Consider the following 57,369-nt stretch of genomic DNA (forward strand, 5'->3'; position numbering starts at 1 on the left):
GCGGCCCGGTGCACGGCAAGACGGGCACCGCCGAATACGACGACACCCCGGCGCCGCGGGTGGCGGCGTCGCGGTCATCGACGTGAGCGAGGCGACATTCCAGTCCGAGGTTCTCGAACGCTCGCTCACCACACCGGTGATCGTGGACTTCTGGGCCGAGTGGTGCGAGCCGTGCAAGCAGCTGAGCCCCGTGCTGGAGCGGCTGGCCGCGGAGGGCGGCGGCGCCTGGGTGCTCGCCAAGGTCGATGTGGACGCCAACCCGCGGATCGCCCAGATGTTCCGGGTGCAGGGCATCCCGATGGTCTACGCGGTGGTCGGCGGCCAGCCGATCGACGCCTTCTCCGGCGTGGTGCCCGAGGCGCAGCTGCGGCAGTGGATCCAGGCGGTGCTCAAGGCCGGTGGCGTGAGCGTCGCCGAGCCGGAGGACCCGCGCCTCGACGAGGCCGACGACGCCCTGATGAGCGGCGACCTCGACGCGGCCGAGCGGGCGTACCGCAAGATCCTCGCCGAGTCGCCCGCGGACGCCGCGGCGGAGGCGGGCCTCGCCCAGGTCGGGCTCGCCCGCCGGGTGGCCGGGGCCGACCCGGGCGCGGCGATCGCCGCCGCCCAGGCGAACCCCGACGACGTCGAGGCCCAGCTCCTGGCCGCGGACATCGAGGTGCTCAGCGGTCAGGCCGAGGCGGCGTACGCCCGCCTGGTGGGCCTGGTCCGCCGCACCGCCGGTGAGGAGCGGGAGAAGGTACGCCAGCACCTGGTCAGCCTCTTCACGGTCGCCGGGCCGGAGGACCCCGCGGTCGCCTCGGCGCGCCGGGCCCTCGCCAGCGCCCTGTTCTGAGCACCACGCCCTGTTTGTGAGCACGTAGCACGCCAGCGCGGGCCGGCGTTCCGGCCGGCCCGCCCGACACCTCGAGGACGGGAGCCCATGATGCGCCGGATCGCCGTCCTCGACGCGCCCAGCAACCTCGGCCTGCGCCCACCCACGTCCACCTCGGTCCCGGGCTGCGGGAAGGCCCCCGGCGCGCTGCGCGACCAGGGCCTGCTCGCCCGGCTGCGGGCCCGGGACGCCGGCTGCCTCACCGCGCCCCGCTACGACCCCGGCGACTGGCGGCCGGGTGACGGGGTCTGCCACGCGCGGGAGATCGCCGACTACTCGGTGGCGCTCGCGGAGCGGATCGGCGCCATCATCGACCGGAGCGAGTTCCCGCTGGTGCTGGGCGGGGACTGCTCCATCCTGCTCGGCTCGGCGCTGGCCATGCACCGGCTCGGCGAGGCGGTCGGCGGGCGCATCGGGCTGGTCTTCGTCGACGGCCACTCCGACTTCCGGCACCCCGGCAACGCCTCCTACGTGGGTGCGGCGGCCGGTGAGGACCTCGCGCTGGTCACCGGGCGTGGGCAGGCCGACCTGGCCGCCATCGAGGGGCGCCGGCCGTACTTCCGGGACATCGACGTGGTGGTGCTCGGCATCCGGGCGCAGGACGAGTACCGCCTGGACCTCCAGGCCGCCGGGATCACCACCCGGCCGGTGCCGGCGCTGCGCGCCGAGGGCGCCGCGCGTACGGCGCAGTGGGCGCACGACCAGCTCGCCGACTGCGCCGGCTACTGGGTGCACATCGACGTGGACGTGCTGGACCCGGCCGTGATGCCGGCCGTCGACGCGCCCGACCCCGGCGGGATCGCCTTCGCCGAGCTGGAGATCCTGCTCGCCGGGCTGGTCGACACCCCGCACTGCCTCGGCGTCGAGCTGACCGTCTTCGACCCCGACTACGACCCGGACGGCGCGTACGCGGCCGAGATCGTCAACACCGTGGTGGCCGGGCTGCGCCCGGTCTCCGCGCCGACGGCGACGCCGCCCCGGCTGCTCCCGGGGCCGTCTGCGTCCGCCCGCTCGGTCGGCCCGTCGGCGTCCGCCCGCTCGGCGTCCGTCCGCTCGGCCGGTCCGTCGGCGTCCGTCGCGTCGGCCGTCCCCTCGGCGTGGCAGAGCAACGTCCGTCCCGAGGTTCCGTTCCTGCCCGCGTCGGCCTCCGCCCCCGCCCTCGTGCCCGCCCCCGTTCCACGGGGCGGCGACGACGACCGGCTCCCGGGCGGCGATGACCGGTTCCGGGGCGGCGGTGACCGGCATCCGGGCGGTGCCGAGGAGCGTGGCGAGGGCATTCCGCCACCTCCGCTGCGGCCACTCGGGCCGGCCACTCCGGTGGCCGCCGCCTCTGACGACCCGGCCGCGCCGGAGCCCGTCGGCCCTCCCGCCTCCGTCGGCCCGGGTTTGCTGCGCCGGGCGCCGCTCGCGGGCCTCGACCCGGACGATCAGCTGCCCGCTCCCGAGGACGGCACCTCGCCGTCCGCCGCCGGCATCGCCTGACCGCCGCCACCGGCCAGGACGGCGCCGCCGACGGGTCGGGCGAAGCCGGTGCCGGGTGTGGAGCAGGGCGGCCGGCCAGGGCTCCGTTGGTCTGGTCAGCGGGAGAGGGCGCGGAGGAAGCGTTCGGCGGCCGGGACGGCGGTGGCGGTGCTGGCTCCGCCCTTCTCGACGAAGACCGCGAACGCGACGTCGCCCTGCCAGCCGACGAACCAGGCGTGCGTGTGCGCCGGGTTGTCGTCGTATTCGGCGGTGCCCGTCTTGCCGTGCACCGGGCCGCCCGGCACGTCGCGCAGCGCGCTGCCGGTGCCGGCCGTGACCACCTCCCGCATCATCGCCCGTACCGCCTCCACCGACTCCGGCTTGAGCTCCGGGCCGGGCGCGGCGGGCTGGGCCGGGGCCGGGTCGAGCACCAGCTTCGGCTGCTCGAAGCGACCCCGCGCGACCGCCGCGGTGGCCGACGCCATGGCCAGCGGGCTGACCACCGTGGTGCCCTGGCCGATGGCGGCGGCGGCCTGCTCGGTCGCGCCGCCGTTCGCCGAGACCTTGCCCGTGAAGGCGTCGAGGCCGACGTCCCACTGCCCCTCCAGCCCGAGGGAGCGGCCGGTCGCGGCCAGCCCGTCGGGGCCGAGCTTCGGCGCCAGCGCGGCGAACGCGGTGTTGCAGGACTTGGCGAAGTCGGTGCGGAACGGCACCGGCCCCAGCACGAAGTTGTCGGAGTTCTTGAACGGCCGGCCGTCCACGACGAACGTCTTCGGGCAGGCCACCGTCACGTCCGGCGTGACCGCGCCCCGGTCGAGCAGGCCGAGCGCGCTGACCATCTTGAAGGTGGAGCCCGGCGGGACCTGGGCGGTGAAGGCCAGGTTCTCCCCGGCCGCGCCCGGACCGTTGGCCGCGGCGAGCACCGCGCCGTCGCTGATCCGTACGGCCACCAGCGCCGCCCGGCGCTTCTCGCCGCGCAGGGCGGAGTCGGCCGCGTTCTGGGTGGCCACGTCGAGCGTGGTCCTCAGCGGCTGCCCGGGCCGCGGCTCGCTGCGGAACACCTCGGTGCCGGTGGGCACCAGCGTGCCGTCCGGGCCGGGGCGCTCGGTGATCACGGTCAGCCCCGGCGCGCCGCGCAGCCGCTCGTCGTGGCGGCCCTGGAGGCCACCGTGGCCGACGAGGTCGCCCGCCTCGTAGCGGTCGGGGTGCCGGGCGAGGTCGTCGGCCTGGGCCGTGTCGACGGAGCCGAGTATCGCCCGGGCGAACTCGCGGGTGGGCGCCAGGTCGAGCTTGTCGCTGCGGAACTTCGTGCCCGGCAGGTCGTAGATGCGGGACTTGATCTGCCGGTACGCCTCCTCCCGCAGGGTCACCACCTCGACGAACGCCCCCGGATCCGCGTCGGCGAGCCGCTTGCGCAGGCCGGAGAGGTCCACCGGCGGGGTGATCGCCGGCCGGATCGCCCGGAAGGCCGCGTCCAGCTTCCGGGTCAGGGCCGGGAGGTCGGTGACCTCGCTCGGTTGGAGCCCGACCCGCACCACCGGCCGGGGCGCCACGATCGGCCGGCCGGCGCCGTCGAGCACCGCGGCCCGGGTGGCGGCGTCGCGGCGCAGCCCGAGCCGGTCGCCCCGGGTGAGTTGCTCCTGCACCAGCTGCGGCTCCCAGATCAACCGCCAGTCGTCGCCGCCGCGGCTGAGCCGCACCGGGCGCTCGTACGCCCAGCGGGTCTGGCCCGGCAGGGCCCAGTCGACCTTGACCACCGCGGTCGCGACGTCCTTGGTCACCTTCGCCTCGCCCCGGCGGGTGAGCGTGGGCGGCGTGGCCGCCAGTTCGCCGGAGAGTTCCTTGAGCTCGCGGGCGACGTCGGCCGCCGCCACCTTGGCGCCGGTCGGGTCGACGAAGCCGACGGCCTGGAGGTCGCCCGAGCGCCAACCGGCGAGGAACGCGTCGACGGTGCGCTCCGGTCCGTCACCGCCCGAACACGCGGTGAGGGTGGCGCCGGCCGCGAGGGCCGTCGCGGCGAGCAGTGCCAGCGGCGGGCGGAGCCGGTTGCGGCGGGGGCGACGGGGGTAGGACAGGCGCATGGGAGCAGGTCTCCGATCTCGGAACTGCCCTGCACGCTAGTACGACGACGCCGTCCGCACCGTCCCCCCGCACCGGGACGTGTGGAAAGAGAGCCCGGTGCCGGGTGATGAACGACTGGAGGCGGGGTACTCCCGAACCGGCCAACCTCGTATCCGCAACGGGTGAAAGGACGAAGTCCGGAACCGGACGTCCGCACTGTGGTCCGCCGCGCAAGGGGCGGAACGGCAGGGCCTAGGCTGGGCGGCAGAGTGACCCACAACGCGGTGGGTCGAGGGGAGTGGCACCGATGGACCGGCGTCCGGCGATCAAACCGGGACCCGACCTCCGGCAGGCTGACACCAGCCGGGACGACAGCTTCGATTCGGCGACCGACGGGGACGGCTTCGGCCGGCTCGACACAGGAGTGACCGGGATGACCGGTTCGAGCATCGACACCCTCTACGACCTGGGCCTGCCCGCCGACGCGCTGGCCGACGACGTGGAGGACAACGAACTCGACGAGCCGGTTCCCAACGTGGAGCGCCTGGTCGCCCAGGCGGTCGCGCTCGCCGGCGACGACCACGACGCGGCGACCCTGGTCAGCCGCTTCTGGCGGTTCGCGCCGGACGAGGAGCTGATCGGCTTCACCGCCGAGGAGATGCTGGAGGCGGCCCGCGCGCACCGCGACCTCGCCGAGCAGCGGGTACCGGGCGAGTTGAAGCTGCGCATCCACGAGCCCGACGCCGATCAGCACCACACCGTCATCGAGATCGTCACCGACGACATGCCGTTCCTGGTCGACTCGGTGACCGCCCTGCTCAACTCGCACCACCTGGACGTGCACCTGCTGGTCCACCCGCTCGTGGTGGTCCGCCGCGAGCCGCTGGGCCGGCTGGTGGAGGTCTCCGCCGACGTCGAGCCCGACGACGCCCTCGCCGGCGACCTGGTCGAGAGCTGGATGCACATCGAGATCGACCCGGTGCGCGACGCCGCCGAGCGGGACAGGCTGCGCCGGGAGCTGCAGCGGGTGCTCACCGACGTGCGGGAGGCGGTGGAGGACTGGCCGAAGATGCGCCAACGGGCCCTCGCCCTCGCCGACGAGCTGGCCTCCGCGCGGACGTCGGACAACCGGCCGCCGGTGCCGGAGAAGGACATCACGGACTCGGTGGAGCTGCTCCGCTGGCTCGCCCACGACCACTTCACGTTCCTGGGCTACCGGGAGTACCGGCTGGTCGACACCGACGAGGCGGCGGCCGACGGCGGGGAGCGTCGCAGCGGCCAGGCCCTGGAGGCGGTGCTCGGCACCGGGCTGGGCATCCTGCGCCAGGACTCCCCGGAGGCCCGGCCGCTGTCGTCGATGACGCCCGAGGCGCACGACAAGGTCACCGAGAAGCGCCTGCTGATCATCACCAAGGCGAACTCGCGGGCCACGGTGCACCGCTCCGCCTACCTCGACTACATCGGCTTCAAGATCTTCAACGAGGCCGGCGAGGTCATCGGCGAGCGGCGCTTCCTGGGCCTGTTCTCGACGGCCGCGTACCGGACCAGCGTGCAGGAGCTGCCGGTGGTCCGCCGCAAGGTGGCCGAGGTGCTGGACCGCTCCGGCCTGAGCCAGCGCAGCCACTCCGGCAAGGACCTGCTCCAGATCCTGGAGACGTACCCGCGCGACGAGCTGTTCCAGATCAAGACCGAGGACCTCTACCACGCGGTGATCGGCGTGCTGCGGATGGCCGGTCGCCGGCAGCTGCGGGTGTTCCTGCGCCGGGACGCGTACGGGCGGTTCATCTCCTGCCTGATCTACCTGCCCCGGGACCGGTTCACCACGCAGAACCGGCTGCGGATGCAGGACATCCTGCTGCGCGAGCTGAACGGCGTCGGGGTCGACTACACGACCCGGGTCACCGAGTCGATGCTCGCCCGCGTGCACTTCATCGTCCGGACGGATCCGACCAGGACCCCGGGCGACATCGACGCCGACCTGCTCGCCGAGGAGCTGGCCGACGCCACCCGGCTCTGGGACGACGACTACCGGCTGGTGCTGGAGCGCAAGCTCGGCGACGAGCAGGCCAAGCACCTGTTCACCCGCTACGCCGACGCCTTCCCGGAGGGCTACAAGGACGGCCACACGCCGTACGAGGCGATGAAGGACCTGGCGAAGCTGGAGCTGCTGGAGGAGCCCGGCCAGCTGGAGATGCACCTGTTCCGCAAGCAGCTCGCGCCGCGGGCCGGCGGGCGGGGGCCGGACGTCGACGAGGCGATGGACGTCCGCTTCAAGGTCTACCGCTACGGCGAGCCGATGATGCTCTCCGCCGTGCTGCCGGTGCTGCACTCGCTCGGCGTCAAGGTGGTCGACGAGCACCCGCACGAGGTGGACCGGATCGACGGTCGGGTCTACCTCTACGACTTCGGGCTGCGGCTGCCCGAGGGGCACCAGGAGCTGGCCGAGGTGCGCCCGCACGTCGAGAACGCCTTCGCGGCGGCGTGGCGGGGCGAGGCCGAGGTGGACGGCTTCAACGAGCTGGTGCTGCGCGCCGGTCTCACCTGGCGGCAGGTGGTGGTGCTGCGCGCCTACGCGAAGTACCTGCGCCAGGCCGGCACGGTCTTCTCCCAGGAGTACATGGAGCAGACCTTCATCGCGTACCCGAGGATCGCCGCCCTGCTGGTGGAGCTCTTCGAGGTGCGGTTCGCGCCCGGCGCGGACGGCCACGAGCAGCGGCAGCAGCGCAGCGCCGAGCTGGTGGGCGACATCCGGGCCGCGCTGGACGACGTCGCCAGCCTCGACCAGGACCGGATCCTGCGCGCCTACCTGACGATGATCCAGGCCACCCTGCGCACCAGCTTCTACCAGAAGCGCAGCGACGGGCGGCCGAAGGCGTACGTGGCGCTCAAGCTGGACCCGCAGGCGATCCCGGACCTGCCGGCGCCGCGGCCGAAGTTCGAGATCTTCGTGTACTCGCCGCGCTTCGAGGGCGTGCACCTGCGGTTCGGGCCGGTGGCCCGGGGCGGGCTGCGCTGGTCCGACCGCCGCGAGGACTTCCGCACCGAGGTGCTCGGCCTGGTCAAGGCGCAGATGGTGAAGAACGCCGTGATCGTGCCGGTCGGGGCCAAGGGCGGCTTCGTGCTCAAGCAGAAGCCGGGGGACCGCGACGAGGCGGTCGTCTGCTACAAGGAGTTCATCTCGGCGCTGCTGGACGTCACGGACAACATCGTCAGCGGCGAGATCGTGCCGCCGGAGGACGTGGTCCGGCACGACGGCGACGACCCGTACATGGTGGTCGCGGCGGACAAGGGCACGGCGACGTTCTCGGACATCGCCAACGAGATCTCCACGGCGCACAACTTCTGGCTCGGTGACGCGTTCGCCTCCGGCGGCTCCGCCGGCTACGACCACAAGAAGATGGGCATCACCGCCCGGGGCGCCTGGGAGTCGGTGAAGCGGCACTTCCGCGAGATGGGTCACGACACCCAGACCCAGGACTTCACCGTGGTCGGCGTCGGCGACATGTCCGGCGACGTGTTCGGCAACGGGATGCTGCTGTCGGAGCACATCCGGCTGGTGGCCGCGTTCGACCACCGGCACATCTTCCTCGACCCGGACCCGGACGCCGCCACCTCGTACGCCGAGCGGAAGCGGCTGTTCGAGCTGCCCCGCTCGTCCTGGCAGGACTACGACCCGACGCTGATCTCGGCCGGCGGCGGGGTGCACCCGCGTACCGCCAAGTCGGTGCCGATCTCGCCGCAGGTCCGGGAGCGGCTGGGCCTGGACGCCGACGTGACGCAGCTCTCCCCGCAGGAGCTGATGAAGGCGATCCTGACCGCGCCGGTCGACCTGTTCTGGAACGGCGGCATCGGCACGTACGTGAAGGCCTCCAGCCAGACCAACGCGGAGGTGGGCGACAAGTCCAACGACGCGATCCGGGTGGACGGCAAAAGCGTGCGCTGCCGGGTGGTCGGCGAGGGCGGCAACCTGGGCTGGACCCAGCTCGGCCGGATCGAGTACGCCCAGACCGGCGGGCGGATCTACACGGACTTCATCGACAACGCGGCCGGGGTGGACTGCTCCGACCACGAGGTGAACATCAAGATCCTGCTGAACACGGCGGTCGGCGACGGCGCGCTGTCCCTGCCCGAGCGCGACGAGCTGCTCGCGGCGATGACCGACGAGGTCGCCGAGCTGGTGCTGCGGGACAACTACGACCAGGCCCGGGCGATCAACAACGCGCAGGCGCAGGCCGCCTCGCTGCTGCCGGTGCACCGGCGGATGATCACCGACCTGGAGCGTTCCGGGGCGCTGGACCGGTCCCTGGAGGCGCTGCCGCCGGACGACGAGCTGGCGGTGCGGACCGAGTCCGGGCTGACCGCGCCGGAGTTCGCGGTGCTGCTCGCGTACGTCAAGATTGTCCTTGAGACGGAGATCCTGGCCGAAGGGCTCGCGGACGAGGAGTGGACGACCGACGTCCTGGTCAACTACTTCCCGACGCCGATGCGCGAGCGGTTCGCCGACCGGATGGGCCAGCACCGGCTGCGCCGGGACATCGTGACGACGGTGCTGGTCAACGAGGCGGTCAACCGGGGCGGCATCTCGTTCGTCTTCCGGGTGGTCGAGGAGACCGCCGCCTCGGCGGCGGACGTGATCCGGGCGTACGTGGTGGTCCGCGAGGTGTTCGGGCTGCGCGCGCTGTGGGACGCGGTGGAGGCACTGGACAACAAGGTCGACCCCGAGTTGCAGACCAGCGTCTACCTGGACACCCGGCGCCTGCTCGACCGGGCGGTGCGGTGGCTGGTGACCAACCGCCGCTCGCCGATCGACGTGCCGGCGGAGATCGCCCGGCTGCGCGACGGGGTGGCCCGGCTCCTGCCCGACCTGGAGGAGCGCTTCTACGGCAGCGAGCGGGAGTCCCTCGCGGCGCACATCGACTCGCTCACCGAGCGGGGGCTGCCGCGCGACCTGGCCGAGCAGGCGACCCGGCTGATGTACAGCTTCGGCCTGCTCGACGTGGTGGAGACCGCGGCGAGCAGCGGGCGGGACGTCGGGGAGGTGGCCTCGGTCTACTTCGTGCTCTCCGACCGGTTCCGGGTCGACTCCCTGCTGTCGAAGATCTCCCTGCTGCCGCGGGAGGACCGCTGGCAGACGCTGGCCCGGATGGCGCTGCGCTACGACCTGTACGCCGCGCTGGCCGCGCTGACCGCGGAGGTTCTCGACTCCACCCCCGGCACCCTGTCGCCCCAGGAGCGGGTGCTCGAGTGGGAACAGTCGAACGCCACCTCGATCCACCGCGCCGAGCGGGCGATGGGGGAGTTCGACGAGTCCCGGGCGGACCTCGCCGCCCTGTCGGTGCTGCTGCGCCAGATCCGCACCCTGGTGCGGACCTCCGCCGCCGCCTGACGCGTACGGCACGCGGTCCGGCCGGTCGGTGTCCCGACCGGCCGGACCGCGGCGTGTCGTCCGGTGGAGGCCTCCGCGCGGTGCCGCGCGGTTGCCGGCTCACGCGGGCATGGAGGCGAAGACGACCACGTTGTCCGGGTAGCTGCCGGCGGCCTCGTCGAAGGTCCCGCCGCAGGTGACCACGCGCAGGCCGGGTCGGTTGCTGGGACCGTAGACCTGCTCGGTCGGGAACTCCGTCTTCGGGTACGCCTTGACCGACTCGACGGTGAAGGTGGCCTGCTGCCCGTCCTGCCGGGTGACGGTGATGGTGTCGCCCGGTTGCAGGGCGCCGAGGGAGAAGAAGACCGCCGGCCCGATCGCCGCCGAGTCGACGTGCCCGACGATGACCGCGTTGCCGATCTCACCAGGGCTCGGCCCCGGCTCGTACCAGCCGGCCAGCTGTGCCCGCTCCAGCGGGGGCACCTGGACGGTGCCGTCGGGGTTGGTGCCGAGCGGCATGATCGCGGCGTCGACCCCGATCCGGGGAATGGCGATCGTGGTGGGGGCGGAGCGGGCGAGGCCCGTGCCGGCGGCGACGTCCGGGTCCGGCACGTCGGCGACCGCCGGCCCGGTGCTGGCGGACGCGGCCAGGGGCTGCGGGGGGCGGGGAGCGGGCGCGGACCTGAACGAGGCGCCGATCAGGCCGGCGCCGACCATGGCGAGCACGACGACGACGGCCGCGGCGGCGGCGCGCCACGGTTTCCCGTGACGGCCGCCGGCCGGTGTCGCCGTCATGTCAGACGAAGGACTCATCGGTCCGACGCCGGCGCATCAGCACGAGCCCGCCCAGGGCGGCTGCGCCGACCAGGCTCGCCCCACCGGCGGCCAGGCCCCGGTCGGTGCCGGCGCCGACGCCACCGTCACCACCGTCGACCCCACCGCGCGGCAGCACGACCAGCTCGCCCTCGCCGCACGAGCCCTTGAGCTCGTAACGGCCCGGCTGGGCGTCCTCGGACACCTGGGCCTCGCCGTAGTAGACGAAGTCCCGCTTGTGCTTCCAGTGGTCCTTGCCGTTGCGCTCGGACTCCTCGTCCGACCGGCCGTTGTCGTGGCCGTTCCGGCCGTTGTCGTGGCCCTTGCGGTCGTACTCGTCCGAGCCGTTGCTCTCCGAGCCGTACCCGGCGCGGTCCGCGCGGTCGTACTCGTCGGAGCCGTACCCGCCGTGGTCCTTGCGGTCGTACCCGTCCGAGCCGTTGCTGTCCCCGCGGCCTTCGCGGTCGCCCTTGTCGTGGCCCCTGTCGCCGCGGTCGCCCTCGGCGTCCTGGCCGTGCTCGTAGCCCTTCCAGTCGCGGTCGCCCTCGGCGTCGGCGGCGCCGCCACCCTGGCCGTTGGCGGGCGGCTGGCCACCGTTGGCCGGCGGCTGCGGCTGGCCGGTGCCGTTGGCCGGCGGCTGCGGGCTGGGGCTCTGGTCCCGGCCGTCGTTGTCCCTGCCGTTGTCGTCGTTGCCGTGGTCGCGGCCCTTGTCCTCGTGGTCCCGGCCCTTGTCGTGGTCGCGGGAGTCCTCCTCCCCGCCACGCCAGTGGCCCCGGCCCTCGGCCGGCTTGAGCTTGACCTTGCCGGTGACCTTCGACCACACGAAGGCGTGCTCCTGCCGGTCGGGGCAGACCTCGAGCAGCTTGACCGTGTCGCCCGCCTTGACGACGTGCGGCTTGGCGTAGACCTTGCCCTCGTGGCCCTGCTGGCCGTCCGCGAACGCGATCCCCGGCGTGAACACGAGCAGGGAGGCACCACCGAGGGCAGCGCCCGCAACGACCTTCCCGAGCATCTTCTTTGCCATGACCTGCGTCACTCCATCCCTGTTGTCCTGGGCTCGGCGACAACCGAGCTACGGACGACGTTAGACCGTTTCACGAGCTATGAAGGGAAAGATTCGCGTTTTGGTTCTTAGGAACGATAAGCGCGCTAGGGGTGCTACGTCGGTTAAGCGGCTTGCCGGCTCGGCCGGGCGGTTGCCGCCGCCCTGAGGCCCGCCGCCCCGGCTGGCGCGGCTCGCGTCCTGGCGGTCGGATCGTCCGGTCCCCGTCGGCCCGGCCGCACCGGTGGCCCCGCCGGTCCCGGCCGCCACATCGAGGCATTGCCATGGAAGCGCTCCCATGCAAGAATCGCTGCACGCGGTTCGAGGAGCCACACCGCGCAGGCAGGAGTCGAGGGCACCGGTCCGCCGGACGACGTCCCGCCTCCCGACCGGCCCATCGTCGCCGGTCGGACCACCACCAAACGCCCGACCGGGTCGGGCACCCCCCGAAGAACCCGTGGCACCGGCGGACGTCCGCGCAGGGCGCCCATCGGGCCGTATCGCCGGGCCGTTCGCGGATCCGGTCTCGCCCAAGGAGATCAGTGGCATGAATGTGTGGAGAAGGCTGTCCGGCCCCCGCCGGGCCCTCGCGCTCGGCGGCGCGGGCGCCCTGGTCGCGGGCGGACTGGTGACCCTGCCGGTCACCGTGGCGCACGCCGCCACCCAGTGCGACGTGTCGTACACGACCAGCGACTGGCAGGGCGGGTTCACCGCCACCGTCAACATCAAGAACACCGGCGACGCCCTCAACGGCTGGACGCTCGGGTTCACCTTCCCGGACGGCAACCAGCGGGTGCAGCAGGGCTGGTCGGCCCGCTGGACGCAGACCGGTCAGAACGTCACCGCGCAGAACGAGTCCTACAACGGCACGGTGGCCAGCGGCGCCACGGTGAGCATTGGCTTCAACGGCGCCTGGAGCGGCAGCAACCCGAAGCCCACCTCGTTCACGCTCAACGGCGTGACCTGCAACGGCGGCACCCCGCCCGGGCAGCGGGTGGACAACCCGTACCTGAACGCCAAGGGGTACGTGAACCCGGAGTGGAAGGCCAAGGCCGAGTCCGTGCCCGGCGGCAACCGGGTGTCGAACAACCCGACCGCCGTCTGGATCGACCGGATCGCCGCCATCAACGGCACCCCGGACAGCAGCTCCAACGGCGCGATGGGCGTGCGCGACCACCTGAACAAGGCGCTCGAGCAGGGGGCGAACTACATCCAGTTCGTCATCTACAACCTGCCCGGCCGGGACTGCGCCGCGCTGGCCTCGAACGGTGAGCTGCGCGCGGACGAGCTGCCCAGGTACAAGACCGAGTACATCGACCCGATCGCCGCGATCCAGGGCGACCCGAAGTACGCCAGCCTGCGGATCGTCAACATCATTGAGATCGACTCGCTGCCGAACCTGGTGACCAACACCTCCGGCAACCCCGGCGGCACCGCGATGTGCGACACGGTGAAGGCCAACGGCGCCTACGTCAACGGTGTCGGCTACGCCCTGTCGAAGCTGGGCGCGATCGGCAACGTCTACAACTACATCGACGCCGCCCACCACGGCTGGATCGGCTGGGACAGCAACTTCAGCCCGACCGCGCAGATCCTGAAGGAGGCCGCCGTCGCCTCCGGCAGCACGGTGAACAACGTCCACGGCTTCATCGTCAACACCGCCAACTACTCGGCGCTGCGCGAGCCCTACGTGAAGATCACCGACTCGGTGAACGGCACCAGCGTGCGGCAGTCCAAGTGGATCGACTGGAACTTCTACGTGGACGAGCTCTCGTTCGCCCAGGCGTTCCGCAACGAGCTGGTCGCCAAGGGCTTCGACTCGAAGATCGGCATGCTGATCGACACCTCCCGCAACGGCTGGGGCGGCTCGGCCCGGCCCACCGGCCCGGGCCCGCTGACCAGCGTGGACGCGTACGTCAACGGTGGTCGGGTGGACCGGCGGATCCACGCCGGCAACTGGTGCAACCAGGCCGGGGCCGGCCTCGGCGAGCGCCCGAAGGCCGCGCCGGAGCCGGGCATCGACGCCTACGTCTGGGTCAAGCCCCCGGGCGAGTCGGACGGGTCCAGCAAGGAGATCCCGAACAACGAGGGCAAGGGCTTCGACCGGATGTGCGACCCGACCTACACCGGCAACGCCCGCAACGGCAACAGCATGAGCGGCGCCCTGCCGGACGCCCCGATCTCGGGCGCCTGGTTCCCGGCGCAGTTCGCGCAGCTCATGCAGAACGCGTACCCGGCGCTCTGAGAGCGGTGCCCACCCGCCGCTGGCAGTAGGTGAGGCGCTCCAGCGGCAGGTTCCCCGGGCCCCCGGTCCGACCGTCCGACGGTCGGGCCGGGGGCCCCCTCGCGTACGCCGGTCAGGGCACCGTCTTCTCGATGGCCGCGTGGCCCAGCTCGGCCAGGTCCCGGCGGGCCCGCTCGACGTTCTCCGGCGTCAGGTCCTGCCCCCGGGCCGCCACCAGGTCCTCCGGCTCCCAGGGCTGCTCGGCCCCGGTGCGGATGTGGTCCGGGGCCGCGCCCGTGCCGGTGCCGGTCGCGCCGGTGCCGGCGGCGTACGGGTCGCCGATCAGCTCGTCGCCACCCGGCTCCTCCCCGGGCCCGGTGAACGACGGAGTGTCGCGGTCGGCGCCGCCGCCGGTCATCAGCTGCGGGATGCCGGTGTCGTCCTCGACCGCCGCGGCCACCTCCGGGCTCTCCTCCAGCGGTCGGTCACGGTCACGGTCCGTCATGTCGCTGCCCTCCTGTCGCCAGGTGGTCTCCTGATCCTGCTCGCGTACCCGGCCCGGCCGTGCCCATGCCGCGTGCCGGCGGGGCGGCTCAGCGCTCCTCGTCGGAGGTCTCCGGCGGTTGGACCGGATTGCGCCACTGCCAGAGCAGCATCAGCACGCCGAAGACGAGCATGCCGAGGCCCGCCCAGAGGTTGATCCGGACCCCCTGCGCCTTCCGGACGGCGGATTCGCCGTCGAAGACGCCGATCAGGGTGACGATCGCCCCGTACGCGGTGAAAAGCCCACCGATCACCCGGCGGATGTCGAACAGCCGGGCGGCGGCCGAGCGGCGGCGGGCCTCCTCGGTGGCCTCGACCGACCGGTCGTGCCCGTGCGGGTTGAGGTTGTCCATGCTCATGGCCGAGCGCCCCTTCCTAGAAGAACGGCACGTAGAGGAGGAGGGAGAGCACCACCGCGATCAGGCCGAGCAGCACGGGGGAGCGCCACCAGACGGCGTCCCCGGTCAGCAGGTCGCCCTTCACGTCGACGGCGCCCATGCCGTAGACCAGGCCGCGCAGGTCCTCGTCCCGCTTCTTCCTGGTGAACGGCGTGACGACGGCGGCGACGACGGCGGCCGTGACGAACGCGATGCCGGCGCCCCAGAAGCTCTCCTCCAGGTCGGAGTTGAAGTGCACGACCCCCGCCTTGTAGAGCAGGTAGGTGGCCAGCGCCGCCAGGGTGCCCATGAGCAGCGAGAGGAAGCCGGCCGCCGCGCTCATCCGCCGCCAGAACATGCCGATGATGAAGGTGGCGAACAGCGGCGCGTTGAACAGTGAGAACAGCGCCTGGATGTAGTTCATGATGTTGCTGAACCCGGCGGCGATGAACGCGGTGCCGATGCCGACGAGCACGCCGCCGACCGTCGCCCACCGGCCGATGCGGATGTAGTAGTCGTCGGGACGGTCCCGGCGCACGTACTGCTGCCAGATGTCGTAGGTGAACACGGTGTTGAAGCCGCTCACGTTCGCCGCCATGCCGGCCATGAACGACGCGACCAGGCCGGTCACCGCGATGCCGAGCACGCCGTTGGGGAGCAGGTCGCGCATCAGCAGCGGGATCGCGTTGTTGTAGACCAGGTCGCCGCTCTCCGCGCCGAGCCCCTGCACCGTCACGAGGGCGACCAGGCCGGGGATCACCGTGACCACGGGGATGAGCAGCTTCGGGTACGCGGCGATGATCGGCGTCCGGCGGGCGGCGCTCATGTTCTTGGCCGACAGCGCGCGCTGCACCTCGGCGAAGTTGGTCGTCCAGTAGCCGAAGGAGAGCACGAAGCCGAGGCCGAAGACGATGCCGATCCAGTGCGCGCCGAGCGGGTTGGCGGTGCTGCCGGTGTCCTGCCAGGTGTGCAACCCCGCCTCGCCCAGCTTGGACTCGCGCACCGCGTCCATCAGGCCCGCGACGCCGCCCACCTTCACCAGGCCGAGGATCGTGATCGGCAGCAGGCCCGCGATGATCACGAAGAACTGGAGCACCTCGTTGTAGATCGCCCCGGAGAGCCCGCCCACGGTGATGTACGCCAGCACGATCAGCGCGCCGATCACGATGGCCACCCAGAGCGGCCAGCCGAGCAGCGCCTGCATGATCAGCGCCAGGGCGTAGAGGTTCACGCCCGCGATGAGCACCTGGGCGACCGCGAAGCTGAGCGCGTTCAGCAGGTGGGTGGGGCGGTTGAAGCGCAGCCGCAGGTACTCGGGCACGCTGCGGACCTTGGAGCCGTAGTAGAACGGCATCATCACGATGCCGAGGAAGACCATCGCCGGCACGGCGCCGATCCAGTAGTAGTGCAGCGTCATCGCGCCGTACTGGGCGCCGTTGGCGGCCATGCCGATGATCTCCAGCGCCCCCAGGTTGGCCGAGACGAAGGCCAGACCGGTCACCCAGGCCGGCAGCGAGCGGCCGGAGAGGAAGAAGTCGACGCTGGTCTTGATGGCCCGTCGGGCGGCGAAGCCGACGCCGAGCACCGTGACGAAGTAGAGCGCCAGGATGCCGTAGTCCAGGACGTTCATGTTCAGCCGCAGGCCATCGCCGTCCATCCCGGTAACCCTTCGTCAACCGTCCGTGCCGGATGAGTGCGCGCGCGCCCAATTACCCCGATCGCGCGGTTTCACGCCTGCGGCGACGAAAGCGTCTGCCACTCCCGTTCGTCGGGTCTGCGGGGGCACGCCCGGCCTGCCGTGCCGGAGGCGCCCTCCGTTGCGGTGCGGGCCGGGGGAGCGGCGCGGACCTGCGCGGGCGCCCCGGCTGGTCGGGCGAGGACATGCGCGAGCGCCCCCGGCCGACCGGCCGGGGGCGCTCGCGAATCGGGTCAGCGTCCGAGCACCCGGTCCAGGAAGTCGCGGTAGTGGCGGACGGCCATCCGGAGCTGCTCGGTGTCGGCGGAACCGGCGTCCTGCCAGCCACCCAGCTTGTTCTTCTGCGCGGACAGCGCCGAGGAGAGCGCCTGGATGGCCTCGTCGACCAGCGACTGTGCCTCCCCGGCCGCCGCGCGGGGGTCGTCCACGAACCGCAGCTGGACGTCGCGCCAGCGGTCCCGGAAGCCCTGCGCCATGCCCGGCTCGAAGAGGCTGGCCGGCTCGGCGGCCACCGTCGCGCCCGCCGGCCGGTCGGTCCCGGCGGCCCCCAGCTCCCCGGTGCCCGCCCGTCCGACCGGCGCGTGCTCGGCGTCCGGATCGACCATGGCCGGCGCGGCGCTGCCGTACCCGGCCGCACCGGCCGCGCCGCCCTCCGGGTCGCCGGCCCACCCGGTCAGGTCGGCCCGGCGCTCGGGCCGGCCGTCGGCGGCGTCCGGGGGCAGCACCTCGGCGCCGTCCCGGCGGGCCTGCCGGTCGTCGGAACGGGCGTCGCCGAGCCCGACGGACCGGTGGAACTCGGCGGTCGGGTCCGCCCGGCGGCCCTCCCGGGGGCCGTCCACGGCGCCGTCGCCCGGCCGCGCGGTCGACTCCGTACGCGGGTCGGGCTCGTCCTCGGGCAGGGGGCTGGCCAGGGCGGACGCGGCGACCGCACCGCCGACGCTGGTGGCGCCGAAGGCGGTCGGCACCGGCCCCGGCTCGTGGAACTCGGCCCGGTCGCCGGCGGTGTCCCGGTCGCCCGGCCGGCCCCTGCCGGCGTCCCGGCCGCGCGCCCCCTCGTCGTCGTGCCGGCCGGCCCGGCCGCCGTCGGCGACCGCCGGATCGTCGAAGGTGCCCCGGTCGTCGAGGGCGTCCTCGGGCACGTCGGCGCGGCCGGCCCGGTCGCCCGGAGGCGGCACCGGGACCGGCTCGGAGCGGACGGCCTCGGGGTGTTCGTTGCCCACTCGCTGCTCTTCCTGGCGCATGGTCATCCTCCTAGCGGCTCGTGACGTCGTGCTGGCTGTCCGGGTGGTGCTGCTCGGACGGTCGGGCGCCGACCGGCTCCTCGCCGAGCAGGTCGGCGAAGAGGGCGCGGTAGTGGACGACGGCCTGGCGGAGTTCCTCGGTGCTCGCCTCGCCCCGGGAGTTGCGCAGGTGGATCTCGTGAGCGTCGCGGTAGTGGCCCAGCGTGCGGGCGTGCTCGACGGAGAGGTGGGCGATCTGGTCGGAGAACTCGCCGGTGGGGTAGCCCCGTTCCGCGATGAGCCGGGTGACCAGGTCGTCGGCGTCACCCACGGTCTCGGCGGGGGAGTCGACGAAGCGGACCTGGAGCTCCTCCCACGCGGCGGCGTACCGGGCCCGGGACTCGGCGGCGAGGGGCGTCAGCGTGAGCTCCGCGTGGCGACGTTCCCGCTCCCGCAGCTCCCGCTCGGCGGCGGTCCGGCTGTCCTGCTCGGCGATGGCGCGGTCGTACTCGGGACCGAAGCGCGACCGCAGCGCGCGGCGACGGGCGTACGACCGGGCGGCCACGGCCACGGCCGCGATCACCAGCACGACGAGAACTATGACGATTACCTGCGTGGGCGACATGGCTCCTCCTTCGTCAGGTGGTATTCCCTCCGCTCACTGATCGCCAATCCCGTTCCGGGGCACTTTCCTGACGAACCCGGCCCTCGCGGCCCGGCGGACCCGACCCGGGCCCATTCCCCGTCGCGGCATGACGAGTCACACAGGGTGACCGACCGTCAAAACTTGACTCGTTCCAGAAAAGGCGCTTGGGTGGGGTGATGCCGGTCGACTCCGACGCCGAACGCCTGCGGGCGGCCGGGCTGCGTGTCACGCGGCCCCGGCTCGCGGTGCTCGCCGCGGTGCGCGACCGGCCACACCTGGATGCCGACACGATCACCCGACTCGCCCGGACCCGCCTCGGGCGGATCTCGGGCCAGGCGGTCTACGACGTCCTGCGCGCGCTCACCGGCGCGGGTCTGCTGCGCCGGTTCGTCCCGGCCGGCGGGCCGGCCCGGTACGAGCTGGGCGGGGACGACCACGACCACCTGGTCTGCCGGGACTGCGGCGCGATCGTCGACACCCGGCGCAACCGGGCCCCCGGGCCCTGCCTCGACCCCGGGGCCTCCGCCTTCGCGGTGGAGTTCACCGAGGTCACCTACTGGGGCCGGTGCCCCGGCTGTCAGCCGCAGCACGACTGACGCAAGCGCCACACCGAGCAGGAGGAGAGCCATGAGCGACCCGCAGGCCAGCAAGCCGATCCTCACCACCCGTCAGGGTCACCCCGTGCACAACAACCAGCAGCAGCGGACGGTCGGCTCGCGCGGCCCGGCGACGCTGGAGAACTACCACTTCCTGGAGAAGATCAGCCACTTCGACCGGGAGCGGATCCCGGAGCGGGTGGTGCACGCCCGCGGCTTCGTCGCGCACGGCGAGTTCGAGGCGTACGGGACGATCGGATCCGGTGATCAGGCCGTGCCGGCGTCCACCTACACGAGGGCCAAGCTGTTCCAGACCAGGGGCAAGAAGACGCCGGTCACCATCCGCTTCTCCACCGTCATCGGCGGGCGGGACTCCTCCGAGGCGGCCCGCGACCCGCGCGGCTTCGCCGTGAAGTTCCGCACCGAGGACGGCAACTGGGACATGGTGGGGAACAACCTCCAGGTCTTCTTCATCCGCGACGCGATCAAGTTCCCCGACGTGATCCACTCGCTGAAGCCGGACCCGGTGACCTTCCGTCAGGAGCCGAACCGGATCTTCGACTTCATGTCGAACACGCCCGAGTCGATGCACATGCTGACCTGGCTCTTCTCCCCGTACGGCATCCCGAAGAACTACCGGACGATGCGCGGCTCCGGGGTGAACACCTACCGCCTCGTCAACGCCGAGGGCGAGGCCGTGCTGGTCAAGTTCCACTGGCTGTCCCAGCAGGGTGAGCACAACCTGACCCAGGCCGAGGCGGACGCCATCCAGGCCACCGAGCTGGGCCACGCCTCGAAGGACCTCTACGAGGCGATCGAGCGCGGCGACCACCCGAAGTGGGAGCTCAACGTCCAGGTGATGAGCGACGACGAGCACCCGGAGCTGGACTTCGACCCGCTCGACGACACCAAGATCTGGCCGGAGGAGGACTTCCCCTACCTGCCGGTCGGCATGATGACGCTCAACCGCAACATCACCGACCACCACAACGAGAACGAGCAGATCGCCTTCGGCACCGGCGTGCTGGTCGACGGCATCGACTTCTCCGACGACAAGATGCTGGTCGGCCGGACGTTCTCCTACTCGGACACCCAGCGCTACCGGGTCGGTCCGAACTACCTCCAGCTGCCGGTCAACCGCCCGCGCGAGGACGTGCGGGTCAGCACCAACCAGACCGGCGGCCAGATGTCGTACGGGGTGGACAACCGTGGTGCCAACCCGCACATCAACTTCGAGCCGTCCTCGGTGGCCGGCCTCGAGGAGGCCGACGAGTCCTACCGGGAGTACCGCCCGTTCGTCTCGGGCCAGATCATGAAGGCCCCGATCGAGCGGCAGGACAACTACTCCCAGGCCGGCCGGCGCTACCGCGAGATGGCCGACTGGGAGCGGGACGACCTGATCCTCAACCTCACCACCCTGCTGGCCCAGTGCGACAAGCACATCCAGGAGAAGATGGTCTGGCACTTCAGCCAGTGCGACTCCGACTACGGCCGCCGGGTCGCCGAGGGCCTCGGCATCTCCGTCGACGCCTGATCCGCACCAGCCACGAACGCCCCGCCGGCCTCCGGCGGGGCGTTCCTCGACTGTGGACGTCCGGCCGGTACGCCCGACGCGACGGACGGTAGTGCATCGGGCGAGGATTACGTATCCTGCCCAAGGCGTCCGCCGGACCTGCCCGGCACCGCGGCCCGGGACCGTCCGACCGCGACGCTGCCCGGCCGGCGCCGGCGCCCCCCGCAGCCACACCTTCCGGGCGAGGTCTGATTGAACACCCGCGACTGGCCGATCCGCTCGAAGCTGACCGCATTGGTCGTCGTGCCGGTGACCGCGCTGCTGGCGCTCTGGATCTTCGCCACCACGCTCACCTTCGGACCCGCCCTCGACCTGCTCGCCGCCCGGACGCTCCTCTACGACCTCGGCCGTCCCGGCGAGACCGTGGTCGCCGAGCTGCAACGGGAGCGGCGGCTCTCGGTGGTCCAGCTGGCCGGCGACGGCGCCGCTCCCGAGCTCGCCGAGCAGCGGCAGCGCACCGACCGGGCGATCGCGGAACTGCGCCGCCGGATCGACGGGGAGGACCTGCGCGACGCCGCCGACGACTTCCTCGACGCCCGGCTCGACCAGCTGGTCACCGCGCTGGAGTCGCTGCCCGCCGGGCGGGGGTTCATCGACCGGCGGGCGGTGGACCGGGCCGGCGCGGTCGGACTCTACAGCGGGATGATCAACTCGGCCTTCCAGGCGTTCTCCGCGATGGCCAACCTGCCCGACCGGGACCTCAACCGGCAGGCGCTCGCCGTCACCGGGCTCGGCCAGTCCCGGGAGCTGCTCGGGCAGACCGACGCCCTGCTCGCCGGGGCGTTCACCAGCGGCCGGTTCGCCGACGGCGAGCACCGCCAGCTGGTGCAGACCATCGGCAACCAGCGGTTCCTCGCCGACAGCTCGGTCGCCGACCTGCCCGACGCCGAGCGCGCCGCGTTCCAGCGGATGACCGAGGGGGAGGCCTTCGGCCGGTTGCGGACGATGCAGGACAGGCTGGTGGGCCCCGGGTCCGCCACCCGGCCGGCGGTGGACCCGGCGGCCTGGCAGGAGAGCTACCAGGCGGTGCAGCAGGCGCTGCGGGAGTTCGAGCTGGCGCAGGCCGACGGGCTCGCCGACCGGTCGATCCCGTCGGCCGTGCGCATCCTGGTCCGGCTCGCCGCCGCCGGACTGCTGGGACTGGCCACCGTCGTGGTCTCGGTCGTCGTGTCGGTGCGGGTCGGTCGCAACCTGGCGCACCGGCTCACCGGCGTACGCACGGCCGCCCTGGAGACGGCCGAGCGTCGGCTGCCGGACGTGGTGGCCCGGCTGCGCCGGGGCGAGCAGGTCGACGTCGCCCGGGAGGCGCCCCCGCTGGAGTACGGCGACGACGAGATCGGTCAGGTGGCGCGGGCGTTCACCGAGGTGCAGCGCACCGCGGTCCAGTCGGCCGTCGACGAGGTCACCCTGCGCCGGGGGCTCAACGAGGTGTTCCTCAACATCGCCCGGCGCAGCCAGGGGTTGGTGCACCGGCAGCTCGCGCTGCTCGACCGGATGGAGCGGCACACCGAGGACCCGGACGAGCTGGCGGAGCTGTTCCGCGTCGACCACCTCGCCACCCGGCTGCGGCGGCACGCCGAGGACCTGGTCATCCTGGCCGGCGCGGCGCCCGGGCGGGGCTGGCGCAACCCGGTCGCGATGGTCGACCTGGTCCGGGGCGCGATCTCCGAGGTCGAGTCGTACGACCGGGTCGACATCACCGCCGTGGCACCCGCGGGCGTGCTGGGGCGGGCGGTCGGCGACGTGATCCACCTGCTCGCCGAGCTGATCGAGAACGCCACCGCGTTCTCGCCGCCGCAGACCCGGGTGGAGGTCTCCGGGCAGCACGTGGCGAACGGCTACGCCGTGGAGATCACCGACCGGGGCCTGGGCATGTCCGCCGCCGCGCTGGAGGACACGAACCGGCGGCTTGCCCGCTCGCCCGACTTCGAGCCGACCGAGACCGCCCGCCTCGGGCACTTCGTGGTGGCCCGCCTCGCCGCCCGGCACGGGGTCCGGGTACGCCTGCGCCCGTCCGACGGCGGCGGGCTGACCGCCGTGGTGCTCGTCCCCGCCGACCTGGTCACCGACGAGCCCTCCCTGCCCCCGACCGGTGGCCCGCCGGTGGCGCCCCGATCGGCGCCGACGCCGGAGGAGCGGCGGCTCGCCCGGGCGGGCCGGCTGAGTACGCTGCCCCGCCCGATGCGCTCCGCCGAGCCCGCCACGGCCCCCGCCACCGGTGCGCCGGCCGCCCGCCGCGCCACCCTCGCCGGCCACGCCCGGCCGGCCCCGGCCGGCGCACCCGCCGCGGGCCAGGTCCCGCCCGGCGCGGCTGCCGGCGGCCAGGTCCCGCGCGAGGCGGCCTCCAGCGGCCAGGTCCCGCGCGAGGCGGCCTCCGGCGGCCTTACCCCGCCCAGCGCGGCTTCCGGCGGTCCCGCCCCCGTCGAGGTGGCCGGGGAGATCGACGGGCTGCCCCGTCGGGTGCGCCGGCGGCCTCCGGCGGTGCCGCCCCGGCAGCCGGCCCCGAACGGGGGCCAGCCGTCCGCCGGGGACGCCCCGGGGCGGTCGTCAGCGCTGGACGGCCCGACGCTGCGGCAGCCGGTGATCGAGAGTCCCGCCCCGCGCAGCCCGGAGGAGGCGCGGCGGATCATGTCCGCCCTGCAGTCCGGCACCGCCCGCGGCCGCGCGGCGGCCACCGCGACGGCCCCGGAGCGGGCCGCCCCCGCCGGCCGGCCGGACCCGCCGCACGAGGACCCGAGCCCGACGCCGGCCGCACGGCCGGTGGACACCGAACCCATGACCGCGACTGAGAGGGACGCCTGATGCATCCGACGAGGCAGAGTGCCGATCTCGACTGGTTGCTCGACGAGCTGGTGGAACGGGTGCCGGCCGCCCGACAGGCGGTGGTGCTCTCGGCGGACGGGCTGCTGATCGGCTCCTCCGCCGGCATGGACCGGGCCGACGCCGAGCACCTGTCCGCGCTGGCGTCCGGCTTCTCCAGCCTGGCCCGAGGCACCAGCCGGCAGGTGGCCGGCGGGGCGGTCCGGCAGACCGTGGTGGAGATGGAGTCCGCCTACCTCTTCGTCACGGCCGCCGGGCAGGGCGCCTGCCTGGCCGTGGTCAGCGACGCGGACGCGGACATCGGCCTGGTGGCGTACGAGATGGCGATGCTCGTCACCCGGGTCGGGGAGTACCTGAGCGCCCCGGCCCGGTCGACGGCGGGGGCCGCCGATGCGGGCTGAGTCGCCCGGGCCGCAGCACGAGTGGCTGGACGACGACGCCGGCCCGGTCGTGCGGCCCTACACCCTGACCGGCGGCCGGGTCCGGTCGGGCGCCGACGGCTTCGACCTGGTCGCGTACGTGCTGGCCGAGGCGGCCGCCGACCCGACCGTCCACCCGGACCTGCACCCCGAGCACCGGCGCCTGGTGGAGCTGGCCGCCCGGCCGGTCCCCGTCGCGGAGCTCGCGGCCGACCTCGACCTCGCGGTGGGCGTGGTCCGCGTGCTCCTCGGCGACCTGCGGGCGCGGGGGCTGATCGCGGTCCACCAGCCGACGGCCGCCGCGTACCTGCCCGACGACGACATCCTCAAGGCGGTGGTCAGTGGACTCCGTGCGCTGTGACCGAACCGGATCCGGTCCCCGGATCCCGCTCGCGCTGAAGATCCTGATCGCCGGGGGGTTCGGCGCCGGCAAGACGACGCTGGTGAGCGCGCTCAGCGAGGTCCGGCCGTTGCAGACCGAAGAGGTGTTGACGGGCGCCAGCATCGGCACCGACGACCTCTCCGGCGTCGAGGCGAAGTCGACCACGACGGTGGCGATGGACTTCGGCCGGATCACGATCAACGACGACCTCCAGGTCTACCTCTTCGGCACCCCGGGCCAGGACCGGTTCTGGTTCCTCTGGGACGAGCTGGCGTTCGGGGCGCTCGGCGCGGTGGTGCTCGCCGACACCCGCCGGCTGGCCGACTGCTTCCCCTCGATCGACTACTTCGAGCAGCGGGGCGTGCCGTTCGTGGTGGGCGTGAACTGCTTCGACGGGGCCCGCCGGTTCAGCCTGGAGTCCGTACGCCAGGCGTTGGACCTCGACCCCGACGTGCCGCTGGTGCTCTGCGACGCGCGGGAGCGGCAGTCCGGCAAGGAGGTGCTGATCGCGCTGGTCGAGCACGTGGCCCGGCAGCGCGGCGAGCCCGTGCCGGCGGCCTGAGCCGGCGCGACGGCGGTCCGGCGGGCGTCTTCCGGCGGGCCGCCGCGATTCGGCGGTGTTTTCGGGGCTAAGCGGGCGGCCCAGTGGGAAGGCTGGTGGGATCGGCGGAGGAATCGGCGGAGGGCGGATCCGGTGACAGGTCAGGGCGAGATCGTCCACATCGGCGGCTACACGGCGCACAGCGGGGGTCGGGGCACCGGCATCGTCGCGGCGCGGCGGGACCCCGCCTCCGGTGAGCTGACCCCGCTCGGCACCGTCGCGGTCACCCCCTCGCCCTCCTTCCTCGCCCGGCACCCGCGGCTGCCCGTGCTGTACGCGGTCAACGAGCTGCCGGACGGGCAGGTCAGCGCGTTCCGGGTCGGTGCCGACGGCGGCCTCACCGCGCTCGGCACCCGGTCCACCGGGGGCGCGGAACCCTGCCACCTGGCGGTCGTCCCGGACGGCGGCCACCTCGTCGTGGCCAACTACGGTGGCGGCAGCGTGACGGTGTTCCCGCTCGACCCCGACGGGGCGCCCGGCGAGCGCAGCGACCTGGTGGCGCACGAGGGGCACGGGCCGGACCAGGAGCGCCAGGAGCGCGCGCACGCCCACATGGTGAACCCCGATCCGGGCCGGGGCCCGCTGCTCGCGGTCGACCTGGGCACCGACTCGATCTACCGCTACGACCTGGACGCGGCCTCCGGCCGGCTGGTGCCGCGGGCGCCCCGGGTGCGCACGGCCGCCGGCGTCGGCCCCCGGCACCTGGCCCGGCATCCCGACGGGCGGCGCTGCTGGGTGGCGGGGGAGCTGGACGGCTCGGTCACCGCCTACGAGCTGACCGGCGACGGTGCGCTGCACCAGCGGGGCCGGGTCGAGGCCAGCGACCGGACCGGGCCCGTCCAGCCGTCGGAGATCGCGGTCGGCCCGGACGGGCGCTTCCTCTACGTCGCGAACCGGGGGGTGGGCACCGTCGCGGTCTTCGCCGTCGCCGGCGAGCTGCCGGAGCTGGTCGCCGAGGTGGACACGGGCGGGGAGTGGCCGCGGCACTTCGCCCTGGCCGGGGAGCACCTCTACGTCGCCGACGAACGGGCCGACATGATCCGCGTCTTCCGGGTCGACGCCGGCACCGGAGTGCCGGCTCCGCTCGGGGAGCCCGTGGCAGTGGCGAGCCCCACATGTGTGCTGCCCTGACCAGCCATAACTTCCGTCACGTCGACGACACGGGGTGGCTCGGTCGCGGAGTGTGACAATGTGACGATCAACTATGTCTCCTGCGTAACTTTCGTCCGAACGGCCCGTGGCAGTCGTCCTGGCGGGTCCGCAAGATGGTCACCGTGTCAGCAGGCCGCCATCGCATGCGTAGGAACGTCCACGCAGCCACCGCCGCCGCCGCCGTGGGCGTCCTCGCCGTCACGGCCGGCGGCTGGTTCGGCTACCAGCAGCTGGCGCAACCGGACTGCTCCGGGCGGATCGAGCTCTCCGTCGCCGTCGCCGCCGAACTCGCCCCGGCGGTCGACGCCGCCGCGGCGAAGTGGGTGAAGAGCGGCGCCGCGGTGGGCGGCACCTGCATCGCGGTGAACGTCTCGGCGTCCGATCCGGTCGACGTGGCCGCGACGGTCGCGGCGAAGCACGGCGTCACCCTGGCCGGCGTGGGGCAGGCCAGCGGCACGTCGGTCAGCCCCGACGTCTGGGTGCCCGACTCCTCCACGTGGCTGCTGCGGCTCAAGACCGGTGGTGCCACCGCCTTCGAGCCGGGCATCGGGGCGTCCATCGCGCGCAGCCCGGTGGTCGTGGCGATGCCGCAGCCGGTCGCCACGCGGCTGGGCTGGCCGCAGAAGAAGTTCAGCTGGACCCAGCTCCTGCGGCAGGTGCAGAGCGACAAGCCGTTGCGCACCGGGATCGTCGAGCCGACCCGTGACGCCGCCGGCCTGTCCGGTCTGCTCTCGCTGACGGCCGCCGCCAGCGCCTCCGGCGGCCCCGACGCCGAGAAGGAGAAGGTCGCCGCGCTGCGGGCGCTGGCCACCGACCGCTCGGCGCTGCGGCCGGACCTGCTCGCCCGGTTCCCCACCGCCTCGGATCCCACGACGATCGCGAGCAGCCTGGGCGCGGCGGCGCTCTCGGAAGAAGACGTGATCCAGTACAACAGCAGGAAGCCGCCGGTGCCGCTGGCCGCGCTCTACCTGGAGCCGGCGCCCGCGCCGCTGGACTACCCGTACGCGGTGCTGCCCGGCATCGAACCGGCCAAGGCGTCGGCGGCGCGGGTGCTCTACGAGGTGCTCGTCACCGACGACTTCCACGACCGGCTGGCGCGTCAGTCGCTGCGCGCGCCGGACGGCAACTGGGGCGCCGGCTTCGACGCGCCGCAGGGTGCGCCCAGCCCGGCCGGCGGCGCGCCGGCCCCACCGGCCAACGGCGGCGGATCGGCTCCGGGCGGGCTCGACCCGCAGGCCATGGAACGGGCGGTCTCCAGCTGGTCGATCGCCACCCAGTCCGGCCGGATGCTCGCCGTCATCGACGTGTCCGGGTCCATGAAGGAGAAGGTGGCCAACGCCGGCAACGCGACCCGGCAGCAGGTCACCGTCGAGGCGGCGCGGCGCGGGCTGAACCTCTTCGACGACTCCTGGTCGATCGGTCTCTGGACGTTCTCCACGGAGCTGGTGGGCTCCGTCGACCACCGGGAACTGGTCGCCATCGGGCCGCTGTCCCGCCAGCGCGGCAAGCTGGAGCAGTCCCTGGGCGCGATTCGCTCGTCGGCCGGCAGCACCGGCCTCTACGACACGGTGCTGGCGGCGTACCAGCAGGTGCAGGAGAACTGGGAGCCCGGCCGGGTCAACTCGGTCGTGCTCTTCACCGACGGCAAGAACGAGGACTCCGACGGCATCACGCAGCAGAAGCTGCTGGCCGAGCTGAACAAGATCAAGGACCCGGAGCGGCCGGTGCAGGTCGTGATCATCGGTATCGGCGGTGACGTGAGCCGGGCCGAGCTGAAGTCGATCACCGACGTCACCGGCGGCGGCGCCTTCGTCACCGAGGATCCGACCAAGATCGGCGACATCTTCCTCAAGGCGGTCGCGTTGCGTAAGGCCCCGGCCTGAGCCGTAACGCAGCGCGGGCGGACCCGCCGCACGGGACCGGGTGCCGTGGGCCCTTTCCCGACAAGGGGATCCTCGGGGAAAGTAGTGACGGTAATGCGTCCGAAGCAATCGGCGACCATGGCTGGCGGGGCAGGATGTCCTAGTGCCCCTGTGTCGGGCCCGCGCCCCGGGCCGGCCGTACGGGCCGTCGGCGACCGAAGTGGGGAGGGCCGGTGACCTCAGCGACGCTGTTGACCCCCGCCAGCACGTCGTCGAGACCGGACGAACCACGGCCGGGCCCGGCCCGCAGCCGCGAGCGCGCCTACGTCCGCTCCCTGGTGGTGCTGGACACCACCGTCCTGACCGTCGCCGTGCTCGTCGGGTACGTCGCCCGGTTCGGCGACGACGCCCCCGGCGGCTCGAAGATCCCGTACGTCCTGGTCGCCCCCGGGCTGGTCCTCGCCTGGCTGGTCTCGCTACGGGTGCTGCGCTGCTACGACGACCGCGTCCTCGGCTACGGCGCCGACGAGTACCGGCGGGTCGGCACCGCCAGCCTGCGCCTCGCCGGCGGCATCGCGATCGCCGGCTACATCGCCGACGTCGGCGTCTCCCGGGGCTTCCTCGGCATCTCGTTCGCCGTCGGCATGCTCGGCCTGGAGGTGGCCCGGTTCGCCGCCCGCAAGCGGCTGCACCGGGCGCGGTCCGCGGGCGCCGGCTGGTCGCGCAAGGTGCTGGTGGTCGGCGACACCGCGCACGTGCTGGAGCTGGTGCACACCCTGCGCCGCGAGCCGTACGCGGGCTACCAGGTGGTCGGCGCCTGCATCCCGGACGCGCTGCTCGCCCCGGTCGCGCAGCGGCTGGGCGACGTGCCGGTGGTCGGCTCGTTCCGGGGCATCCCCGAGGCGGCCACCGCCATCGGCGCGGACACCGTCGCGGTGACCGCCTCCGGCGAGCTGACCGCCACCCGGCTGCGCCGGCTGGGCTGGCAACTGGAGGGCACCGGCATCGACCTGGTGGTGGCCCCAGCGTTGACGGACGTCGCCGGCCCGCGCATCCACACCCGGCCGGTCGCCGGCCTGCCGCTGATCCACGTCGAGGCGCCGGAGTTCCGCGGGGCCCGCAAGCTGGTCAAGGGCTTCGTCGACCGGGCCGTCTCCTCGGTGGCCCTGACGCTGCTGCTGCCGCTGCTGGCCGTCGTGGCGCTGGCGATCAAGATCGACAGCCGGGGGCCGGTGCTGTTCCGGCAGACCCGGGTCGGGCAGGGCGGGCGGGAGTTCGGCGTCTACAAGTTCCGCACCATGGTGGTCAACGCCGACGCCCTGCTGGCCGCGCTGGCCGCCCGCAACGAGACCGACGGCCTGATGTTCAAGATGCGCGACGACCCGCGGGTGACCCGGATCGGGCGGCTGCTGCGCAAGTGGTCGCTGGACGAGCTGCCGCAGCTGGTCAACGTCCTGCTCGGGCACATGAGCCTGGTCGGCCCCCGCCCGCCGCTGCCCTCCGAGGTGGCCCGCTACGACGGCGACGTGGCCCGCCGGCTGCTGGTCAAGCCCGGCATGACCGGGCTCTGGCAGGTCAGCGGCCGGTCGGACCTGAGCTGGGAGGACGGCATCCGGCTCGACCTCTACTACGTGGAGAACTGGTCGCTCGCGGCCGACCTGACGATCCTCTGGAAGACCTTCGGCGCGGTGCTCAACAGCCGGGGGGCCTACTGACCGGCCCGCACGCTCAGTCCTGCGGGCCCGTCCAGTCCAGGCACACCACCACCGCGTCGTCGATCAGGTCGCCGGCGACGAACGCGCGCAGGTCGCCGATCAGCGAGCGGACGGCGTCCAGCGGCTCCATCGGCCCGGTCCGGCGCAGGAACCGGTCCAACGCGGTCTCGCCGTAGCGGACGTCCTGCCCGGTGGCGTCGATGACGCCGTCGCTGACCACGAAGAGCCGGTCGCCCCGGCACAGCTCGAAGCGCTGCTCCCGGTAGTCGGTGGCCTCGAACATGCCGAGCGGGAACTGCGCCTCCAACGGCAGCTCCCGCACCGTCCCGTCGCGCAGCAGCACGAGGCGGGGCGACCCGGCGTCGACCACGGTGAGCAGCCCCGAGCGCAGGTCCAGCTCCATCAGCAGCGCCGCGAGGTGCCGGTCGCCCCGGTGCAGGTCGTAGACGGCCTGGTCGGCGAGGGCCGCCTGGTCGGCGAGGCCGAGCCCGGAGCGGCGGGCGTTGCGCAGCGCGTGGGTGGCGAGCGAGGTGAGCATCGCGGCGGCCACCCCCTCACCCGTGCCGTTGATGGTCGACAACCAGACCTGGGTGCCGTCGTCGGACCAGTCGAAGCTGTCGCCGCGCACGGCGTACGCCGGTTCCAGCTGCCCGGCGAGGCTGAACGACGGGCGGGTCCGGCTGCGGCCCGGGAGCATCTCCCACTGCATCTCGGCGGCGAGGGTGAGTCGCCTGCTGCGGCGCGCGGACCGGTAGACGTCCGTGCCGTTGGTGACCGCCGCGATCTCGTGGGCGAGCGCGGTGGCGATCTCCGTCAGCTCGTCGAGCGCGGCCGGCCGGGTCGGCGCGGGGGCCACCACCAGCACGCCCCGGCGTTCCCCGCGCATCGACACCGGGAGGTAGCCGGTGTCGTCGGCGACGGTCGGGCTCTGGTGGTCGAAGCAACGCCAGGCGGGGTGCCCCGGGGTGGTGACGGGCTCGTCCCCGACCAGCGGGAGCAGCGCCGCCAACCGGTAGTCGACCTGGAGCAGGTCCACCCGGGTGATCCCGTAGCCCGTGGCGAGGACGTCGGCGATCCGGTCCAGCAGGAGGTCGGCGGGCGCCTCGTTTAGCACGCGCCGTGCCCGGTCGACCGGTTCGCTCATCATCGCTCCTTCATCACGAGCCCAGACAAGTGGATTCGGAGTAGTGTCGGGCCCACCATGGCGGAAGTGCACGGTCCCTACGGACCCGAGACGAGTATGGCCGTCGAGCTCGACACGGTGGCCGACGCCCTGCTGACGGTCTGGGAGGCCGCGCGGGAGCGGACGACCAGCCGGGTCTCCGGCGCGCAGTTGCGCGCGATCATGCTGGTCGAGCAACACGACGGGATCAACCTCCGTCGCCTGGCCACCGGGCTCGACATGCTGCTCTCCTCCGCCAGCCGGCTCTGCGACCGGCTGGTGGCGGCGGGCATGCTGGAGCGCGAGCCCGGCCGGTTCGACCGGCGGGAGATCTCGCTGCACCTCACCCCGGAGGCCCGCCGGCTCCTCGCCGAGCTGCGGGACGACCGGCGCCAGCAGCTCGCGGCGATCCTCGCCGACATGACCGTCGAGGGGCGGCAGGCCCTGCTGCGGGGGATGCGGGAGTTCGACGAGGCGGCGCGCCACCGGAACGCGTCCGTGCAGTCCGTCGAGGCGGCCGGCCCTTGGCCGGGCGTGCCGCTGGAGCGCCCGGTCGGCCTGCCGGCGCAGGAGCGGCCGGGGAACGGGCCGCGGGTGGCCCGGACGGCCTGACCCGGGCGGCGGCGACCTCCACGGCGGCTTCCCCCGCCGACGGGTGCGCCGAAGGTCGGGCGCGGCCAGCGGACGCGCGGCCGCGGCGTCAGGCCGGCGCGGCCGCGACGGCCAGCATCGCGATGTCGTCCTGGCTCTGCCCGTCGAGCCACTCGTCGACGGCCCCGAGGAGCCGGTCGACCAGCGCGGCCGGGGGCAGCCCGGCGGCCGAGGCCAGCGCCGCGCGCAGCCGTTCCTCGCCGAACTGATCCTGGCCGCCGGGGCCGCCGCGCGCCTCGAGGACCCCGTCGGTGTACGCGAGCAGCCGCTCGCCGGGGGCGAGGTGGAGTTCGGCCTCGGCGAACCGGGCGGCGGCGAGCGCGCCCACCGGCATGCCGCCGACCGCGACCGGGGTGACCCCGCCGTCGGCGCGGACCAGCAGCGGGGACGGGTGACCGCCGCCGGCGATCCGGACGTCGACGCCGCCGTCGGACGCCGCGTCGAGGGTGCCGAGCAGCAGGGTGGTGAACTGGCTGCGGCGGGCCGCGTCCGGGGCGTCGAAGAGCGCCTGGTTGAGCAGCCCCATCAACTCCAGCGGGCGCTGCTCGACCAGGCGCAGTGTTCGCAGGGACTGGCGGACCCGCCCGGTGAGGACGGCCGCGCCGACGCCCTTGCCGGCCACGTCGCCGAGGGCGAAGATCGCGCCACCCGGCACGGGGAACACGTCGTAGAAGTCGCCGCCGATGCGCAGCCGGTCCCCGGCCGCCCGGTACCCGCCGGCGAGGGCGGCGCCCGGTACGGCCGGCAGGTCGGGCGGGAGCAGGCTGTTCTGCAGCACCCGGGCGAGGTGGACCTGCCCGCCGTAGAGCTCGGCGGCGCCGAGGGCCGCGCCCGCGCGGGCGGCGAACTCCCGCGCCAGCTCGATGTCGCGCCGGGCGAAACCGGCACGCCCGGCGCGCCGGACCAGGACCAGGGCGCCGGTGGTGCGGCCGGCGCCCCGCATGGGGCTGGTCAGCACGGTGCCGGGCCGGCCGAAGCCGGGCGGAAGCACGGTGGAGAGGTCGGCCGTCTCCCCGTCCGGCCACCGGGCCGGGGCTGCCGCGTGGCCGGCCAGCGCCTCGGCCAGTCCGGGCAGCGAGGCGGTCAGCGACCAGGTCGCCAGCCCGGTCGCGGGGACGGGATCGACGCCGTCGTACCGGATCCAGTGCGGCTGGCCCTGCGCGGGCGGGGGCGGCAGGTGGACCACCATCGCCAGGTCGGCGAGGTAGGGCACGGGCAGGGTCGTCGCGGTCCGCAGCGTCTGCTCGCGCTGGAGGGAGAGCCCGAGCCGGCTGCCGGCCTGGGCGAGGAACACCGTCCGGGAACGCTCGACGCGCAGCGCCTCCACGCGCGCGTGTTCCTCGGTGACGTCCCGCACGTACCAGGCGTGCCGCCCGTCGGACAGGTCGCGTCGTACGCCGCACAGCCGGCGGCCGCCGTGTTCGGTGTCGAAGCTGTCCGCCCCGGCCCGCACCGCCCGGGCGATGGCCGGTACCGGGCAGGTGTTCAGGTCCGTGCCGGGCGCGACCTCGGGGAGGAGCGCGGTCGCCATCGCGTTGACCAGCGTCACCCGTCCCGCCCGGTCGGCCGTCACGACCGCCTCGGCGAGCCCGTCGAGCACCTCCCGGGTGAGCCGGGAGTCGGCCGGCCGGGCGGCGCCGGGGGAGCGGCCGGGTCGCCCGCCCTCGGCCGGGCCCGTGACACCGCCCCGGGGAGCGCTGGTCACCGCGGCTCGCCGGGCGCCCCGGTCTGGTGACCTGTGCGCATGCTGGTCGTGCACTCCTCGGATGTGGGTCGTTGCCTCGGGGCAAGCGTACCGAGGCGGAGCCGCGCCGCCATCGGAGGAATGCGCTCAGGCCGGGCGGGCCAGCCAGCCGGCCGGGCGCGCCAGGATCCGGCGTACCACCGAACCGGCCCCACCGACGGCAGCGGCGGCGGCGCCGAGGGCCGCCGGGCGGACGGTGACCGGCGACCAGGCCGCGGTGAGCACGCGCCGGGAGATCTCGGCGAGCACCGGCGGGCGCAGCCACGGCGCGAGCGGGGCGTATCCGCCGCCGAGCACCACGGTGTCGAGGTCCAGCAGGTTCACCACGCCGGCGACGGCGACCCCCAGGGCAGTCCCCGCCTCGGCGAGGGCCCGCAGCGCGGCGGGGTCGCCGGCCCCGGCGAGTTCGGCCAGCCGGGTCGTCGCGGTGTCCGCCGGGAGGTCCGCGCCGGCGAGGCCGGCCGCCGCCAGGATCGCCTCCTGCCCGGCGTACGTCTCCAGGCAGCCCCGGCCGCCGCACCGGCAGGGCGGGCCGTCGGGCCGGATCGGGATGTGACCGATCTCGCCGCTCCAGCCGCGCGCGCCCCGGAACAGGGCTCCGTCGAGCACGATCCCGGCGCCGATGCCGACCTCCCCGGAGACGTGCAGGAAGCTGGGCCGGCCCGCCGGGCCGGCGTGCAACTCGCCCAGCGCGGCGAGGTTGGCCTCGTTGTCGACCACCAGCGGCGGTACGCCGTCGACGTGCGCGGTCAGCGGCGCCCCCGCGCCCAGCAGCGCGGGTACGGGCACGTCGCGCCAGCCGAGGTTCGGCGCGAGCCGGACCAGGCCGGCGTCGTCGACCAGGCCGGGCACCGCGAGGGCCGCGCCGGCCAGGGTGAGCCCCTCCCGGGTGGCGTCGGCGCGGGCGCGGGCGGCCAGGTCGACCAGCCGGGCGAGCGCCTCGGTGGGGGAGACGGGCCGCAGGTCGGCGCGGTGCACGGTGTGGTGGCGGACCCGGCCGGCGAGGTCGACCACGCAGGCGGCCAGGTAGTCGACGTTGATCTCCAGGCCGAGCCCGGCCGGGCCGTCCGTGGCGAGCACCAGGCCCCGCGACGGCCGTCCCGCGCCGGTGCGGGGCGTCGGCTCCGCCTCGGCGACCAACCGACCGGCGAGCAGGTCCTCCACCACGGCCGAGACGGTGGCCCGGGTGAGGCCGGTGCCGGCGGCCAGCTCGGCCCGGGAGGGCGGGCGGTCGGCGGCGGCGATCCGGCCGAGCACCACGGCGAGGTTCCACTCGCGCAGGCTGCCCTGCCGCACCGCCCCGGGCGGGGCGTCGGGTCGGGTCACCCCTTGACACTGCCACAGGCCGATCAAATAATTCAACCACTGAACAAATAGCGGACGACACCCCCGGAGGTCTGCCATGGCACCCCGTCCCACCCCCGCCGACAAGTTCTCCTTCGGCCTCTGGACGGTGGGCTGGCAGGCCCGCGACCCGTTCGGCGACGCCACCCGCCCCGAGCTGGACCCGGTCGAGGCGGTGCACCGGCTCGCCGAGCTGGGGGCGTACGGGATCACGTTCCACGACGACGACCTGGTGCCCTTCGGCGCGGACGCCGCCGCCCGCGACCGGCACGTGGCCCGCTTCCGCAAGGCGCTCGACGAGACCGGCCTGGTGGTGCCGATGGTGACCACCAACCTCTTCACCCACCCGGTCTTCAAGGACGGCGGCTTCACCAGCAACGACCGCGACGTCCGGCGGTACGCGCTGCGCAAGGTGCTGCGCAACGTCGACCTCGCCGCGGAGCTGGGTGCCCGCACCTTCGTGATGTGGGGCGGCCGGGAGGGCGCCGAGTACGACCTCGCCAAGGACGTCCGGGCCGCGCTGGACCGCTACCGGGAGGCCGTCGACCTGCTCTGCCAGTACGTCGTCGACTCCGGCTACGACCTGCGCTTCGCCATCGAGCCCAAGCCGAACGAGCCGCGCGGCGACATCCTGCTGCCCACCGTCGGGCACGCCCTGGCCTTCATCTCCACCCTGGCCCGCCCCGAGCTGGTCGGGCTCAACCCGGAGGTGGGGCACGAGCAGATGGCCGGCCTGAACTTCGCCCACGGCATCGCCCAGGCGCTCTGGCAGGGCAAGCTGTTCCACATCGACCTCAACGGCCAGCGCGGCGTCAAGTACGACCAGGACCTCGTCTTCGGCCACGGCGACCTGCTGAACGCGTTCGCGCTGGTCGACCTGCTGGAGCACGGCGGCCCCGGCGGCGTTCCCGCCTACGACGGCCCCCGGCACTTCGACTACAAGCCCTCGCGCACCGAGGACATGACCGGCGTCTGGGCGTCGGCGGAGGCGAACATGCGCACCTACCTCCTGCTCAAGGAGCGGGCGGCGGCGTTCCGGGCGGACCCGGAGGTCGCCGAGGCGCTGGCCGCGAGCCGGGTCGCCGACCTCGGCACGCCGACGCTGGCGCCGGGGGAGGGCTACGCCGACCTGCTCGCCGACCGTACCGCGTTCGAGGAGTTCGACGTGGACGGGGCCGCCGCGCGGGGCTTCGGCTTCGTCCGGCTCAACCAGCTCGCCGTCGAGCACCTGCTCGGCGCCCGCTGAGGCCGCCGGCGATGCCGATCGTCGCGGGGGTCGACTCCTCGACCCAGTCCTGCAAGGTCGTCGTCCGGGACGCGGAGACGGGCGCCCTGCTCCGGCAGGGCCGGGCGCCGCACCCGGACGGCACGGAGGTCGACCCCGCGGCGTGGTGGTCCGCGCTGGGCGCGGCGGTCGACGCCGCCGGCGGGCTGGCCGACGTGGCGGCGGTCTCCGTCGCCGGCCAGCAGCACGGCATGGTGTGCCTCGACGAGGCGGGCGGCGTGGTCCGGCCGGCGCTGCTGTGGAACGACACCCGCTCCGCCGGGGCCGCCGCCGAGCTGGTCGAGGAGGCCGGTGGCGGGGAGGCCGGCCGCCGGTTCTGGGCGGACGCGGTGGGCAGCGTGCCGGTGGCCAGCTTCACTTCCACGAAGCTGCGCTGGCTGGCCCGGCACGAGCCGGAGCACGCGGCCCGGGTGGCGGCGGTGTGCCTGCCGCACGACTGGCTCACCTGGCGGCTGGCCGGCGCGGCGGGCTTGGCGGCGCTGCGCACCGACCGGGGCGACGCCAGCGGCACCGGCTACTGGTCCCCGGCCACCGGCGACTACCGGCTCGACCTGTTGGAGCGCGCGTTCGGCCGGCGCCCGCACGTGCCGAGGGTGCTCGGTCCGGCGGAGCCGGCCGGCGCCGCACGCCCCGACGCACTCCGGGGCCTGCCCGACGGCGGGGCGGTGCTCGGCCCCGGCACCGGGGACAACGCCGCCGCCGCGCTCGGCGTCGGCGCGGGCCCGGGCGACGTGGTCGTCTCGATCGGCACCTCCGGCACCGTGTTCAGCGTCGCCGACGCCCCGGCCGCCGACCCGGGCGGCACGGTCGCCGGCTTCGCCGACGCCACCGGCCGTTTCCTGCCCCTGGTCTGCACGCTCAACGCGGCCCGGGTGCTCGACGCCGCCGCGTCGATGCTCCGGGTCGGCCTGGACGAGCTGGCCGGGCTGGCGCTGGCCGCCCCCGCCGGCGCGGACGGGCTGGTCATGGTGCCCTACCTGGAGGGCGAGCGGACGCCCGACCGGCCGCTGGCGTCCGGGGCCGTGCACGGGCTGACCCTGCGCACCTCGACGGCGGCCCACCTGGCGCGCGCCGCCGTCGAGGGGCTGCTCTGCGCCCTCGCCGACGGCCTCGACGCGCTCACCGCCCAGGGCGCCGCGGTGCGCCGGGTGATCCTGGTGGGCGGCGGCGCCCGCTCGGCGGCCGTGCGCCGGATCGCGCCGCAGGTCCTCGGGGTGCCGGTGGTCGTCCCGCCGCCCGGCGAGTACGTCGCCGACGGCGCCGCGCGCCAGGCCGCCTGGGTCGCCCTGGGCGGCGCGGCGCCCCCCAGGTGGTCCGTCCAGGGCACCGAGGAGTACGCCGCCACCCCGGTCCCCGCCATCCGCGAGCGGTACGCCGCCGCCCGCGAGCACTTCCTGCACCGGGTCGACGCCGTGGCGGGGTAAACGACTGTACGGACGCGCGCCGGCTCGCGATCATCGACGGATGCGAACCAGCCCCGAAGCGGACGAGGCACCCGGCACCGGCATCCCCTCGATGCTCCAGTACGACGACGCGGACACCCCCTGCGACGTCATCGACGCGCTGGTCCTGGCGGACTTCGTCACCGGCCGGCACCCGTGGTCGCACACGGTCCGGCTCTCCCGGGTGCGCCCCGACGCGCCGCTGACCGCCCCGGACGGGCGGCTGCTGCGCACGGCGGTGGAGAACCGGCAGCGGTCCCGCCTGCTGGCCGGCGACGGCTGGACGGCCCGGGTGGTCACCTGGAAGGGACGCGGCGCCGAGGTGACGGTCACGGCGGTCTCCGAGGAGGTGGGCCGGGCGACCCTCGACCGGATCGTCGACGGCGCCGCCGAGCCGGAGGACCCGGGCGCCGGGCGGATCGGCTTCTGGCACCAGAACCCCCGCCGGGGCAGCCAGCGCGACGTGCGCGCCATCGCCGCGCCGGAGTGGGCGGAGATCCGGCCGAACTACGCCGCCGCGGCACGCGACGCGCTCGACGCGCTGATGACGACCACCCCGGAGCGCCTCTCCGGCCGGCTGGTGCTGCTGCACGGGGCGCCCGGGACGGGCAAGACCACCGCGCTGCGCGCCCTCGCCCGCTCCTGGCGCGACTGGTGCCAGGTCGACGCCGTGCTCGACCCGGACGTGCTCTTCGCGGACACGGCGTACCTGTCCGAGGTGGCGGTCGGGGACGAGGACGGCGAGCAGGGGACGGGCCGCCGGTGGCGGCTGCTCATCCTGGAGGACTGCGACGAGCTGATCCGGGGCGAGGCGAAGCAGGCCGCCGGGCAGGCCCTGTCCCGGCTGCTCAACCTCACCGACGGGCTGCTCGGGCAGGGGCGTGACGTGCTCGTCGCGATCACCACGAACGAGGACCTGTCGCGGCTGCACCCGGCGGTGGTCCGCCCGGGGCGTTGCCTGGCCCGGATCGAGGTCGGCCCGCTGTCGTACGAGGAGGCGACCGGATGGCTGGGCACGGCGGCGGGGGTGCCGCCCCAGGGCGCCACCCTCGCCGAGCTGTACGCGCTGCGGGCGGGCACGCCGGCCGTGCCCGCCGCCCCGCCCGCGATCGGCGGCTATCTCTGAGCGGCCGGGCGCGCCCGCGCGTCGTCACCCGCTCGTGACCTGATCCTGGTTGGCTGCCGCACATGACCTCGACCAGGGGCGGGCCGGCGCGGGCCCGGGGCGGGACGCCCGCGCACCGGTTCTACAGCGTCGTGGTCTTCGTGCTGCTCGCCTCGCTGGACAACGTGGCGATCGGCCTGGTCCCCCCGCTGTACGGGCCCATCTCCGACGCCTTCGACGTGCCGCAGCGGCTGCTCGGCCTGGTCACCGCCGTGAGCTTCCTGGCCAGCGCGGTGGCCGCGGTGGGCTGGGCGTACGTCGGCGACCGCGCGAACCGCAAGCCGCTGCTGATGCTCGGCACCCTGATCTGGGCGCTCGGCACGGGCGGCAGCGCCGTCGCGGTGAACTATCCCGCCTTCCTGGCCGCGCAGCTCCTGGCGGCGGTCGGGCTGGGCGCGGTCGGGTCGGTCGGCTTCTCGGTCGTCACCGACCTGATCTCACCCCGCCGCCGGGGGCTGGTGATGAGCTTCTGGGGGCTGTCCCAGGGCGTCGGCACGCTGGCCGGCACGCTGGTCGGCGGCCTGCTGGGGGCCGCCGACTGGCGGCGGCCGTTCCTGCTGCTGACCGTGGTCGGCCTCGCGGCCACCGTCGCCTACCTGTTCACCTACGACATCCGGCGCGGGCAGAGCGAGCCGGAGCTGGCCGACGCGCTCGCCACCGGCGCCGAGTACGACTACCGGATCAGCCGGGCGGACCTGCCGAGAATCCTCGGCCGGCGTACGAACCGCTGGCTGATCCTGCAGGGCCTCACCGCCCAGGCGGCCTTCGGGTCGCTGGTCTGGCTGCCGGTGCTCTTCGCCGAGCGGGCCGAGGACCAGGGCTACTCCGCCGCCACCGCCGTGGTGGTGGGCAGCGTCTTCGCCACCCTGTTCCAGCTCGGCGGGGTGCTCTCCATCGTGGGCGGGCTGGTCGGCGACGCGCTGCAACGGCGTACGCCCCGGGGCCGGGCGCTGGTCGCGGCGGTCGGCGTCCTCGCGGCGCTGCCGTTCTACCTGGTGCTCTTCTTCGTGCCGGTACGTATCGACGTGCCGGACGGCGCCGGCGCGGGGACGGTGGTCCGGGCGGTGCTGGCCAGCGTGGTCACCGAGCCGACGGTCGGGCTGAGCCTGCTCACCGCCGTGGTGGCCCTGGCCCTCACCTCGGCCAACTCGCCGAACTGGTTCGCCCTGATCGCCGACGTCAACCCGCCCGAGCACCGGGGGACCGTCTACAGCCTCGGCAACCTGGTCAACGGCGTCGGCCGGGCGGCCGGCAACGGACTGGTCGGGGTGGCCTTCCACGGCCTGCGGGCGGCCTTCCCGCCACCGCTGAACTACGCCGTCGGGCTGGCGGCCTTCCAGCTCTTCTTCATCCCGACGGGCGTCATGTACTGGCTGGCCTCGCGCACCTCGCCGGGCGACATCGCCGCCGTCGGCGACCTGCTGCACGACCGCGCCGAGCGCCTGTAGGGAGAGGGTCCCCCGGCAACGTCGCGGCGCTGCCGGGGGACCCCCTGCCGTGTCAGGCCGAGCGGACCCAGATGGTGACGTCGGTGGGAACGCGACCGTCGGCGTCCAGCGGGGCGCTGGCGTGCACCAGTTCGGTCCCGGTGGGCACCGGCACGGCGGCGTCGCCGAAGTTGGTCAGCACGGTCAGCGCGCCGTTGCGGAACGAGAGCACCTCGTCGCCGGAGGCGAGCCACTCCAGCGTGCCCTCGCCGAGCCGGTGCTCGCGGCGCAGCCGCAGCGCCGTCCGGTACAGCTCGTACGTCGAGCCGGGCGTGTCCCGCTGCCGGTCCAGGGCGTACTCCGCCCAGAGCGACGGTTGCGGCAGCCAGCTCGCGTCGGTCGGCCCGAAGCCGTACGACGGGGCGTCGGCCTCCCACGGGATCGGCACCCGGCAGCCGTCCCGGCCCCGCTCGGTGTGCCCGCTGCGCATCCAGGTCGGGTCCTGCCGGGCCTCGTCGGGCATCGTGGTGTGCTCCGGCAGGCCCAGCTCCTCGCCCTGGTAGAGGTAGGCCGAGCCGGGCAGGGCGAGCATCAGCAGGCTGGCCGCCCGGGCCCGGCGCAGGCCGAGCGCGGCGTCCGGCTGCGGGTCGCCGATGCCGATGCCGTTGGGCCGCTTGGCGCCGACCGGCAGCCCCAACCGGGAGGCGTGCCGGACCACGTCGTGGTTGGAGAGCACCCAGGTGGTCGGGGCGCCGACGGAGTCGGTGGCCTCCAGCGAGCGGGTGATCACCGCGTACTGGGCCGGCGCGGTCCACGCGGCGAGCAGGTACTCGAAGTTGAACGCCTGGTGCATCTCGTCCGGGCGGACGTAGCGGGCCAGCCGCTCGGCCGGCTCGACCCACGCCTCGGCGACCAGGATCCGTTCGCCCGGATAGCCGTCCAGCAGGCGCCGCCAGTCCCGGTAGATGTCGTGCACGCCTTCCTGGTCCCACATCGGCGGGCGCGGCTTGTCGACCTCCTGGCCGGAGAGGATCTCCTGCGGCTCCTGCCAGTCTGCCAGGTCGGCCTGCTTGATCAGGCCGTGCGCCACGTCGACGCGGAAGCCGTCGACGCCGCGGTCCAGCCAGAACCGCAGCACCCCCAGGAACTCCTCCCGGACCTCGGGGTTGTCCCAGTTGAGGTCGGGCTGCCCGGCGTCGAACAGGTGCAGGTACCACTGGCCGGGGCGGCCGTCGGCCTCGGTGACGCGGGTCCAGGCCGGCCCGCCGAAGACGCTCTGCCAGTCGTTGGGCGGCTGCGCGCCGTCCGGCCCGCGGCCGTCGCGGAAGACGTAGCGGGCGCGCTCCGGGCTGCCCGGGGCGGCGGGGAGCGCCGCCTGGAACCACCGGTGCGCCGACGACGTGTGGTTCGGCACCAGGTCGACGATGACCCGCAGCCCGCGCGAGTGCGCCTCGCCGATCAGCCGGTCGGCGTCGGCGAGGGTGCCGAAGAGCGGGTCCACGTCCCGGTAGTCCGCCACGTCGTACCCGGCGTCGGCCTGCGGCGACGGGTAGAACGGCGACAGCCAGAGCGCGTCCACGCCCAGTTCCACGAGGTGGTCCAGGCGGGCGGTGATGCCGGGCAGGTCACCGATCCCGTCGCCGTCGGAGTCGGCGAAGGAGCGCGGATAGACCTGGTAGATGGTGGCCCTGGTCCACCAACCGGTGGCCGGGCCGGCGGGCGTGTCCTGGTGCGTCGGGTTGCTGTTCAGGGCCTTCTCCCGTGTGTCGAGCCGGACGGTCGGATGCTGCCCGGGGTCGGCGGTTGCCGTTAGTGTGCCCGGGGTGGTGCGGTCGATTCACGCACGACGAGCCGAGTGGGCAGGATCACCGGCGATCCCGGCGTGTCGAGATAGGGGCCGCTCCGCTGCGCCAGGACCCCACCGTGCAGCGGGTCGAGCAGGATCCGCGCGGCGAGCCGGCCCTGCTCCGCCGCGGGCTGGGCGATGGTGCTCAGCCCGAGGACGCCGGCCAGGTCGTGGTCGTCGACGCCGATCACGCTGACGTCCTGCGGCACCCGCAGGCCGGCGTCGCGCAGCGCGGTCATCGCCCCCATCGCCATCTCGTCGCAGGCCGCGAAGATCGCCGTCGGCGGGTCGCCGCGCCGGAGCAGTTCCTCGGTGGCCCGCGTGCCGCCGCTGATGGTGAACTGCGACTCCACGTCGAGGCTGGGGTCCGGGTCGATCCCGGCGTCGCGCAGCGCGTCCCGGTAGCCGCGCCGCCGGTCGAGGTGGGTGGTGTAGGCCAGCTCGTCGTCCGGGTCGCCGGAGATGTGGGCGATCCTGCGGTGGCCCAGGTCGAGCAGGTGGCGGGTGGCGGTCCGGGCGACGCCCACGTCGTCGATGCGGACGCAGGGCCAGCCGGGCACCACCGTGCCGGAGCTGATGGTCACCCCGGGCAGTTCCAGCTTGGCCAGGGCGGTCAGGTCGGCGGGCCGCAGCGGCGTGGCGACCAGCATGATCGCGTCCACCCGCTTGTGCAGGTTGGCGGTGCGCAGCACCCGCTGGCGGATCTGTTCGCGCCCGCCCAGGTTGTGCAGCAGCAGGTCGTAGCCCGCCTGCTGGAGGAAGTCCTCGACCGCCTCGACGACGGTCCCGAAGAACCACCGGGTGATGCGGGGGACCACGACGGCGACCGTGCCGGTGCGCCCGCCGGCCAGGCGCGAGGCGCTCGGCGAGACGGCGTACTCCAGTTGCTCGGCCGCCGCGAGCACCCGGCGGCGGGTCGCTGCCGAGACCGTCGGCAGCCCCCGCAGCGCCCGGGACACGGTGGCGGTGGAGACCCCGGCCAGGCGTGCGACATCGTCGATCCTCGTCACCGCTACCCCCGCTCCGCCCGCTCCGCCGCCGCCGGGTCACCGGCGGCGGCGGAGACGCCTCAGCCCTTGACGCTGCCGGCGAGCAGGCCGCGCACGAAGTAGCGCTGGAGGGACAGGAAGACGACCAGCGGTACGACCATCGAGATGAACGCACCGGCGGTGAGCCGCTGCCACTCGTTGCCCCGGGTGCCGGCCATCTCGGCCAGCCGGACGGTGAGCGGGGCGGTCTCGTCGCCGCCACCGGCGAAGATCAGCGCGACCAGCAGGTCGTTCCAGACCCAGAGGAACTGGAAGATGCCGAACGCGGCCAGCGCCGGGGTGATCAGCGGCAGCACGATGCTGCGGAAGATCTTCGGATGGGTGGCCCCGTCGACCCGGGCGGCCTCCATCAGGTCCCCGGGGAGCTGCGAGATGAAGTTGTGCAGCAGGAAGACGGCGAACGGCAGCGCGAAGCAGGTGTGTGCGAACCACACCTGCGCGAACTTCTGTTCGTCGACCAGGTCCCAGGCCGGCATGACGGTGACCCCGCCGACGGTGACCCCGGTGGAGAAGAACTTCAGCAGCGGCACCAGGGCCATCTGCAGCGGCACGATCTGCAACGCGAAGATCGCGATGTACATCCAGTCCCGGCCCCGGAAGTTGATCCAGGCCAGCGCGTACGCGGCCAGGGCCGCGAAGGCGAGCGGGAAGAGCACCGACGGGATGGTGATCGCCAGCGAGTTGATGAAGTAGCTGGCGAGCTGCCCGGACGACGAGGAGCGGCCGAACAGCACCTCCTGGTAGTTCTCGAAGGTGAACGACGGGTTGGTGAAGAAGGTCCACCACCCGCTGCTCTTGATCTCGTCCTCCGGCCGGAACGAGGAGATGAACAGGCCGAAGGTGGGGATGGTCCAGACCAGGGCGATGACGATCGAGACGAGGGTCGCGGCGCGGGTGTTCAGCCGCTTGCGGACCCGTCCGGCGGTGCTGGTGCCACGACCGTCGGTCTTCTGGGTGCCGGCGGCGACGGTGGGTGTCGCGGTGGTCATTTCAGCCCTCCCGCTGCTGACGGAGGTTGCGGATCTGGTAGATCACGATCGGGACCACCAGGATGAACAGGAACACCGCCAGGGCCGAGCCCTGCCCGTTCTCGCCGTACCGGAACGCCTGGTTGTACATCTCGTTGGCGATCACGCTGGTGTCGTAGTTGCCGTTGGTGGACGTCCGGACGATGTCGAAGACCTTGAGGGTGGCGATCGACAGCGTCACCACGACCACGATCAGCGCCGGGCGGATGCTCGGCATGGTGATCTGCCAGAACATCTGCCACGGGGTGACCCCGTCGAGGCGGGCCGCCTCCACGATGTCGGCGGGGATCGCCTTGATCGCGGCCGAGAGCACCACCATGGCGAAGCCGGCCTGGATCCAGACCATGATCACGATCAGCAGCAGCGTGTTCAGCGGTGAATCCAACAGCCACTGCTTCGGTTCGCCGCCGAGGCTGACCACGACCTGGTTGAGCAGGCCGATCTGCTCCTGGCCGTCGCCCCGGTAGGCGTAGACGAACTTCCAGATGATGCTCGCGCCGACGAAGGAGATCGCCATCGGCAGGAAGATCAGTGACTTCGCCACCGACTCGAACCGGGCCTTGTCCACCATGACGGCGTAGAGCAGGCCGAACGAGGTGGCCACCAGCGGGACGAGGAGCACCCACACCAGGGTGTTGATCAGCACCCGGACGATGGAGTCCTCGGAGAACATCCAGCCGTAGTTGCGCAGCCCGACCCACTCGTTGCTGTTGCCGTCCATGAACGACAGCAGCGTGGTGCGGATGGCCGGGACCACCAGCCCGATGGTGAGCAGCAGCACTGTCGGCAGTAGGAAGAAGAGCGCGAACATGCCCTCCCGCGGCTTGCGCCGGCGGGGGAGCGGGGCGCCGCTCGCGGAGGCGGCGATGATCTGCGCCTCCCTGCGGCGGGCGAACCAGGCCGGCACCACGTCGAGGAGCAGGAGCAGACCGCCCACCACCGCGACGAAAGCGATCAGCCCGTACATCAGCATGAGGAACTTCGGCTGTTCCCCAGCGAAGTCGAACTCCATCGACCCTCCCAGGTCCTTGATCAGCCGGTGGGCCGGCCCGCGTGCGCGGACCGGCCCACCGGTTCAGATCACTTCCAGCTGCTCTCGATGCCCTGCAGCACCGTCGCGGTGTCCTTGCCGTTGATCCAGTCGACCATGCCCTTCCAGAACGTCCCCGCGCCGACGGTGGCCGGCATCAGGTCCGAACCGTCGAACCGGAAGACGGTGCTCTTGTCCTGGAGGATCTGGACGGAGAGCTTGTCGATCGGGTTCGCGACGTTGGCCAGGTCGAGCTTGTTGTTGGCCGACACCCAGTCACCGATCTTGGCGCGGCTGTTGGCGTACTCGCCCGAGGCGAGGTAGGTCTGCACGGCCTGGACCTCGGGACGGTCGTTGAAGGCCGCGACGAACTCGCCGCCGCCCAGCACCGGCTTGCCCTTGCTGGCGTCGATCGCCGGGAAGTAGAAGGCGAAGACGTCGCCGTCCTCGGCCACCTTGGTGCCCTTCGGCCACTGGTTGGCGTAGAAGGACGCCTGCCGGTGCAGCGCGCACTTGCCGGTGGTGATCGGCAGACCGGCCTCACCGAAGGCGGTGGTGGCGATGCTCTTCACGCCGCCGTAGCCGCCGTTCATGTACTTCTCGTTCTTGAGGATGGTGCCGGCCTTGTCGACGGCCTCGACGACCTTCGGGTCGTTGAACGGGATGCCGTGGCTCGTCCACTGGTCGTAGACCTCGGGGGTCTGCGTCCGCAGCATCACGTCCTCGATCCAGTCGGTGGCCGGCCAGCCGGTGGCGTCACCGGACTCGATGCCGGCGCACCACGGCTTGGCGCCGGTGGCCGCGATCTGGTCGCTGAGCTTGATCAGCTCGTCCCAGCTGGTGGGGACGGTCCAGCCCTTCTCCTTGAAGGTCTTCGGCGAGTACCACACGAAGGACTTCACGTTGGAGCCGAGCGGGGCGCCGTAGAGCTGGCCGTTGACGGTGCTGTACTTCAGCCAGTCGGCCGGGAAGTTCTCCTCGGCCATCTTCTTGGTGTCGGCGCCGACCGGCTTGAGCTTGCCCGAGTCGACGAAGCGCTTGACCAGACCCGGCTGCGGGATGAACGCGAGGTCGGGGGCGTTGCCGCCGTCGACCCGGACACCGAGCTGCGCCTCGAACTCGGCGCTGCCCTCGTGGTCGATCTCGATGCCGGTGCAGTCCTCGAACTGCTTCCAGGACTCCGCGAGGCGGTCGGCCTCGATGTCCCGGATCGACGAGTAGATCGTGACCTTCTTGCCGTCGTTGTCGCCGTACTTCTCGTATGCGGCGCACTCCGCGGAGCCCGCGGTGTCACTCTTCTTGTCGTTGCCGGTGCCGCAGGCGGTGGCGCTCAGCGCCAGCCCCAGGACGCCGGCGATCGCGAGAGCCTGGCGTGATCTGGCAAACGCCATGCCGTTCTCCTTCCTTGCCGGCGCGTGCAGGGATCGAACCCGCGCCGGTCCGATGGACGTCACCCACATGTAAGCGCTTGCATCTGGACTGGTCCACCCCTAACCGGACACGAGGAAGTAACAATCCAGAAACCCGTAGGCCCCCTGTTGGGCGCGCTCCCACGCGGAGGTGGGACCCCTTTCCATCGACGGCATTTTCTGACACGCTGCAAGCAGGCGATCGAAGGATTTCGACATAGGAGGTGCTGGATGGGTAAGCGGTGGTTGGGCCTGCTGGCGGCCGGTCTGCTGGCGGTGGGCGTGGTGCTCCCGGCGGCCCCGGCGATGGCTGCTCCCACGTTCAAGGTGCCGTTCCCGTGCGGGCAGTCCTGGTCCGGCCAGACCCGGACCGGCCACAGCCCGGCGTACGCGGTGGACTTCAACCGCACGGACGACCTCGGCGACCCGGTGGTGGCGAGCGCGCCCGGCACCGTCGACCGGGTCACGGATCTGGGCGGCACCAGTTACGGAAAGTACGTCCGGATCAACCACGGTGGCGGGTACAGCACCTACTACGCCCACCTCAACGGCTTCAACGTCTCCGTCGGCCAGACCGTCGGCTACGGCAAGGTGATCGGCTGGGTCGGCAGCACCGGCGGCTCCAGCGGCCCGCACCTGCACTACGAGCAGCGGCTCAACGGCGCCGACATCCAGGTGCGGTTCAACGGCGCGCTCGCCCTCTACTGGGGCACCAAGACCTACACCAGCGACAACGGCTGCGGCAGCAGCACCGGCTCCGGCACGGTCAACACCAGCGGTACGGCGCTGACCGTCCGCTCCGGCCCGGGCACCGGCTACGCCGCGGTGGGTACCGTCGCCGACGGCACCCGGGTGACCATCTACTGCCAGACCAGCGGCACCAGCGTCACCGGCACCTACGGCACCAGCACGATCTGGGACCGGATCGGCAGCGGCCGGTACATCGCCGACGCGTACGTCTACACCGGCTCCGACGGCTACATCCCCGGCGTGCCCCGCTGCTGAGGATCCACGGCGTGCCCCGCTGCTGAGCGGGCGACGGCACGGGGCCCCGGCATCACCCGGGGCCCCGTGCCGTGTCGAGCGTTCCGCCTGCCGGCCGGGGTGACCCGGTGGGCGTCGCGAGGTCGGGGCCGTTCAGCCGTTGAGGCGCCAGATGGCGAAGTTCAGCGCGGCCGCGAAGGTGACCCACGCCCAGTAGGGCAGCATCAGCAGGGTCGCCGGGCGGGACACCGTGCGGAAGAGCGCGACCGTCACGCCGATCGCCACCCACATCAGCAGGATCTCGGCGAACGCCAGCCCGTAGCGGCCGGCGCCGAAGAAGAGCGGGGTCCAGATCGCGTTGAGCACCAGCTGGGCGATCCACGCCCAGAGGGCCGGGCCGAAGCCGACCCGCCGCCAGACCAGCCAGCCGGCCACCGCGATCATCGCGTAGAGGAGGCTCCAGACCGGTCCGAAGAGCCAGGACGGGGGAGCCCACGGCGGCTGTTCGAGGCTCGCGTACTCGGCCGAGGTGCCCCGCACGCCCAGCCCGCCGATCGCCGCGGCGACGAACACCGCGGCCCCGAAGCCGAGCAGTGCCCACCACTGCCGGGCGCCACCCGTACGCTCAGCGCTCCCAGACATCTCCATGGTCGAGATATCTCCGCCGGAGGCGCACGGTAAACCCGCGCTCACACCCCGGAAGGCAGAACACCGGGGTCGTCGTGTCCGGATGCTCCTGTCGGGAGGACGGAGTTCCGGTCACGACGACCCCGGTGGGTCCTTGACGGCGGCTTCTAGCCGCCACGTCAATTGAAGATGCTCACACCACCCGGCCCGACGAGCAGGCCGACCACGATGAGGACGACGCCCCACAGGATCTGCCGCCGGAACAGCGCGAGGATGCCGGCGACCACGAGTACGACTGCGAGAATCCAGAGAATCAGCTCCATGATTGCTGAATACCCGAGCCGCCGACGCCGGAAACCTGTGCCGGATCGAGGTGGTCTCCCAGGTGGAAGACGCTGTACGCCTGCTTGATCACGGGGTGGGCGACGTTGCGCACGCGGACCCCGCCGGGCGTGGTGCCCCGCTCGCTGCCGGCGTGCGCGTGCCCGTGCAGGGCCAGCGCGGTCGGCGCCGAGTCGATCGCCTGACCGAGCTGGTACGACCCCAGGAACGGGTAGATCTCCAGCGGCTCACCGGCGAGCGTGTCCGGCACCGGCGAGTAGTGGGTGAGCGCCACCAGCACGTCGCAGTCCAGCCCTCGCAGCGCGGCGGAGAGGGCGTCCGCGCTCTCCGTGGTGGTCCGGACGAACGCCTTCATCTCCGGCTCGCCGAAGTCGCTGGCGCAGCGGCCGGCGAACCCCCCACCGAACCCCTTCACCCCGGCCACCCCCAGCCGGCCGCCGGCGCAGTCCAGCACGACGCCGTCGCCCTCCAGCACGGTGATCCCCGCGTCCTCGAGCACCTTGACCACCTGCGGCACCTGGTCGCACTGGTGGTCGTGGTTGCCCAGCACGGTGACCACCGGCACGCCGAGCCCGCCGAACTCGGTGGCCACGCAGCGGGCCTCGGACTCGGTCCCGTGCCGGGTCAGGTCGCCGGCGAGCAGCAGCACGTCGGCGTGCTCGGGTAGCTCGTCCAGGGCCGGCCGGAACCGGCCCACCACGTCCTCGTCCAGATGCACGTCGCCCACGGCGGCGATCCGGATCACCATGGAACCTCCTCAGGGCAGTTGCTCGATCTCCGTGGGCGCCTGCGCGCGGATCACCCCGATGTCGCTGGTGACCGGCACGTCCGGGAAGCGTTCGGCCACCCGGCGCAGGATCTCCTCCCGGCGGTGCGGGCTCTCGACCTCGCCGTAGAGCACGAGGCCGCGCTCACGGCGGACCACGGTGATGCCCTGTTCGGCCACGTCCGGGTCCTCGGCGAGCAGCCGGTGGATCTCCGCCTCGACGTACTCGTCGGGCGGTCCGGTGGCGACGTCGCGGTGCTCGGTCACGGTGTCCCCTCTCCCTCGACGGTGCCGGAGTGCGGCACCACCTCCAGCCGGTCCAGCAGCACCAGGAACGCCTCCGCGTACGGCGAGTGCTGCGTCTCCTTGCGTACCCGTTCCCAGTCGATCTGCTCGCGCAGGGAGCGGGCCAGCGGCAGGCCCCGGGCGAAGTCGCAGTAGTGCTGCGAGAAGCTCAGCAGTTTGTGCACCATGAGCTGGGTGGCGGAGAGCACCGGCATGTGGATCGCGTCAACCGGCCGGACGACCGTGTCGGCGAACGTCTCCTCGGTCACCGGCGTCTCGATCGGCCGGTGGATCAGGTCCACCATGCGACCGTCGTCGAAGACCTTGACCAGCCAGTCCTCGGGCGGCCGCTCGGCGGTGAAGCCCGCCGCGACCAGCGCCTCCAGGGAGCGTTCCACGTCGACCTCCCGGATGAGGAAGTCGACGTCGTGCTCGCTGGAGTGACCGCCGTGGGCGTACACCGCGAAGCTGCCCCCGAGCGCGAAGGGAATCTCTTCCTGCTTGAGCACGGCGGCGACCTTCTTCAGCGTGTGCACCAGGCTCTCGTCCCCGCGCTCTGCCATTGGCGTCTCCCGTCATGGTGGTGGGCGGCTGATCCAACTCCGGTACCCGGCATCCCGGCGGGCCACACCTGGCAGGTGGCACGGTCGGGGTCAACCGGGAGCAGACGGCACAAAGCTCCGGGGACGCGAGCGCGGGTCGGATAGCCTGTGCAGAGTGTCCAGATCACCGCAGGCGCGGCGCGGCAGGGCCCGATTGCGCGCCGTCGCCCTGATCGGCATCGACGGCTCGGGCAAGACCACCCAGGCGCACCGGCTCGCCGACGCGCTCACCGCGGCGGGCCGCCCCGCCACCTACCACCGCAACGCCGGCGGGCGGCGCTGGCTTGGCCGCCTCGCGCACCGCCTCGGACGCCCGGACGCCCAGCGGCTCGTCGGGCGCAGCGGGATGCTGGCGGTGGAGTCCGTGCTCCGCTGGCTGGCGATCGCCGTCGCCCTGCTCAGCTGCCTGGCCACCGGCCGGGTCGCGGTCATGGACCGCTACTCCGCCTGCCAGTACGCGAGCATCCGCGCGCACGGGGGCCAGCGCTGGGAGCGGCTGGCCCGGGTCGGCTACCGGATGTTCCCGCGGCCGCAGGTGACCTTCCTGCTGACCGTGGATCCCGCCGAGGCCTACCGGCGGATCGAGCAGCGCGGCACCGACCACGAGAGCATGCGCTACCTGACCGCCGCGGACACCGCGTACCGGACCCTGCCGGAGTACCCCACCTTCGTGGTGGTGGACGCCGGGCGCCCGCCGGAGGAGGTCTCCCGGCAGATCCAGGACCACATGGCCGGCTGGCTGCCGGCCGCCGACGGGCGCGACGGCCGGCCCGCGGGCGTGCCCCCGGCGCCCGGCACGGAGCCGGTCGCGATCGGCCGGCTGACCGCCTGAGCCGACGGCGTGCGGGCCGGTCGAGGCCCGGCCGCCTGGCGCCGCGTCGCGTCCCCGGGGCGTCGCGGGCGGCGGCGGGATGGCATCGTCTGCACCAGGGTCGCGTGCGGACCGGTAGCGCACATCCGGCGACCCGGGCAGGTCGCGCGGGCGGCGACGGCGCCCGGGGGAACAGCACGCTGGACGAAACGGCACAACCCGGCAGGCGGTACTTTCCTCAATACGGGGAGTCATGGTTGACGCTCACGCCTCGTGAAAGTAAGTTTCATCCGTGGCGAAGAGTCCGAAGATTTCTGCGAGTCACGAGCCGGGTGGGCTGATCGTCCACATCAGCGGCCTGCTCCCGTCGTTGTCGCCGGCCGAGCAGCGGGTCGCCCGGCTGGTGGTCTCCGATCCGGCCGACGCCGCGCGTCGGACCATCACCGACCTCGCCACCGCCGCCGAGACATCCGAGGCGACCGTCATCCGCTTCTGCCGGTCCGTCGGCATGGATGGCTACCCGCAGCTGCGGATCCGGCTCGCCGCCGAGGCCGCCCGCCGGGTCGAGCCGCCGGACGCCCGGGTCGTCGGCGGCGACATCCCGCCCGGTGCAGACCTCGCCCAGATCATCGCGACCATCGCCTTCAACGACGCGCGGGCCGTCGAGGAGACGGCCGAGCAGCTCGACCCGGCGATCTGCGAACAGGTCGTCGACGCCATCGCGGGCGCCGGCCGGATCGACGTCTACGGGGCGGGCGCCAGCGGCTTCGTCGCCTCGGACTTCCAACAGAAGCTGCACCGTATCGGCCGCACCGCCTTCTACTTCCCGGACGTGCACACCGCGCTGACCTCGGCCGCGCTGCTCGGGCGGGGAGATGTCGCGGTCGGCATCTCGCACACCGGCACCACCTCCGACGTGATCGAGGTGCTGGAGCAGGCCCGGGCCCGGGGGGCGGCCACGGTGGCGCTCACGAACTTCCCCCGGTCGCCGATCACCGAGGTGGCCGACTTCGTGCTCACCACGGCCGCCCGCGAGACCACCTACCGCTCCGGCGCGATGGCGAGCCGGCTGGCCCAGCTCACCGTCGTCGACTGCCTCTTCGTCGGGGTGGCCGCGCGCAACCGGTCCCGGGCCAGGAAGGCCCTCGAAGCGACAGCCGAGGCGGTCCGGTCGCACCGGGTCGGCCCGGGACGGAGGCGGGCATGACGGCGGGCGCGGTGGAACCCCACGAGGTGACGGCCCCGGTGACGGCCCGGCCGGTGATCCGGGTCGGCGCGCCGACGGAGCGGCGCAACCCGCTCAGCGCGGACCTCGACCTCATGTCGACCCGGGACGTGCTCACCGTGATCAACGAGGCGGACCGGCGGGTGCCCGGCGCCGTCGCGGCCGTCCTCGACGAGATCGCCACGACGGTGGACCTGGCGGTGACCGCCCTGCGCGGCGGGCACCGGGTGCACTACTTCGGCGCCGGCACCTCCGGCCGGCTCGGCGTGCTCGACGCCGCCGAGCTCGCGCCCACCTTCAACTCGCCCCGGCACTGGTTCTGCGCCCACATCGCCGGCGGGCCGGAGGCCATGTGGCGGGCGGTCGAGGACGCCGAGGACGACGACCGGGGCGGCGCGGCCGAGGCAGCCGACTGCGTACGGGCCGGTGACCTCGTGGTCGGGCTCGCCGCCAGCGGACGCACACCGTACGTCCTGGGGGCGCTCGCCGCGTCGAGCGCCAAGGGGGCCTCGACCGTGCTGCTCTGCGCCAATCCGGAGGCGGCGGCCGCCCGCTCGGTGGACGTCTTCATCGGGGTGGACACCGGACCGGAGGTCGTCACCGGGTCGACCCGGATGAAGGCGGGCACCGCGCAGAAGCTGGTGCTGAACACGTTCTCCACGGCCGTGATGGTCCGACTCGGTCGGGTCTACTCGAACCTCATGATCGACATGGTCGCCACCAACGCCAAGCTCCGGGGTCGGATGATCTCGATCCTGATCGAGGCCACCGGCTGCTCGGAGGAGATCTGCCGGCAGGCCCTGCACGAGGCCGACGGCGACATGAAGGTGGCGCTGGTCCTGCTCGTCTCCGGCGTGGAGGTGTCCGCCGCGCGGGCCGCCCTGGCCCGCTCCGCCGACCAGGTCCGCGGCGCCCTGGCCCTGCTCGCCTCCTGACCCCACCCCGCGTTCCACCCCCTGCGACCCCCGTCACGTACGGGCATGGATCACCGGTGCGGATTGTTCACCGGGGGGTGGGGTATTACCACGGGCGTGGATGAACCGACCGGTGCACCGGCGCGTGTCCTGACAGTGACCAGGATCGCAGCGCGACGGTGACCCGGGTCGCTGCGTCCCCCGGGCGGGCGGTGCTGCCATGGTCCGGGAGACGGCGACACGTCCATCCGCCGCCCCTGGTGTGGTGCCCATCGGAGAGCCGCCACATGGGGTGCTGACAGCAAACATGGACCGCGCTCTCAGCGGATTATCAGGCATTCGTGACACTTTCGACTCACGACATGGAATCCCCGACGCGTCTCAACTGTTGTGTAGGTGTCAGCACCGGTGGGCACGGCGCAAGTTACGGGGGAGGGCTGATGGACGTGGGGATGGCAAGGAACCGGGCAACCGGCGCGAGCGAGGGGACCGTGGGCAACGTGGACAAGAACATCGGCATGCGAACCGACGAGGTTGCCGAGGAGCGCGACCTGGTCGGCGTCTACCTTCACGAGATCTCCCGGACGCCACTGCTGGACGCCGCCAAGGAGGTCGACCTCTCCAAGGCGATCGAGGCCGGCCTCTACGCCGAGCACCTGCTCGGCGAGGACCGCGTCCCCGCCGGTGTCGACCGGGACGACCTGGAGCGGCTGGTCGCCGAGGGTGAGCGGGCCAAGGACCTGTTCATCCGGGCCAACCTGCGGCTGGTCGTGTCGATCGCCCGCCGCTACGTCCGGTCGGGCATGCCCATGCTGGACCTGATCCAGGAGGGCAACACCGGCCTGGTGCGGGCGGTCGAGAAGTTCGACTACGTACGTGGCTACAAGTTCTCCACCTACGCGACCTGGTGGATCCGCCAGGCGATCAGCCGGGCGATCGCCCAGCAGGAGCGCACCGTGCGACTGCCGGTGCACCTGGTCGAGGACGTCAACCGGATGCGCAACGTGGCCCGCCAGCTCACCCGCGAGCTGGGCAGCGACCCGGAGCCGGAGCAGATCGCGGCGTCCCTCGGGGTCACCGTCGAGCGGGTCAACGAGCTGGTCCGCTGGTCGCAGGACACCGTCTCGCTGGACACCCCGGTGGGCGACGACGGCGACACCAACCTCGGCGACCTGGTCGCCGACAGCGACGCGCCGTCGCCGGAGGAGATCGTCCTCACCGGGCTGGAGCGGCAGCGGATCGAGGGCCTGCTCAACCACCTCGACGACCGTTCGGCCGGCATCATGCGGGCCCGCTACGGGCTCGAGGACGGCCGGGAGCACTCCCTCACCGAGGTCGCCTCGCGGTTCTCGCTCTCCCGGGAGCGGATCCGGCAGCTGGAGATCCAGGCGCTCGGCCGGCTCCGCGAGCTGGCCCGGGCCGAGGGGCTCCAGGCGGCCTGAGCAGGGTAGGAAGAACGGCGAACGGCCGGCGTCCGATAGGGGGACGCCGGCCGTTCCCCGTACTCGGCTGCGGTCAGCGGACCCGGCCGTAGCCCTGGATGGGCATCAGGTTCATGCCCCGCTTGAGCACGTTGCGCCCGGCGCTCGGCGCGTCGATCACCTGGCCGCCGCCGACGTAGAGGGCCACGTGCCCGAGCCCGCTGTAGAAGACGAGATCGCCGGGGCGCAGGTCGCTCCGGCTGATGTGGGTGACCGCGCCCCACTGCATCCGGGTGTTGTGCGGCAGCGACTTGCCGGCCGCCCGCCAAGCCGCCGAGGTCAGGCCCGAGCAGTCGTAGCCGTTCGGCCCGTCGGCGCCCCAGACGTACGGCTTGCCGAGCGCGCCGTACGCGTACCGCACCGCGACGCCGGCCCGGCCGGAGACCGCCGGGGCCTCCTTGGCGCTGTCGGGCCGGGCGGCCGGCTTCTCGGTGGCCCGGCCGTACGCCTGCCGGCGCAGCTCGTAGAGCTCGGCCAGGTCGCGCTCGATGCGCTTCTTGGCGGCGGTCATCTCGCGGGCCTGGGCGGCCTGCCGGCCCAGCGTGATCTCCAGCCGGGTCTTCTCGTCGAGCAGCCGGCGCTGGTTGCCCGTGAAGTTCGAGATCTTTTCCTGCCGCTGCCGGGTGAGCTGGTCGAGCATGCCCAGCCGGTCCAGCAGGGTGTCGGCGCCGCCGGGACGCAGCAGCGCGTCCGCGGTGGTCAGGTTGCTGCCGGTCTTGTACGCGGTCACCGCCAGCTCGCCAACGTCCGCCCGGCTCCGCTCGGTCTCCTGCTCCAGCGGGCCGATCCGGCTCTGCACCCGCGCCACGGCGGCCTCGTTGGTCTTGATCTCCTCCCGGAGCTTGTTGTACGCCTCGACGACGTGTTCCAGCTGGTTGGAGGAATTCTCGATCCGCCGGGTCAGCTCGGCGGGGGACGGTTCGGCCCGGGCGGGTGCCGCCGGTGCGAGCAGCGTGGCCGACACCACGGCGACCGCCAGGGCGCGCAGCGTGTTCCTGAGGGACGACAAGAGCGGAAAGCTCCTCTCCCACCGGCCGCCACGGGCTGCTGACGCCCCCGGCGACACCGGGCCGGTGCTGTCCGGGTGGACGGCGATCGACCGGGCCGGCCCGGACAACCTATCCCGGGGCAGGAGTGATGCGCAGTTGAAGCAGGGTCGAATGTTGGCCGAGTGACGGAAATTGTTGATCACGACGGGCGCGCTGCGTGATCGACTTCTCCGGCCCGCCGCGGGGCGACCGCGGCTATTGCCGGCGATCGGGCGATCCGCGCCATTCGTCGTTGTCGGCGTATGCCGTCGGAAGCTGAGCCGTTATGACCGACAAGACCGACATGGTGGCCGCAACCGGCGGGCCAGGCACCCGCCAACCCGGGACGCGAGCCGAAATCGCCCTCCCGGCTGGCACGTGCGCCACACAATGAAGCGCGCAGCCGGGAATCCCGTCGACCGGCACCGATGTGAGACCGGCGACGGGAGTCGACCCGGCACCAGCCGCGGGAGGTAGAACCGTGAACCCTCAAGGCGCCACACGACAGACGCGGTCGGCGCGACCGACCGCAGGGAAGAACACCCTCCTCTACGCCCGACCCGGGATCATCGTGACGGTCGACCGGTTCACCGTCGGGCGCAACAGCTGGCGGGTCACCGAGCTGACCCACCTGCACACCGGCCGCGGCCCCCACGACCGCGTCGCGGTACGGGCCGTCGTGGTAACCGGCGCCATGATCGGCGGCGTCGGCCTGCTGCTCGGCTTCACCGGCGGGCTGCAACGGCTCACCGCGGGGGCGTACCTCGTCCTGGGTCTGGTGTTCCTGCTGCCCGTGCTGGTCGCGCTGGTGGGGGACCGGTGGCGACCGCCCGCGTACGAGCTGTGGGGCCGGCGCCGGGGCGAGCGGGTGCTGCTGTTCAGCAGCGACGACGAGCGTCAGTTCGGCCAGGTCTCCCGGGCCCTGCGTCGGGCCCGGGAGATGAACCGGTACGGCGGCTGGGAGGACCCGCTCGCCTCGGCTGACCCGTGGCGGCCCAACCGGTAGCCGGCGTCAGCCGGCTACCGGCTCCGGGGCGCGCTCGGCGCGTTCCGCGGTCACCCAGGAGCTGACCCGCCGCTCGGCGTAGAAGGAGACGAACGGCACCGTGCCGGCGAGCATCACCAGGACCATCCGCTTCAGCGGCCAGCCGGCCCGGCGGGACAGGTCGAAGGCGGCCACCAGGTAGAGCATGTAGAGGAAGCCGTGCGCCTGGCCCACGGTCTCCACCAGGATCGGGTCGTCGAAGCCGTACTTCATCGGCATGCCGATCACGACCAGCAGGATCAGCGCCACGCCGACGATCCAGGCGATGACTCGGTACCGGGTCAGGGCTGCGCCCACCGTCGTCCGTCCTTTCGCGCCCGGCTCAGCCGGGGTAGTCGCCGGGCTTCGCACCCGGGTTGTCGTTCAGCCATTGCAGGTAGTGGTTGTAGGCGGCCAGGTCGCCGTCCTCGCCGCCGTCGGCAGCCGCGGCCACGCGGGCGACCCGCACGGGCCGGCGTACGACCGGGCGCGTCGCGGCCTCCGGGGCGTCGGCCGGCCGCGTCGCGGCGGCGGTCGACGCCTCCTCGGGCGCGGTGGCCGCCGCCGGCCCACGCAGCGTGTGCCGGACCTCACGCCACCAGACGAAGACCACGAAGCCCGCGAAGATCGGCCACTCGACCGCGTAGCCCCAGCTGATCGCGTTGCCGGCGGCGGCCCGGCTGACCTGCCACCAGCCCAGGCCCAGGAAACCGGTGACGAGCACGACCATGGCCACGTGGCGCGCGATCCACGCCGGGGTCCAGAGCCGTTTCATGGCATCGAGAGTACCGGTCTCCGACGGGGTCTCCGACGCGGCGTCGTAGCCGCGGGATGGTTTGGTGCCACCCGGTGTGGGCATCCGTCTAGACGAGCCCAAACCAGAGCAGGGGGTCGATCATGACGGGATCGGTACGGCAGGACGACTTCGGCAGTCCGGAGCAGCGGATGCCCGAGTGGGACGGCGACCACGTCCACGACAGGGCCTCCGGCGAGGCGGACCCGCCCGACGGCGAGCTGCTCGGCGTCGACCCCGCCGAGCTGGCCGACGAGGACCTGATCCGGGAGATGCACAGCCTGCACCGCACCCGCCTGGACACCCTGCGCCACGCGTCGGACTCCGCGCTCGCCAACCACCTGCGGCGCACCGCCGAGCTGGAGACCGAGTACCTCGCCCGGCATCCCGGGCGCGAGGTCGACCCGAGCCGGCTGCGGGACGCGTGATGGCGTCCGCCGAGCGCGGGATGTCCGCGCCGCCG

50 protein-coding genes (1 of these 50 only partly in view) are annotated in these 57,369 nt (G+C 73.3%); 26 read left to right on the plus strand and 24 right to left on the minus strand.

Going from position 1 to position 57,369, the window contains the following annotated elements; translation table 11 throughout:
* Together ACSNN9_RS09115 and ACSNN9_RS09120 are read left to right on the plus strand one after the other, a co-directional pair.
* Positions 1–835, plus strand: an 835-nt coding sequence (locus ACSNN9_RS09115) for a tetratricopeptide repeat protein (RefSeq protein ID WP_436672486.1), incomplete at its 5' end; no start/stop codon positions are given.
* Positions 836–922: 87 nt separating this feature from the next.
* The gene (locus ACSNN9_RS09120) at positions 923–2,356 is read left to right on the plus strand and encodes an arginase family protein (protein ID WP_436672487.1); all 1,434 of its coding nucleotides are present in this window, start codon (positions 923–925) and stop codon (positions 2,354–2,356) included.
* A gap of 95 nt (positions 2,357–2,451) precedes the next feature.
* Here ACSNN9_RS09120 and ACSNN9_RS09125 read toward each other — a convergent pair whose 3' ends face one another.
* A complete protein-coding gene (locus ACSNN9_RS09125) occupies positions 2,452–4,416 on the minus strand; it encodes a penicillin-binding transpeptidase domain-containing protein (RefSeq protein WP_436672489.1) in 1,965 nt (654 codons plus the stop codon).
* Between the two features lie 287 nt (positions 4,417–4,703).
* Here ACSNN9_RS09125 and ACSNN9_RS09130 point away from each other — a divergent pair, with 287 nt between their 5' ends.
* A complete protein-coding gene (locus ACSNN9_RS09130) occupies positions 4,704–9,782 on the plus strand; it encodes an NAD-glutamate dehydrogenase (RefSeq protein WP_436672490.1) in 5,079 nt (1,692 codons plus the stop codon).
* 99 nt (positions 9,783–9,881) lie between these two features.
* Here ACSNN9_RS09130 and ACSNN9_RS09135 read toward each other — a convergent pair whose 3' ends face one another.
* On the minus strand, positions 9,882–10,556 hold the full coding sequence (locus ACSNN9_RS09135; protein ID WP_436672492.1) for a class F sortase: 675 nt from the start codon (positions 10,554–10,556) through the stop codon (positions 9,882–9,884).
* 1 nt (position 10,557) lies between these two features.
* Complete coding sequence (locus tag ACSNN9_RS09140) at positions 10,558–11,598, minus strand: hypothetical protein (RefSeq protein ID WP_436672493.1); 1,041 nt, start codon at positions 11,596–11,598, stop codon at positions 10,558–10,560.
* 565 nt (positions 11,599–12,163) lie between these two features.
* Here ACSNN9_RS09140 and ACSNN9_RS09145 point away from each other — a divergent pair.
* The gene (locus tag ACSNN9_RS09145; RefSeq protein ID WP_436672495.1) at positions 12,164–13,861 is read left to right on the plus strand and encodes a glycoside hydrolase family 6 protein; all 1,698 of its coding nucleotides are present in this window, start codon (positions 12,164–12,166) and stop codon (positions 13,859–13,861) included.
* Positions 13,862–13,973: 112 nt separating this feature from the next.
* On the opposite strand, the gene ACSNN9_RS09150 is transcribed toward ACSNN9_RS09145, so the two are convergent.
* The 5 genes from ACSNN9_RS09150 to ACSNN9_RS09170 form a co-directional block, all read right to left on the minus strand.
* Positions 13,974–14,345, minus strand: a complete 372-nt coding sequence (locus ACSNN9_RS09150; protein ID WP_436672496.1) for a hypothetical protein — start codon at positions 14,343–14,345, stop codon at positions 13,974–13,976.
* A gap of 88 nt (positions 14,346–14,433) precedes the next feature.
* The gene (locus ACSNN9_RS09155; RefSeq protein ID WP_436672498.1) at positions 14,434–14,742 is read right to left on the minus strand and encodes a hypothetical protein; all 309 of its coding nucleotides are present in this window, start codon (positions 14,740–14,742) and stop codon (positions 14,434–14,436) included.
* Between the two features lie 16 nt (positions 14,743–14,758).
* Positions 14,759–16,417: a sodium:solute symporter family protein gene (locus ACSNN9_RS09160; RefSeq protein WP_436672499.1), complete on the minus strand. Its 1,659-nt coding sequence runs from the start codon at positions 16,415–16,417 to the stop codon at positions 14,759–14,761.
* A 272-nt stretch (positions 16,418–16,689) separates the two neighbouring features.
* Positions 16,690–17,697 (minus strand): hypothetical protein, encoded by a 1,008-nt coding sequence (locus tag ACSNN9_RS09165; protein ID WP_436672501.1) that lies wholly within the window; start codon positions 17,695–17,697, stop codon positions 16,690–16,692.
* A 10-nt stretch (positions 17,698–17,707) separates the two neighbouring features.
* Positions 17,708–18,301, minus strand: a complete 594-nt coding sequence (locus tag ACSNN9_RS09170; RefSeq protein ID WP_436672504.1) for a hypothetical protein — start codon at positions 18,299–18,301, stop codon at positions 17,708–17,710.
* 197 nt (positions 18,302–18,498) lie between these two features.
* Between ACSNN9_RS09170 and ACSNN9_RS09175 the strand changes: the two genes are divergently transcribed.
* The 9 genes from ACSNN9_RS09175 (at position 18,499) to ACSNN9_RS09215 (ending at position 29,442) form a co-directional block, all read left to right on the plus strand.
* Positions 18,499–18,918, plus strand: a complete 420-nt coding sequence (locus ACSNN9_RS09175) for a Fur family transcriptional regulator (protein ID WP_436672505.1) — start codon at positions 18,499–18,501, stop codon at positions 18,916–18,918.
* Positions 18,919–18,949: 31 nt separating this feature from the next.
* A complete protein-coding gene (locus ACSNN9_RS09180; RefSeq protein WP_436672507.1) occupies positions 18,950–20,452 on the plus strand; it encodes a catalase in 1,503 nt (500 codons plus the stop codon).
* 231 nt (positions 20,453–20,683) lie between these two features.
* Positions 20,684–23,293, plus strand: a complete 2,610-nt coding sequence (locus tag ACSNN9_RS09185) for a nitrate- and nitrite sensing domain-containing protein (protein WP_436672509.1) — start codon at positions 20,684–20,686, stop codon at positions 23,291–23,293.
* A complete protein-coding gene (locus ACSNN9_RS09190) occupies positions 23,293–23,712 on the plus strand; it encodes a roadblock/LC7 domain-containing protein (protein WP_357867460.1) in 420 nt (139 codons plus the stop codon). Before ACSNN9_RS09185 ends, ACSNN9_RS09190 begins: the two co-directional genes overlap by 1 nt.
* Positions 23,702–24,091 (plus strand): DUF742 domain-containing protein, encoded by a 390-nt coding sequence (locus ACSNN9_RS09195; protein WP_357867457.1) that lies wholly within the window; start codon positions 23,702–23,704, stop codon positions 24,089–24,091. The genes ACSNN9_RS09190 and ACSNN9_RS09195 overlap by 11 nt, the downstream gene beginning before the upstream one ends.
* Positions 24,072–24,674 (plus strand): GTP-binding protein, encoded by a 603-nt coding sequence (locus ACSNN9_RS09200; protein WP_436672510.1) that lies wholly within the window; start codon positions 24,072–24,074, stop codon positions 24,672–24,674. Before ACSNN9_RS09195 ends, ACSNN9_RS09200 begins: the two co-directional genes overlap by 20 nt.
* 132 nt (positions 24,675–24,806) lie before the next feature.
* On the plus strand, positions 24,807–25,844 hold the full coding sequence (locus tag ACSNN9_RS09205; RefSeq protein WP_436672512.1) for a lactonase family protein: 1,038 nt from the start codon (positions 24,807–24,809) through the stop codon (positions 25,842–25,844).
* A gap of 143 nt (positions 25,845–25,987) precedes the next feature.
* Complete coding sequence (locus ACSNN9_RS09210; protein WP_436672514.1) at positions 25,988–27,748, plus strand: substrate-binding domain-containing protein; 1,761 nt, start codon at positions 25,988–25,990, stop codon at positions 27,746–27,748.
* Between the two features lie 212 nt (positions 27,749–27,960).
* Complete coding sequence (locus ACSNN9_RS09215) at positions 27,961–29,442, plus strand: sugar transferase (protein WP_436672516.1); 1,482 nt, start codon at positions 27,961–27,963, stop codon at positions 29,440–29,442.
* 13 nt (positions 29,443–29,455) lie between these two features.
* On the opposite strand, the gene ACSNN9_RS09220 is transcribed toward ACSNN9_RS09215, so the two are convergent.
* Positions 29,456–30,586 carry a PP2C family protein-serine/threonine phosphatase gene (locus tag ACSNN9_RS09220; protein WP_436672518.1) on the minus strand — a complete coding sequence of 377 codons (1,131 nt, stop codon included), beginning with the start codon at positions 30,584–30,586 and terminating at the stop codon, positions 29,456–29,458.
* 96 nt (positions 30,587–30,682) lie between these two features.
* Here ACSNN9_RS09220 and ACSNN9_RS09225 point away from each other — a divergent pair, with 96 nt between their 5' ends.
* Positions 30,683–31,216: a MarR family winged helix-turn-helix transcriptional regulator gene (locus ACSNN9_RS09225; protein WP_436672520.1), complete on the plus strand. Its 534-nt coding sequence runs from the start codon at positions 30,683–30,685 to the stop codon at positions 31,214–31,216.
* Between the two features lie 88 nt (positions 31,217–31,304).
* Here ACSNN9_RS09225 and ACSNN9_RS09230 read toward each other — a convergent pair whose 3' ends face one another.
* Positions 31,305–32,960 (minus strand): SpoIIE family protein phosphatase, encoded by a 1,656-nt coding sequence (locus ACSNN9_RS09230; RefSeq protein WP_436672521.1) that lies wholly within the window; start codon positions 32,958–32,960, stop codon positions 31,305–31,307.
* Positions 32,961–33,086: 126 nt separating this feature from the next.
* Entirely contained in the window at positions 33,087–34,352 is a 1,266-nt protein-coding gene (locus ACSNN9_RS09235) for an ROK family protein (RefSeq protein WP_436672555.1), read from the minus strand.
* Positions 34,353–34,401: 49 nt separating this feature from the next.
* Here ACSNN9_RS09235 and xylA point away from each other — a divergent pair, with 49 nt between their 5' ends.
* The 4 genes from xylA to ACSNN9_RS09255 all read left to right on the plus strand — a co-directional run bounded on the left by xylA (position 34,402) and on the right by ACSNN9_RS09255 (position 39,683).
* Entirely contained in the window at positions 34,402–35,589 is a 1,188-nt protein-coding gene (xylA, locus tag ACSNN9_RS09240; protein WP_436672523.1) for a xylose isomerase, read from the plus strand.
* A gap of 11 nt (positions 35,590–35,600) precedes the next feature.
* On the plus strand, positions 35,601–37,052 hold the full coding sequence (gene xylB, locus ACSNN9_RS09245; RefSeq protein WP_436672525.1) for a xylulokinase: 1,452 nt from the start codon (positions 35,601–35,603) through the stop codon (positions 37,050–37,052).
* Positions 37,053–37,092: 40 nt separating this feature from the next.
* Entirely contained in the window at positions 37,093–38,196 is a 1,104-nt protein-coding gene (locus tag ACSNN9_RS09250; RefSeq protein ID WP_436672527.1) for a DUF5925 domain-containing protein, read from the plus strand.
* Positions 38,197–38,258: 62 nt separating this feature from the next.
* Complete coding sequence (locus ACSNN9_RS09255) at positions 38,259–39,683, plus strand: MFS transporter (RefSeq protein ID WP_436672528.1); 1,425 nt, start codon at positions 38,259–38,261, stop codon at positions 39,681–39,683.
* A 52-nt stretch (positions 39,684–39,735) separates the two neighbouring features.
* On the opposite strand, the gene ACSNN9_RS09260 is transcribed toward ACSNN9_RS09255, so the two are convergent.
* From ACSNN9_RS09260 to ACSNN9_RS09280, 5 genes are all read right to left on the minus strand, one after another.
* Positions 39,736–41,412 (minus strand): glycoside hydrolase family 13 protein, encoded by a 1,677-nt coding sequence (locus tag ACSNN9_RS09260; RefSeq protein WP_436672557.1) that lies wholly within the window; start codon positions 41,410–41,412, stop codon positions 39,736–39,738.
* 59 nt (positions 41,413–41,471) lie between these two features.
* A complete protein-coding gene (locus ACSNN9_RS09265; RefSeq protein ID WP_436672529.1) occupies positions 41,472–42,518 on the minus strand; it encodes a LacI family DNA-binding transcriptional regulator in 1,047 nt (348 codons plus the stop codon).
* Positions 42,519–42,577: 59 nt separating this feature from the next.
* On the minus strand, positions 42,578–43,546 hold the full coding sequence (locus tag ACSNN9_RS09270; protein ID WP_436672531.1) for a carbohydrate ABC transporter permease: 969 nt from the start codon (positions 43,544–43,546) through the stop codon (positions 42,578–42,580).
* A 1-nt stretch (position 43,547) separates the two neighbouring features.
* Positions 43,548–44,597: a carbohydrate ABC transporter permease gene (locus tag ACSNN9_RS09275; RefSeq protein WP_436672533.1), complete on the minus strand. Its 1,050-nt coding sequence runs from the start codon at positions 44,595–44,597 to the stop codon at positions 43,548–43,550.
* A gap of 68 nt (positions 44,598–44,665) precedes the next feature.
* Positions 44,666–46,006 (minus strand): ABC transporter substrate-binding protein, encoded by a 1,341-nt coding sequence (locus tag ACSNN9_RS09280; protein WP_436672535.1) that lies wholly within the window; start codon positions 46,004–46,006, stop codon positions 44,666–44,668.
* A gap of 249 nt (positions 46,007–46,255) precedes the next feature.
* On the opposite strand from ACSNN9_RS09280, the gene ACSNN9_RS09285 reads away from it, so the two are divergent.
* Positions 46,256–47,029, plus strand: a complete 774-nt coding sequence (locus tag ACSNN9_RS09285) for a peptidoglycan DD-metalloendopeptidase family protein (RefSeq protein ID WP_436672537.1) — start codon at positions 46,256–46,258, stop codon at positions 47,027–47,029.
* A gap of 132 nt (positions 47,030–47,161) precedes the next feature.
* On the opposite strand, the gene ACSNN9_RS09290 is transcribed toward ACSNN9_RS09285, so the two are convergent.
* The 5 genes from ACSNN9_RS09290 to ACSNN9_RS09310 form a co-directional block, all read right to left on the minus strand.
* Entirely contained in the window at positions 47,162–47,656 is a 495-nt protein-coding gene (locus tag ACSNN9_RS09290; protein WP_436672539.1) for a TspO/MBR family protein, read from the minus strand.
* 158 nt (positions 47,657–47,814) lie between these two features.
* The gene (locus tag ACSNN9_RS09295) at positions 47,815–47,958 is read right to left on the minus strand and encodes a GPGG-motif small membrane protein (protein WP_165947907.1); all 144 of its coding nucleotides are present in this window, start codon (positions 47,956–47,958) and stop codon (positions 47,815–47,817) included.
* Positions 47,949–48,725, minus strand: a complete 777-nt coding sequence (locus ACSNN9_RS09300; protein WP_358086928.1) for a metallophosphoesterase family protein — start codon at positions 48,723–48,725, stop codon at positions 47,949–47,951. Before ACSNN9_RS09300 ends, ACSNN9_RS09295 begins: the two co-directional genes overlap by 10 nt.
* 9 nt (positions 48,726–48,734) lie before the next feature.
* Positions 48,735–49,010 carry a hypothetical protein gene (locus ACSNN9_RS09305; protein ID WP_132239421.1) on the minus strand — a complete coding sequence of 92 codons (276 nt, stop codon included), beginning with the start codon at positions 49,008–49,010 and terminating at the stop codon, positions 48,735–48,737.
* Positions 49,007–49,591, minus strand: a complete 585-nt coding sequence (locus tag ACSNN9_RS09310; RefSeq protein WP_358086924.1) for a nucleotidyltransferase — start codon at positions 49,589–49,591, stop codon at positions 49,007–49,009. Before ACSNN9_RS09310 ends, ACSNN9_RS09305 begins: the two co-directional genes overlap by 4 nt.
* A 154-nt stretch (positions 49,592–49,745) precedes the next feature.
* On the opposite strand from ACSNN9_RS09310, the gene ACSNN9_RS09315 reads away from it, so the two are divergent.
* The 4 genes from ACSNN9_RS09315 to ACSNN9_RS09330 all read left to right on the plus strand — a co-directional run bounded on the left by ACSNN9_RS09315 (position 49,746) and on the right by ACSNN9_RS09330 (position 54,022).
* Positions 49,746–50,462 carry a dTMP kinase gene (locus ACSNN9_RS09315; RefSeq protein ID WP_436672542.1) on the plus strand — a complete coding sequence of 239 codons (717 nt, stop codon included), beginning with the start codon at positions 49,746–49,748 and terminating at the stop codon, positions 50,460–50,462.
* Between the two features lie 271 nt (positions 50,463–50,733).
* Positions 50,734–51,648: a MurR/RpiR family transcriptional regulator gene (locus ACSNN9_RS09320; RefSeq protein WP_357867392.1), complete on the plus strand. Its 915-nt coding sequence runs from the start codon at positions 50,734–50,736 to the stop codon at positions 51,646–51,648.
* On the plus strand, positions 51,645–52,601 hold the full coding sequence (murQ, locus tag ACSNN9_RS09325; protein WP_436672544.1) for an N-acetylmuramic acid 6-phosphate etherase: 957 nt from the start codon (positions 51,645–51,647) through the stop codon (positions 52,599–52,601). The genes ACSNN9_RS09320 and murQ overlap by 4 nt, the downstream gene beginning before the upstream one ends.
* 431 nt (positions 52,602–53,032) lie before the next feature.
* Positions 53,033–54,022 (plus strand): sigma-70 family RNA polymerase sigma factor, encoded by a 990-nt coding sequence (locus ACSNN9_RS09330; RefSeq protein WP_357867507.1) that lies wholly within the window; start codon positions 53,033–53,035, stop codon positions 54,020–54,022.
* A 73-nt stretch (positions 54,023–54,095) separates the two neighbouring features.
* Here ACSNN9_RS09330 and ACSNN9_RS09335 read toward each other — a convergent pair whose 3' ends face one another.
* Positions 54,096–55,070 carry an NlpC/P60 family protein gene (locus ACSNN9_RS09335; protein ID WP_436672546.1) on the minus strand — a complete coding sequence of 325 codons (975 nt, stop codon included), beginning with the start codon at positions 55,068–55,070 and terminating at the stop codon, positions 54,096–54,098.
* Between the two features lie 590 nt (positions 55,071–55,660).
* On the opposite strand from ACSNN9_RS09335, the gene ACSNN9_RS09340 reads away from it, so the two are divergent.
* Complete coding sequence (locus tag ACSNN9_RS09340; protein ID WP_436672548.1) at positions 55,661–56,095, plus strand: DUF6232 family protein; 435 nt, start codon at positions 55,661–55,663, stop codon at positions 56,093–56,095.
* A 6-nt stretch (positions 56,096–56,101) separates the two neighbouring features.
* Here the strand turns inward: ACSNN9_RS09340 and ACSNN9_RS09345 are convergent, their stop codons facing one another.
* Both ACSNN9_RS09345 and ACSNN9_RS09350 read right to left on the minus strand, forming a co-directional pair.
* Positions 56,102–56,431 (minus strand): DUF3817 domain-containing protein, encoded by a 330-nt coding sequence (locus ACSNN9_RS09345; protein WP_358086911.1) that lies wholly within the window; start codon positions 56,429–56,431, stop codon positions 56,102–56,104.
* Positions 56,432–56,456: 25 nt separating this feature from the next.
* Positions 56,457–56,888: a hypothetical protein gene (locus ACSNN9_RS09350; RefSeq protein ID WP_436672550.1), complete on the minus strand. Its 432-nt coding sequence runs from the start codon at positions 56,886–56,888 to the stop codon at positions 56,457–56,459.
* Positions 56,889–57,007: 119 nt separating this feature from the next.
* Between ACSNN9_RS09350 and ACSNN9_RS09355 the strand changes: the two genes are divergently transcribed.
* Together ACSNN9_RS09355 and ACSNN9_RS09360 are read left to right on the plus strand one after the other, a co-directional pair.
* On the plus strand, positions 57,008–57,334 hold the full coding sequence (locus ACSNN9_RS09355) for a DUF6158 family protein (RefSeq protein ID WP_357867504.1): 327 nt from the start codon (positions 57,008–57,010) through the stop codon (positions 57,332–57,334).
* On the plus strand, positions 57,334–57,369 hold the beginning of the coding sequence (locus ACSNN9_RS09360) for a hypothetical protein (protein WP_358086908.1). The gene runs 285 nt beyond the window's last position; the window shows 36 of its 321 coding nt (coding positions 1–36); it begins with the start codon at positions 57,334–57,336; its stop codon lies beyond the right edge, outside the window. Before ACSNN9_RS09355 ends, ACSNN9_RS09360 begins: the two co-directional genes overlap by 1 nt.

Source organism: Micromonospora sp. URMC 107 (assembly GCF_051386315.1).
Classification (GTDB): Bacteria; Actinomycetota; Actinomycetes; order Mycobacteriales; family Micromonosporaceae; genus Micromonospora.

Bases quoted from the DNA above. Each gene is read 5' to 3' on its own strand.
- ACSNN9_RS09190 (WP_357867460.1), top strand. From the start codon at position 23,293: ATGCATCCGACGAGGCAGAGTGCCGATCTCGACTGGTTGCTCGACGAG.
- xylB (WP_436672525.1), top strand. From the start codon at position 35,601: ATGCCGATCGTCGCGGGGGTCGACTCCTCGACCCAGTCCTGCAAGGTC.
- ACSNN9_RS09155 (WP_436672498.1), bottom strand. From the start codon at position 14,742: ATGAGCATGGACAACCTCAACCCGCACGGGCACGACCGGTCGGTCGAG.
- ACSNN9_RS09175 (WP_436672505.1), top strand. From the start codon at position 18,499: ATGCCGGTCGACTCCGACGCCGAACGCCTGCGGGCGGCCGGGCTGCGT.
- ACSNN9_RS09195 (WP_357867457.1), top strand. From the start codon at position 23,702: ATGCGGGCTGAGTCGCCCGGGCCGCAGCACGAGTGGCTGGACGACGAC.
- ACSNN9_RS09165 (WP_436672501.1), bottom strand. From the start codon at position 17,697: ATGCGCCAGGAAGAGCAGCGAGTGGGCAACGAACACCCCGAGGCCGTC.
- ACSNN9_RS09145 (WP_436672495.1), top strand. From the start codon at position 12,164: ATGAATGTGTGGAGAAGGCTGTCCGGCCCCCGCCGGGCCCTCGCGCTC.
- ACSNN9_RS09160 (WP_436672499.1), bottom strand. From the start codon at position 16,417: ATGGACGGCGATGGCCTGCGGCTGAACATGAACGTCCTGGACTACGGC.
- ACSNN9_RS09285 (WP_436672537.1), top strand. From the start codon at position 46,256: ATGGGTAAGCGGTGGTTGGGCCTGCTGGCGGCCGGTCTGCTGGCGGTG.
- ACSNN9_RS09130 (WP_436672490.1), top strand. From the start codon at position 4,704: ATGGACCGGCGTCCGGCGATCAAACCGGGACCCGACCTCCGGCAGGCT.
- ACSNN9_RS09170 (WP_436672504.1), bottom strand. From the start codon at position 18,301: ATGTCGCCCACGCAGGTAATCGTCATAGTTCTCGTCGTGCTGGTGATC.
- ACSNN9_RS09270 (WP_436672531.1), bottom strand. From the start codon at position 43,546: ATGACCACCGCGACACCCACCGTCGCCGCCGGCACCCAGAAGACCGAC.
- ACSNN9_RS09295 (WP_165947907.1), bottom strand. From the start codon at position 47,958: ATGGAGCTGATTCTCTGGATTCTCGCAGTCGTACTCGTGGTCGCCGGC.
- ACSNN9_RS09140 (WP_436672493.1), bottom strand. From the start codon at position 11,598: ATGGCAAAGAAGATGCTCGGGAAGGTCGTTGCGGGCGCTGCCCTCGGT.
- ACSNN9_RS09135 (WP_436672492.1), bottom strand. From the start codon at position 10,556: ATGACGGCGACACCGGCCGGCGGCCGTCACGGGAAACCGTGGCGCGCC.
- ACSNN9_RS09150 (WP_436672496.1), bottom strand. From the start codon at position 14,345: ATGACGGACCGTGACCGTGACCGACCGCTGGAGGAGAGCCCGGAGGTG.
- ACSNN9_RS09225 (WP_436672520.1), top strand. From the start codon at position 30,683: ATGGCCGTCGAGCTCGACACGGTGGCCGACGCCCTGCTGACGGTCTGG.
- ACSNN9_RS09255 (WP_436672528.1), top strand. From the start codon at position 38,259: ATGACCTCGACCAGGGGCGGGCCGGCGCGGGCCCGGGGCGGGACGCCC.
- ACSNN9_RS09275 (WP_436672533.1), bottom strand. From the start codon at position 44,597: ATGGAGTTCGACTTCGCTGGGGAACAGCCGAAGTTCCTCATGCTGATG.
- ACSNN9_RS09330 (WP_357867507.1), top strand. From the start codon at position 53,033: ATGGCAAGGAACCGGGCAACCGGCGCGAGCGAGGGGACCGTGGGCAAC.
- xylA (WP_436672523.1), top strand. From the start codon at position 34,402: ATGGCACCCCGTCCCACCCCCGCCGACAAGTTCTCCTTCGGCCTCTGG.
- ACSNN9_RS09280 (WP_436672535.1), bottom strand. From the start codon at position 46,006: ATGGCGTTTGCCAGATCACGCCAGGCTCTCGCGATCGCCGGCGTCCTG.
- ACSNN9_RS09250 (WP_436672527.1), top strand. From the start codon at position 37,093: ATGCGAACCAGCCCCGAAGCGGACGAGGCACCCGGCACCGGCATCCCC.
- murQ (WP_436672544.1), top strand. From the start codon at position 51,645: ATGACGGCGGGCGCGGTGGAACCCCACGAGGTGACGGCCCCGGTGACG.
- ACSNN9_RS09350 (WP_436672550.1), bottom strand. From the start codon at position 56,888: ATGAAACGGCTCTGGACCCCGGCGTGGATCGCGCGCCACGTGGCCATG.
- ACSNN9_RS09180 (WP_436672507.1), top strand. From the start codon at position 18,950: ATGAGCGACCCGCAGGCCAGCAAGCCGATCCTCACCACCCGTCAGGGT.
- ACSNN9_RS09290 (WP_436672539.1), bottom strand. From the start codon at position 47,656: ATGGAGATGTCTGGGAGCGCTGAGCGTACGGGTGGCGCCCGGCAGTGG.
- ACSNN9_RS09220 (WP_436672518.1), bottom strand. From the start codon at position 30,586: ATGAGCGAACCGGTCGACCGGGCACGGCGCGTGCTAAACGAGGCGCCC.
- ACSNN9_RS09120 (WP_436672487.1), top strand. From the start codon at position 923: ATGATGCGCCGGATCGCCGTCCTCGACGCGCCCAGCAACCTCGGCCTG.
- ACSNN9_RS09310 (WP_358086924.1), bottom strand. From the start codon at position 49,591: ATGGCAGAGCGCGGGGACGAGAGCCTGGTGCACACGCTGAAGAAGGTC.
- ACSNN9_RS09125 (WP_436672489.1), bottom strand. From the start codon at position 4,416: ATGCGCCTGTCCTACCCCCGTCGCCCCCGCCGCAACCGGCTCCGCCCG.
- ACSNN9_RS09300 (WP_358086928.1), bottom strand. From the start codon at position 48,725: ATGGTGATCCGGATCGCCGCCGTGGGCGACGTGCATCTGGACGAGGAC.